Raw genomic sequence first — 54,164 nt, 5'->3', positions numbered from 1 at the left:
CGCGCTGTTCACCATCTTTTCCCTGAACGGCGAACGCTGCACCGCCGGCAGCCGGATTTTCATCCAGGAAAGCGTCTACCCGCAGTTCGTCAAGGAATTCGCCGCCCGCGCCAAGCGGCTGATTGTCGGTGACCCCACGGACTTGAAAACCCAAGTCGGCTCGATGATTACCCAGGCCCACTACGACAAGGTCACCGGCTATATCAAGATCGGTATCGAAGAAGGCGCCACCCTGCTCGCTGGTGGCCTGGAACGCCCGGCCAACTTGCCGGCGCACCTGAGCAAGGGTCAGTTCATCCAACCCACGGTGTTCGCCGATGTGAACAACAAAATGCGCATCGCCCAGGAGGAAATCTTCGGCCCGGTGGTCTGCCTGATTCCGTTCAAGGACGAAGCCGAGGCCCTGCAATTGGCCAACGACACCGAGTACGGCCTGGCGTCCTATATCTGGACCCAGGACATCGGCAAGGCCCATCGCCTGGCCCGTGGCATCGAGGCCGGCATGGTGTTTATCAACAGCCAGAACGTGCGCGACCTGCGCCAGCCCTTCGGCGGGGTCAAGGGCTCGGGCACCGGCCGTGAAGGCGGTGAGTACAGCTTCGAGGTGTTTGCCGAGATCAAGAACGTCTGCCTATCCATGGGCAGTCACCACATCCCGCGCTGGGGCGTGTAAGGTCTGTAACCGTCCCGGATCACGCCAACAATAAGATGTTTCAGGAGAAGCACCATGGGCGAAGTCGTCATGGCCGCCAAGGTCTGCCACGTTCCATCGATGTACCTGTCCGAACTGCCGGGCAAACACCACGGCTGCCGCGCTGCTGCCATTGCCGGACACAAGGAGATTGCCCGCCGCGCCCGGGCGCTGGGGGCCGACACCGCGGTGGTGTTCGATGTGCACTGGCTGGTCAACAGCGGTTACCACATCAACTGCGGTGAAGCCTTCAATGGCACCTACACCAGCAACGAGCTGCCGCACTTCATCAAGAACATGACCTACGACTATCAAGGCTGCCCGGAGCTGGGCGAATTGATTGCCGCCGAGGCCAATGCCGCCGATGTGCGCACCCTGGCCCACAACATCCCCAGCCTGGAGCTGGAGTACGGAACCCTGGTGCCCATGCGCTACATGCACATGGACGTGCCGCCGGAGGAGCACTTCAAGGTGATTTCGATCGCCGCCTGGTGCGCCTGGCATCGCCTGGAAGACAGCTTCACCTTTGGTGCCGCTGTCCGCCGGGCCATCGAAAAGAGCGATCGCAAGGTCCTGGTGCTGGCGTCCGGCTCCCTGTCCCACCGCTTCTCCGATGACCGCCTGGCCGAAGCCAACATCCATAACTGGACCCGGGAATTCGACAAGCAGATGGACCTGCGGGTGGTGGAGCTGTGGCAGCAAGGCCGCTTCCGCGAGTTCTGCGCCATGCTGCCGGACTACGCCGAGCACTGTTACGGCGAAGGCAAGATGCATGACACAGCCATGCTCCTGGGACTGCTGGGCGGGCCGGACTACAACCGACCGGCCGAGATCATCACCCCGCCGTTCGGCAGCTCGGGCACCGGCCAGATTAATGCGGTCTTTGAGCTTTGAAGGCAGTGGTGAACGGCAAGCTGTGAGCTGTGAGCCGCAAGCTGAAAGCGCTTAACAACGTCAATTGAACCTGCGAGGCGCGGGCTACCAGCGTAAGAGCACTGCTCTTGCCGCTTGTAGCTTGCCGCGCCCCCCTGCGCCAAAGGAGCTCCCCATGCCCCATTTCATCGCTGAATACACCGACAACATCGAGGCCGAAGCCGATCTGCCCGGGCTCTTCGTCAAGGTCCATGACTGCCTGGGCGCCAGTGGCGTGTTCCCCCTGGGCGGTATTCGCAGCCGGGGCCAGCGCCTGGACACCTGGCGCATGGCCGATGGCAAGCACGACTACGCCTTTGTCCACATGCGCCTGCAAGTGGGCGCCGGACGGGACCTGGCCACGCGCGCCAGGTCGCCGAGGCGCTGTTCGAGGTGATCAAGGCGCACTTTGCCGAGCTGCAGGCCCGACGCCTGCTGGCCTTGTCATTCGAGATGACCGAGCTGGATGCCGAGCTCAACTTCAAACATAACAACGTGCATGCGTTTTTAAGCGGACAGGCCTGATCGCCGGCAAGCCGGCATCTACAAGGCGGTGTTCCGCTGGTACCCACAACAACAATAACGAGGTCATTGACATGTCCCATCCAGCCATCGCCGAAGCGCCAGTCGCCGAGGTCAACGACACCTATCGCACCATCACTTGGCGTCTGATGCCGCTGCTGTTCACCTGCTACATCTTTGCCCACCTGGACCGGATCAATATCGGCTTCGCCAAGCTGCAGATGACCCAGGACCTGGGCTTCAGTGACAGCGTCTACGGCCTGGGCGCTGGGCTGTTTTTCATTGCCTATGCGCTGTTCGGCGTGCCCAGCAACCTGGCCCTGGACAGGGTCGGCCCGCGCCGCTGGATCGCCACCCTGATGGTCACCTGGGGCCTGTTGTCCAGCGCCCTGCTGCTGGTGGACAGCGCGGCGGGTTTCTATGCCCTGCGCTTTCTCCTGGGGGTGGCCGAAGCCGGTTTCTTCCCCGGCATCCTGGTGCTGCTCAACCGCTGGTTCCCGGCAGCTCGGCGGGGCCAGGTCACGGCGCTGTTCGCCATTGCCGTGCCCATGGCCGGGGTGGTGGGCGGGCCGTTGTCAGGCTGGATCCTTGAAGGTTTTCACGACCTCGGCGGCCTGCGCGGCTGGCAGTGGATGTTCCTGATCGAAGGCCTGCCCGTGGTACTGCTCGGGCTGGTGGTGCTCAAGGTCCTGCCGGAAAGCCTCGAGCAAGTGGACTGGCTGAGCGACGCGCAAAAAGCCCAGGTGCAGGCAGCGCTGGCCCGCGAGGAACAACACAAATCCATCAGCCGCTTCAGCGACCTGCTGGGCAACCGGCACATCTGGCTGCTGGTGAGCATCTACTGCGCGGTGATGCTGGCGGTGAACACCATTGCCTTCTGGATGCCGACCCTGATCCACCACGCCGGCATCGGCCGCGACAGCAGCGTGGGCATGCTCAGCGCCCTGCCTTACCTGGCCGGCTGCCTGTTCATGATCGGCATCGGCCGCTCTTCCGACCGCCAGCGCGAACGCCGCTGGCACCTGGGCGTACCGCTGTTGATGGCCAGCGCCGGGCTGATCATCACCGGGCTGGCCCCGGAAAACCCTTGGCAGGTGATGTTCGGCTTGCTGATGGCGGGCATGGGCGCCAGTGCCGCATTGCCGATGTTCTGGCAACTGCCACCGGCGTTCCTGGCCAGCAATACCCAGGCGGCGGGCATCGGCCTGATCAGTTCCCTGGGCAGCATCGCCTCGTTCCTCGCCCCTTACCTGATCGGCGTGGTGCGTGACGCCACCCAGAGCGCCAGCCTGGCGCTGTACGCCCTGGCCCTGCTGATCGCCGTCGGCGCCTGGCTGGTGCTGCGGGTACCGGCCCATATCGTCAATCCACGAGAGAAATAACCATGCTGACTACCGCACAGATCCAACAGGCCGCGGCCCGCCTCGATGGCGCCGAACGCTCCCGGGAACAGATCGGCCAACTGTCCCTGGCCTACCCCGACATCAGCGTTGAAGACGCCTACGCCATCCAGCGCTGCTGGGTGGAACAGAAGATCCGCGATGGCCGCAAGCTGGTGGGGCACAAGATCGGCCTGACCTCCCGGGCCATGCAGGTGTCGTCGAACATCAGCGAACCGGATTTCGGTGCCCTGCTCGACGACATGTTCTTCGACGAAGGCAGCGACATCCCATTCCAGCGTTTTATCGTGCCGCGGGTCGAGGTGGAGCTGGCGTTTATCCTCGGCAAGCCGCTCAAGGGCCCCAACTGCACCCTGTTCGACGTGCTGGAAGCCACTGAATGGGTGATCCCGGCCTTGGAAATCATCGACGCGCGCATCCAGCAACTGGACCCGCAGACCCAGGTCACCCGCAAGGTGTTCGACACCATTTCCGACAACGCCGCCAACGCCGGGGTGGTGATGGGCGGTCGAGCCGTGCGCCCGGGGGACATTGACCTGCGCAAGGTGCCGGCGGTGCTGTACCGCAACGGTGTGATCGAGGAGTCCGGGGTCTCGGCAGCGGTGCTCAACCACCCGGCCAAGGGCGTGGCCTGGCTGGCCAACAAACTGGCGGCCTATGACGTCGGCCTGGAGGCCGGGCAGATCATTCTCGGCGGTTCCTTTACCCGCCCGGTGGCGGCCAATCCGGGGGACGTGTTCCACGTCGACTACGACCAACTGGGCTCCATCGCCTGCCGTTTTGTCTGAGGAAACTGCCATGCAGCTGCCGATCAACCGCTTCAAACAACGCCTGCAAGACGCCGAGCCACAGATCGGCCTGTGGGTCGGCCTGGCCAATGCCTATTGCGCCGAACTCGCGGCCAATGCCGGTTTTGACTGGCTGTTGCTGGACGGCGAACACGCCCCCAATGACCTGCGCGGCTTGCTCGGCCAGTTGCAGGCGATTGCCCCCTACCCGGTGCACGGCATCATCCGCCCGCCCATTGGCGACACCGCGCTGATCAAGCAATTGCTGGACATCGGTGCCCAGACCTTGCTGGTGCCCATGGTCGAAAGCGCCGAGCAGGCCCGGCAACTGGTGCGCGCCATGCGTTATCCACCCGAAGGCATTCGCGGGGTGGGCAGCGCCCTGGCCCGGGCGTCGCGCTGGAACAGCGTGCCGGGTTACCTGGACCAGGCCGACGCACAAATGTGCCTGCTGGTGCAGATCGAAAACCTTGCCGGCCTGGCCAACCTCGACCAGATTGCTGCTGTGGATGGGGTGGATGGGGTGTTTATCGGGCCGGCGGACTTGTCGGCGTCCATGGGCCATCGCGGCAACCCCGGGCACCCCGAAGTGGCGGCAGCGATCGAGGACGCCATCCTGCGGATTCGCCGCGCCGGCAAGGCCGCCGGGATCCTCAGCGCCGACCAGACCCTGGCACGGCGGGCGATTGAGTTGGGGGCGAATTTCGTTGCGGTGGGTGTGGATACCACGGTGCTGATGAAAGGTCTGCAAACCCTCGCCGGCCAGTACAAGACCCTGGAGACCCCTAGCACCAGCGGCGGCGGGGTTTATTGACGCCCCCCGTACCTTGCAGGAGCCGGCTTGCCGACGATCGCAGTGTCAAGACAGGCGCAGTGCTTGAGGGCGCTATCGCTGGCAAGCCAGCGCCCACACAGGGTTGATGTTCACCCCGCCCCTGCAGGAGCCCGGCTGGCCGGCGATGGCGGGGTTTATCGGGTGCGGCTGGCCAGGCGCCAGACTCGGGCGATGTCGGCGGCGCGGGCCCGCAGCAGGCGCGGTGCTTCGCTGCAGGCCTGTTCCAGGCTCATAGGTCCGGATGCCAGGGCGAACGCTGCGTCCACTCCATGTTGGTACATCTGCTCGTAGCCGTCGCCCAGGGTGCCGGCCAGCACAATCACCGGTACGCCGTGCTGGCGGGCGATGCGGGCGACGCCAAAGGGGGTCTTGCCGCGCAAGGTCTGGGCGTCGAAGCGCCCTTCCCCGGTGATCACCAAATCAGCGCCCATCACGGCCTGCTCCAACCCCACCAACTCGGCCACCACTTCCACGCCTGGGCGGAACTGCGCCCCGAGGAACGCCTTGGCGGCAAACCCCAGGCCGCCGGCCGCGCCGCTGCCGGGTTCGTCGCGCACATCCTTGGGCAGGACCTGGGCACACAGGTCGGCAAAATGCCCCAGGGCCTGGTCCAGCGCCCGCACTTGCTGTGGTGACGCGCCCTTCTGCGGACCGAAAATCGCCGATGCACCGTGGTCGCCGCACAACGGGTTGTTGACGTCGGCGGCGATCTCGAAGCGCACCCGGTCCAGGCGCGGGTCCAGGCCGTCGAGTTCGATACGGGCCAAGTCCGCCAGGGCCAGGCCGCCCTGGGGCAGGGTCCGGCCCTGCGAGTCCAGAAGCTTCAAGCCCAAAGCCTGCAAGGCTCCCGCGCCGCCGTCGTTGGTGGCGCTGCCGCCAATGGCCAGGATGATGCGCTCGGCCCCGGCCTCCAGCGCCGCCAGAATCACCTCCCCGGTGCCAAAGGTGCTGCTGACACAGGCGTCGCGCTGCCCCAGGGGCACCAACTGCAAGCCACTGGCCTCGGCCATTTCAATGATTGCCGTACGGCTGTTCGGCAGCCAGCCCCAACGGGCCTCGACCGGGCTGCCCAAGGGGCCCTGGACCACCGTGCTGCGCGGCTCGCCGGCGCAGGCGGCCAGCACCGACTCCACCGTACCTTCACCGCCGTCGGCCATCGGGCACTGGAGCAACTGCGCATCCGGCCAGATGTCCGCCAGGCCGAGGGCAATGGCTTGGGCGACGCCTTCGGCACTCAGGCTGTCCTTGAAGGAGTCGGGGGCGATGATGATTTTCATGGGCTATCTCCGGTTCTTATGCCATGCATGCTGCCAGTTGCCATCGAGGCTGACGCCTGTCGACTGCACAAGTGCGCGACGGCTTTATTGTTCATTGCTACAAGAACCGCGGCCAAACCTCGCCTTGGCGTGGCCCGGCCATTCACAAACCTCAGTGGGCATCGCTGCCTTGGGGCAGCAATTGCACGCCCAGATACAGCGCCAGCATGCCATCGAGCCGCAACGGGTCGACGCCGCTCAGCTCGGCAATGCGCTCCATGCGGTAACGCAGGCTGTTGCGGTGAATGCCCAGGGCATCGGCACAGGCCTGGCTTTGCCCATCGTGCTCGCACCAACTGCGCAGGGTCGCGAGCAACTGGCCGTTGCTGTCCTTGGCGATCACCTTGCGCAACGGGCTGAGCAACTCGTCCAAGGCGTCATCATTGCGATGGCGCCAGAGCATCACTGGCAGGCGATAACGGTTCAGGGTCAGCAAGCGTGAATGGCCCAATACGTCACGACCGTAGGCCAGCAAGTCGCCAACCCGGCGATAGCAGCGGCGCAACCCGGCCAGGCCGTCAGCCTGCCCGCCAATGGCGATGCGCAGGATGTTCCAGCCCAGGCCGTCGAGCTTCTCCAGCAACCGTGGGTTGTCGACGGTGGTCGCTGCCGGTCGGCACCACAGCAACGAGGTCTTGGAGGCGCTGACGCACCAGCTGTCCGGGTAGCGCGACATCAACCAGCCGCTCAGGGCTTCGGCGGTCTGCCCGGCGCTGTGTTCCAGGCCCAGCTCGAACAGGTACGGGGTGCGCGGCAACTGCGGCTTGAGGCCCATCTGCTGCGCCTCGTCCACCAGCCGCGGCGAGTCACCGTCATCGCTGAGCAGCAAGGCCAGCAAGTCGTCGCCACGCTGGCGGCGCCATTGTTGTTCGGCCTGCTGATGGCGCTGGCCCACCAGCATCTCGGCGGTCATGCGCACCAGTTCGGCGTAGGTGCGCAACTGCTCCGGGTCGCCGGTGATGCCCAGCACGCCGATCAGCCGCTGGTCATGCAGCAACGGTAGGTTGATGCCTGGCTGCACGCCCTTGAGGTGCTTGGCGGTCTGCACGTCGATCTCCACCACACGACCGTTGGCTAGTACCAGTTGCGCGCCCTCGTGGCGAGTGTTGACGCGCTCCGGTTCGCCGCTGCCGAGGATCAGGCCCTGGCTGTCCATGACGTTGACGTTGTAGGGCAAGATGGCCATCGTCCGGTCGACGATATCCTGGGCCAGGTCATGATCCAGTTCGAACATAGCAGCGTGATCCTTGAAGGCGGATTCTTGTGAAAAGCCGGAAACTTGGTCGCCAGCACGGACGAAGCGTGCAATCGCTGTGCGCAAGCACAAAGACAGCCGCCTTGACCTGACCGAGACTCTCAGGGCGGTCAACGTTACCCTTGCACCGCAAAAAATCATAATAAAGAGAGACCCGCCATGTCACAGAGCGCCGCTGCCGTCCTGGCCACAGCTGACGAAAAGAACACCGTCTACAAGCGCATCACCCTGCGCTTGATCCCCTTCATCTTCATTTGCTACCTGTTCAACTACCTGGACCGGGTCAACGTTGGCTTCGCCAAGTTGCAAATGCTCGATGCGCTGAAATTCAGTGAAACCGTGTACGGCCTCGGGGCCGGCATCTTCTTTATCGGTTACGTGCTGTGCGGCGTGCCGAGCAACCTGGCACTGAACAAGTTCGGCCCTCGGCGCTGGATTGCGCTGATGATGATCACCTGGGGCACCCTGTCCACCTGCCTGCTGTTCGTCACCACACCGACCCAGTTCTACACCCTGCGCCTGTTCACCGGGGCCGCCGAAGCCGGCTTCTTCCCCGGCGTGGTGCTGTACCTCTCGCAGTGGTTCCCGAGCTTCCGTCGCGGCCGCATCATGGCCCTGTTCATGTCGGCTATCCCGGTGTCCGGCCTGCTCGGCAGCCCCTTCTCCGGCTGGATCCTCAACCACTTCGCCGCCGGCCAGGGTGGCCTTGCGGGCTGGCAGTGGATGTTCCTGCTGCAGGGCATTCCGACAGTCGTGCTGGGTGGCCTGGCGTTTTTCCTGCTTAGCGACAGCTTCGCCAACGCCACGTGGCTGACGCCCAAGGAGCGTGCGGTGCTCGAAGCCGACCAGGCCGAAGACGCCGCCAACAAGCCCAAGACCACCGGCGACTCCCTGGCCGCGGTGTTCAAGAACCCGGCGATCTGGGCCTTTGGCCTGATCTACTTCTGCATCCAGAGCGGCGTCTACGCCATCAACTTCTGGTTGCCGTCGATCATCAAGAACCTGGGCTTCAGCGACAACCTGGTGATCGGTTGGCTGAGCGCCATTCCCTACTTGCTGGCGGCGGTGTTCATGCTGCTGGTGGGCCGTTCCGCCGACCTGCGCAAGGAGCGCCGCTGGCACTTGGTGGTGCCGATGCTGATGGGCGCCGTGGGCTTGCTGATCGCGGTCAACTTCGCCACCCAGCCGGCCATCGCCATCCTCGGCCTGACCATCGCCACCATGGGCGCCCTCACCGGTCTGCCAATGTTCTGGCCGGTGCCCACAGCGCTGCTCAGTGCCGGTGCCGCTGCCGGTGGCCTGGCGTTGATCAACTCCATGGGCCAGATGGCCGGTTTTCTCAGCCCGTACATCGTCGGCTGGGTCAAGGACACCACCGGCTCCACCGATGCCGCCCTGTACCTGTTGGCCGGGGTGATCGTCGCCGGCAGCCTGCTGGCCCTGCGCATGACCCGCAGCCTGCGTAACCAGTAAGCCCTCCCCAAGCCCGCGTCGGACTGCCCCGCCGCCGACGCGGCGCCTCGCTCCTGATACCGCCCCTCGCTTGTGCATCCAGACAGCACGGCCAGCGCCCTCGAACGTCGTATTTTCCCTTGATTGAGATTGCTCCTGGCCGGGGTTCTGGTATTTGATGTGTGCCCGACGCCTCGTCTGCGACGCTGCGGTCGCTTCCTCAACGTACAAGGATTTCGTTCATGAGCCATCGCCTCCTCGGCCATTCCGGCCTCAAGGTCTCCGCCCTGACCCTGGGCACCATGATGTTCGGCGAGCAGACCCAAACCGACGACGCCCTGCGCATCATCGACAAGGCCTGGGACCAGGGCATCAACTTTATCGACACCGCCGACGTCTACACAGGCGGGCGCTCCGAGGAGATCGTCGGTGAAGCCATTGCCCGCCGTCGCCATGACTGGGTGGTGGCGTCCAAGGTCGGCTTCGGGCCGGCCGACGGCGTGCCCAACCGCGCCGGACTGAGCCGCAAGCATATTTTCAACGCCATCGACGCCAGCCTGACCCGCCTGGGCAGCGACTACCTGGACATCTATTACCTGCACCGCGAAGACCACAACACGCCACTGGAGGTGAGCATCCGCGCCATCGGCGACCTGCTGCGCCAGGGCAAGATCCGTTACTGGGGGCTGTCCAACTACCGCGGCTGGCGGATCGCCGAAGCGGTGCGCATCGCTGACCAACTGGGGATCGAGCGCCCGGTGATCAGCCAACCGCTGTACAACATCGTCAACCGCCAGGCCGAAGCCGAGCAGATCACCGCCGCCCGCGCCTACGGCCTTGGCGTGGTGCCTTACAGCCCGTTGGCCCGGGGCGTGCTCAGTGGCAAGTACGCCCCCGATGTGGCGCCGGACAGCAGCAGCCGCGCCGGGCGCCAGGACAAGCGCATCCTGGAAACCGAATGGCGGGTCGAGTCCCTGCGCATCGCCCAGCAGATCCAGGAGTACTGCCAGGGCCGAGGTGTGGGGATCGTGCCCTTCGCCATCGCCTGGGTGCTGAACAATCAGGCGGTCAGCTCGGCCATCGTCGGCCCGCGTACCGAGCAGCAGTGGGATGCCTACACCGAGGCGTTGAGCGTGCGCATCAGCGCCGAAGACGAAGCCTTTATCGACGCTCTGGTCACCCCCGGGCATGCCTCGACCCCCGGCTTCAATGACGTCAGTCATTTCGTTTCCGGGCGCACGCCATTCTCGGCCTGAGGTCCGCACCTGGCCGCCCAGCGCGGGCGGCCACTGCTCAATCGGCGGGATTAATCGGCGGTTTTGGCCAAAACGAGAAATTCCTCCACAAAACACCCGGATTCAGCGCAAATTTCTCGCTGTAAACCCTCTATATTCCCCTCGACGTACATCCCCCCTATTTCATCAAGCCTGCGGTGCAGGTCACACGAGGACAGCGTGTCTAAAGGTATTGTTTTATCGGTTCTGGCGTCGGTGCTGTTTGCCGTCATGTACTACTACACCTCGCTGCTGGCGCCGCTTTCCGGGCTGGAGATCTTTGGCTGGCGGATGCTGCTGACCCTGCCCTGCATGACCCTGTTCATGATCCTGGCCGGCGAATGGCCGCGAGTGGTCGGCCTGGGCCGACGGGTGCTGGCCACGCCGGCCCTGCTTCTGGCGCTGATGCTGTCCTCGGCCCTGGTGGGCGCGCAACTCTGGCTGTTTATGTGGGCGCCACTCAACGGCCATAGCCTGGACGTGTCCCTGGGGTATTTCCTCCTGCCGCTGACCATGGTGCTGACCGGGCGCATTGCCTATGGCGAACGCCTGTCACGGCTGCAGAAAATCGCCACCCTGTTCGCCGGCGTCGGGGTGTTCAATGAGCTGTATCAAATGGGTGGGGTGTCGTGGCCGACCTTGCTGGTGGTGCTGGGTTACCCGCTGTACTTCGTGCTGCGCAAACGCCTGGGCACCGATCACCTGGGCGGCCTGTGGTTCGACATGGCGCTGCTGATCCCCGTGGCCCTGTGGTTCGCCCAGGACTTCAACGTACTGGAGCGCAACCCGGGCCTGTACCTGCTGATTCCATTGCTCGGGGTGATCAGCGCCTCGGCCTTGCTTTGCTACATCATCGCCAGCCGGCTGCTGGCCTTTAGCCTGTTCGGCCTGCTAAGTTACGTTGAACCCGTGCTGTTGCTGGCCGTGGCCCTGCTGCTGGGAGAAAGCATCGGGCCGGGGGAATGGTTGACCTACGGGCCGATCTGGCTGGCGGTGCTGGTGTTGATGCTGGAAGGATTCAGGCACCTGCTGCGCCAGCGTCGCCGTCGGCACTCATGAGCCACCTCAGGGCTTGATCTGTTTCAGCTCGTTGAGCAGGCCCAGCAAGGCCTGGAGCTTTTCTTCCCCGAACTGCTGCTGGATCTTCTGGTAGTTGATTTCCATGTCGCCGCTCATGGACTCGAAACAGGCTTCGCCACGCTCGGTCAGGGTGATAAACAGACGGCGCTGGTCTTCCGGGGATTTGCGCCGGCTGACGTATTCATCACGCTCCAGCCGGGTCAGCACACCGGTCATGCTGGGCGGCAGGATGCAGGCCATCTTCGCCAGTTGATGGCTTTCCAGCTCGCCGTTCTGGCGCAGGATACGAATCACCCGCCACTGCTGTTCGGTGAGGTCGTGCTGGTTCAAAGAGGGGCGAAAAAAAGCCATGGCGGCTTCACGGGCCTGGAGCAAGGTCAGGGTCAGCGAGGGTCTGGGTGTCTTCATCGAGGGCCGTCGGTCAGGGGGGCGGGTAGGCAGGCGAGAAACATTAACACATTCACTATCGGCAACCGACAGGCAAAATAAAGCCCGACCCGGCAAGCGCCGGATCGGGCTCTGTAATCAATGCGGCCTGGCCTTAATCGGTGGCGAGCACACCACGACGCACCTGGTCACGCTCGATCGATTCGAACAGTGCCTTGAAGTTGCCTTCACCGAAACCATCGTCGCCCTTGCGCTGGATGAATTCGAAGAACACCGGGCCCATCAGGGTCTCCGAGAAAATCTGCAACAACAGGCGCTTGTCGCCGGCTTCCGACGAGCCGTCCAGCAAGATGCCCCGTGATTGCAGCTCGTTGACCGGCTCACCGTGGTTCGGCAGGCGACCTTCAAGCATCTCGTAATAGGTTTCCGGCGGCGCGGTCATAAAGCGCATGCCGATCTTTTTCAACGCGTCCCAAGTCTTCACCAGGTCATCGGTGAGGAACGCCACGTGCTGGATGCCCTCGCCGTTGAACTGCATCAGAAACTCTTCGATCTGCCCGGCGCCCTTGGACGATTCCTCGTTCAGCGGGATGCGGATCATGCCGTCCGGAGCGGTCATGGCCTTGGAGGTCAGGCCGGTGTATTCGCCCTTGATGTCGAAGTAGCGAATCTCGCGGAAGTTGAACAGTTTCTCGTAGAAGCCGGCCCAGTAAGCCATGCGTCCGCGGTACACGTTGTGGGTCAGGTGGTCGATGATCTTCAGGCCCGCGCCCTCGGGATGGCGGTCCACGCCGTCGAGGAATACGAAGTCGATGTCATAGATCGAGCTGCCTTCACCATAACGGTCGATCAGGTACAGCGGCGCGCCGCCGATGCCTTTGATCGCCGGCAGGTTCAGCTCCATGGGGCCGGTGGCGATGTGGATCGGCTGGGCACCCAGCTCCAGGGCACGGGAATAGGCCTGCTGGGCGTTCTGCACGCGGAACGCCATGCCGCACACCGACGGGCCGTGCTCGGCGGCAAAGTACGAGGCCACGCTGTGAGGTTCGTTGTTGAGGATCAGGTTGATCGCGCCCTGACGGTACAGGTGCACGTCTTTGGAACGGTGGGTCGCGACCTTGGTAAAGCCCATGATCTGGAAGATCGGCTCAAGGGTATTGGGGGTAGGCGATGCGAATTCGATGAATTCAAAGCCCATCAGGCCCATTGGGTTTTCGAAGATATCTGCCATGGTTGGCGCCTCATCATTTTTAGAATTAACCGCCGCGATACGCGGAGGGTCAGTGCTTATGAATGCTGAGGAGCGAGGGTGGCGCGCAGGAGATACCGCGCACGCTGCGGGCGAGGAAATCACCGTAGATCAGTTGGAAACCGAATATCTTCATGTCGACCCTGTCTTGCTTGCAGGCTGGCGAGGCTTCTGCTGCCAGAAGATTTTATTATTGTATGCGTAACCGGATTCTACACAGCGTAAATATGTTTGTCCGTAATCTCTATAAAATCCGCTTTTTTGCCGGCGTCGCAAGGCCTTTGTTGCATAAATAAAGGCGACGAGAATCAGCGCCCCGCCCAGGCCCATGCTCAGGGTCAGCGGCTCCGCCAGTAACAGGGCACCGAGCAGCACCGCGGTCAGCGGGTTGAGTGCGATGAAGGCTCCGGCGCGGGTCGCACCGATGCGCTGCACGCCATCGTAATAGAGGATGTAGGCCAGAGCCGAACCGAGCACGCCGAGGTACAGCAGCCCTAGGCCTTGTCCGAGGTTGAGCTGGGCGATCGCCGCCAGGTCCACGTCGCCCATGGCCAGGGTCACCGCCCACAGCATCAGCGTGCCCAGCCCAATGGAGTAGGTCACGGTTTGCAACGGGCCGAGGCTGCTGTTGAGGTTCCTGGCGCCCAAGGAATAGAGGCCCCACCCCAGTACGCAGCCAAAAATCAGCAGATCCCCACGCCAACTGGCCGCCCCAGCCTGCAAAACCGAAGGGTCGCGACTGAGGATTACCGTGCCGGCGCCGACCAGGCACAGGGCGATGCCCATGACCTTGGTCCGGCCCAAGCGCTCCTTGAACAGCCACCACGACGCCAAGGCAATCACCGCCGGGTTCAGCGCCACGATCAATGAGGCGCGGGAGGCGCCGATCAGTTGCAGGCCGTTGAAGAAGCACAGGTTGTAAAAAAAGATGCCGAAAAAGCCCAGCACGGTCAGTTGCGCAAACTGACCCCGGGTGGGGCGCGCCAGCGGGATCCGTGCCAGGGCCATGAACAGCATCAATGCCAGGCTGGCCAGGAAAAAACGCACGCTGGCGGCCAACAGCGGCGCCAGCGTCCCGGCTAGCAGACGCCCGGCGACAAAGGTGCCGCCCCAGATCATGCTCACCGCTGCCAACTTGGCGTACACCGGCATAAATCCGGCGTAACGGCCGGTTCGATCAGAAAATGACATAAGACTCCAACGTCGAGGTTTGAGGGCGTTGGGGTATTCTTTTTCTAATAGCCGATCATCGTAAAATGAGCTTTTATTCATGACCTTGACCCAACTCGAGATCTTTTCCCTGGTGGCCGAACTGCGCGGGTTCACCCTCGCGGCCCATCGCCTGGGCATCTCGCAATCGGCGGTGTCCCACGCCATCAAGTCCCTGGAACAGGAACTGGGGGTGGACCTGTTCCGCCGTCATCAGGCCCAGGTGGAACTCAGCGACATCGGCCAGCAACTGCTGCTGCGGGCCCGAGCCATGTTGGGCCTGGCCGCGACCCTGGAGCAGGAAGCCGCCGATGCCCGCGGCATGAAACGCGGCACCCTGCGGATCGGCTCCTTCGGGCCCACGGCGTCGATGCGCCTGCTGCCGGAGATTCTCCAGGGTTATCGCCTGCAGCATCCCGGGATCGAGGTGCACATCGATGAAGGACCGGATCGCCAAGTGCTGCAATGGCTGGAACAACGCCGCATCGATCTGGGTTTCGTGGTGCTGCCCCAGGAGCGTTTCGACACCTTTGCCCTGGCGGAAGATCAACTGGTGGCCCTGCTGCCAAGCCAACACCCGCTGGCGGCCAAAAGCACGCTGCCCCTGAAAGCGCTTTGCGATGATCCGTTCGTACTCTCCGAAGCCGGTTCGGCAGAGTTGGTATCACGCCTGTTCGCCAACGCCGGGCTCACGCCAAAGGTGCGTTATCGCTGCTCGCAATTGCTCAGCACCCTGGAAACCGTCAGCCGGGGCGATGCCCTGAGCATTGTCGCCCAACTGTCCCTACCGCCCTCCCCGGACCCGCGCTACGTGACCCGAGAGCTGTTGCCAGCCGCCCGCCGCAACGTCGGGATTGCCGTGCTCGATCAACGCCAGGCGTCGCCCGCAACCCTGGCCTTTATCCAGCACGCGCAAATCCTTTATCGCCGCTGAAAGCCATCTATCCTGCTGCTTACCACGCCGGCGCCAGACTCTAGGGCGCTGCCCTCTCCTGCCAAAGGTTCGCTCAATGCCATTGACTGCTAGCAGCCCGTTGCAGCGCTCGACCCGATCCTTGCGCCCGCTGCTGATGGCGTTGCTGCCCATTGGGCTTGGGCTGTTCATCCTCCATCTGCAAGCCGAACGAGCGCTGCAACAGAGCAGCCTGGAAACCGCCCAGGAAGCCGTGCGCCAATTCGACCTGATGCTGGACAACAGCCATATCGCCGCTCAGGCCTTGCTGCCGCTGGCGGGCCAAGCCTGTGACGAGCAGCAGCAATTGGCCCTGCGCGATCAAGTGGTGCGCCGACCTTTTGTACGCTCAACCAACCTAGTGTGGCGCAAGAGCAATTACTGCAGCTCGCTGCTGGGCAATGTCACGGTGCCGCTTGATCCCGAGGACTACATCGAGGGCAAGCTTTGGCTCATGAACGGCAACCCGGTGACCCCGAACAGCTCACTGCTGGTCTACCGGCTCAGCGAAGGCGAGCGAGCAGCGTTGGCCACGATTGACGGTTACCACCTGGCCAACGTGCTGCGCCTGATCAGTCGCTTTGCTGAACTGCAATTGCAAGTGGGCCCCATTGGATATCGGCCAAAGGCCAGGTGCATGACACGCCCCCGCCACGCGCCGCCGTAGCCGCCGAAGAACTGGCCTCGTCCCGTTATCCCTATCACGTCAGCGTGGGGTTCCCTGCCGGGGCAGCCTGGCGCTACATGAAGGCCCAGTATCCGGCGCTGTTCAGCCTTCTGGTCTTCCTCGGAGCGCTGGCGGGCATCGCTGGCCACCGCCTGCAAAAGCGCTCGTCCTCCCCCAGCCGGGAACTGCAACGGGCCCTGAAGGCGGGAGAATTCATCCCCTATTTCCAGCCGGTGGTGCGCGGCGACACGCTGCAATGGGCCGGTGTGGAAGTGCTGATGCGCTGGCAGCACCCCCAGGAGGGCCTGGTGCGTCCCGACCTGTTTATTCCCTTCGCCGAACACTCGGGCCTGATCGTGCCCATGACCCGCTCCCTGATGGAACAGACCGCACAGGCACTGGCGCCCCATGCCGCAGACTTCACCGAGGGTTTCCATATCGGCATCAACATCACCGCCAGCCATTGCCAGGACATGGCGCTGCTTGAAGACTGCCGCACCTTCCTCGCGGCATTCCCACCGGGCAAGGTGATCCTGGTGCTGGAACTGACGGAGCGCGAATTGATAGAACCCAGCGCGACCACCCAGCAACTGTTTGAAGCCCTGCGCCAATTGGGGGTGTTGATCGCCATCGATGACTTCGGCACCGGGCATTCCAGCCTGGCTTACCTGCGCCAGTTCAACGTCGATTATTTGAAGATCGATCAGAGCTTCGTGGCAATGATCGGGGCTGATGCACTCTCCGGCCATATCCTGGACAGCATCATCGAACTCTCGGGCAAGCTGGATTTGGGTATTGTCGCCGAAGGCATCGAAACAGCTGAACAACGGGATTACCTGGCGCAACGCGGTGTGGACTTCCTCCAGGGTTATTTATTTGCCCGCCCCATGCCCCAGGAGAAACTGCTGGAAGCACTGCAAGGCCACTAAATTGCCACTTCAGTAAAAGTGGCATATTCGGGCGCATTGCCAACGTGCACCAAGATGAATCATTTGACAGTAACTCCTAGTAACAAGAACAACCTGATTTACTCCAACGGCATTAACTACTACAATTTTTCTGGCCTGTTCAAGCATCACAGGAAGGCCGTTTAATCGAACCCTTCCCAGGCGCCTGGCTAATAGCTTTGTTTGTGCCAGGTATCAGCAAAAATACATTATTGGAGTAAAGATATTGTCCAGACTCGCTGAATTCCGCGCAGCAGAAAAGGCGCTTCAAGAACAGCTCGCGCAACTGGAATCCCTGAAGAACGATGCCGGACTCAAGAAGGAAATCGAGTTCGAAGAAAAACTCCAGGGCCTGATGAAGACCTACGGCAAGAGCCTGCGCGACATCATCGCCATCCTCGATCCAGCCCTGGGCAAAACCGTGCTGCCATCGGCCAACGCCCCTAAACAGCGCCGCGCACGCGTGGTCAAGGTCTATCAGAACCCGCACACCGGCGAGCTGATTGAAACCAAAGGCGGCAACCACCGCGGCCTGAAAGCCTGGAAAGAACAGTACGGCGCCGCCACTGTAGATGCTTGGCTGCGCGGTTAAGGCAGACGGCATATTTCAAGGGCCCCGCGTAGGCGGGGCCTTTAGATCAGTAAGAATATTCTTATCGCAATTCGAGTTGATTACCCCTCGCGTTCAGACTCATCCTTCACACAAAGGCACTAACTAGTGCACCTTTTTGCGCGCCAATAGCAAACGTACAACAGCGACCCCTGCAACTTTAGGGTTAATGCCTTTTCCATAACCCTCAGCGCACCAATCGAACAGAAACGAAGATATTCATTTAGAGTTTCAAGCTGTTTCTGGCGGCGAGTATTTCTTCTTGGCTATCGGCATAGGCCGCTGCTTGCCCGGCGTATGAAAGTACATAGGCCTTATCAACATCCACGGCCGCCACCAATGTTTGTGACAACACATGACGCCCGTTCTGGGTAATGGTGCAGGTCGTTTCCAGGGCCGACAGGCGACTCAGCCGCGCTTCATGAATTTTGTTACACACACTTTGGTAACCGCCTTGGGCGAAGTCCTTCTGGATCGACTTGCGCATCTCCAGCAAAACCCCTTGAAGGTTCACCACGTGGCCACTTTCAACCTGGGTCATGGTCAATTCCATAACCAATTGCGGCGTGCCTGCCGCATCATTTTTCACCGCACGCTGGCGGGAAACCTTGCCCGCTTGTTCGGCGGATGCTTCAGGAACGGCTTCGACTTCCCAGCCATTGGGCCAGGTCAACTGCGGCTCCTGTGCCTGCACGATATCGCTCAGCAACAGGCCGCACAGGCTCAATGCCAGGGTTTTGGGGAACTTGATCATGCTCATGCACACATCGGGGGCCAGCCGCAAAGTCTGAGCCCGACGCGAGGATTGGGCAATAGATCAGGCGCATTGGGTTTGGCGTCGCTCTGCCCTCTTGCGTATCATTGCGCGATCGCAAGGACGCCTGATTATCGCAAGCCAAGGGATTGCTCGTGAGCGCGAGCGCCGTTTGCCCCACTTTTATTCCGGAGGGCCCATGAGCCTGCACGAACTCGACACTTTCCCCGGCGTCACCGCCCAACCTGATAGCGCCACCGCACAATTCGTGTTCAACCACACCATGTTGCGGGTCAAGGACATTACCCAGTCCCTGGACTTTTACACCCGGATCATGGGCTTCTCCTTGGTGGAAAAACGCGACTTCCCTGAAGCCGAATTCAGCCTGTACTTCCTGGCCCTGGTGGACAAGGCGCAGATCCCGGCCGACGCCGCGGCACGCACCCAGTGGATGAAGTCCATCCCCGGCATTCTCGAACTGACCCACAACCACGGCACCGAGAACGACCCGGACTTCGCCTACCACAACGGCAACACCGACCCTCGCGGTTTTGGCCACATCTGCATTTCAGTACCGGACATCGTTGCCGCCTGCGAACGCTTCGAAGCCCTGGGTTGCGACTTCCAGAAACGCCTGAACGATGGCCGCATGAAGAGCCTGGCGTTTATCAAGGACCCGGACGGCTACTGGGTCGAAATCATCCAGCCCGCCCCGCTGTAACCGACGTTGCAGGAGCGGGCGCTGTAGGGCTTGGCTTGCCAGCGATAGCGCCCTCCTATCCTGTACCTGACGCGAAGCCCTATCAGCGACAAGCCGGCTCCCACACAGATGGTTGCAAAGCGGCAATAAAAAACCCCATGAGCCAGGCTCATGGGGTTTTGTTTTTTCAGTCGGCGATCAAGCCGGTGCTGAGGTACGGATCAAGTGGTCGAAGGCGCTGAGGGATGCCTTGGCGCCCTCGCCCACCGCAATCACGATCTGCTTGTACGGCACAGTGGTCACGTCACCGGCGGCGAACACACCTGGCAGGGATGTCTCGCCACGTGCATCGACAATGATCTCGCCCCGAGGCGACAATTCGACGGTGCCCTTGAGCCAATCGGTGTTAGGCAACAGGCCGATCTGCACGAAGATGCCTTCCAGGTCGACGGTGTGGAACTCACCCGAATCCCGGTCCTTGTAGACCAGCCCGGTGACTTTCTGCCCATCGCCTTTCACTTCGCTGGTCAGTGCACTGGTGATGACCTTGACGTTCGGCAGGCTGTGCAGCTTGCGTTGCAATACAGCGTCGGCGCGCAGCTTGCCGTCAAACTCCAGCAGGGTTACGTGGCTGACGATACCCGCCAGGTCAATGGCCGCTTCAACGCCGGAGTTGCCACCGCCGATCACCGCCACGCGCTTGCCCTTGAACAGCGGGCCATCGCAGTGGGGGCAGAAGCACACGCCTTTGGCCTTGTATTCCTGCTCGCCCGGCACGCCCATTTCACGCCAGCGGGCACCGGTGGCCAGGATCAGCGACTTGGCCTTGAGGCTCGCACCGCTTTCAAAACGCACCTCATGCAAGCCGCCCACTTCTTTGGCCGGAATCAGGGCGCTGGCGCGCTGCAGATTCATGATGTCGACATCGTATTGGCGAACGTGCGCTTCCAGGGCACCGGCCAGTTTCGGCCCCTCGGTCTCTTGCACCGAGATGAAGTTCTCGATGGCCATGGTATCCAGCACCTGGCCGCCAAAACGCTCTGCCGCCACGCCGGTCCGAATGCCTTTACGGGCCGCGTAGATAGCCGCCGATGCACCGGCTGGGCCACCGCCCACGACCAGCACGTCAAAGGCGTCCTTGGCGTTGAGCTTCTCGGCCTGGCGCTCCACGGCGCTGGTGTCGAGCTTGGCGAGGATTTCTTCCAGGCCCATACGGCCCTGGCCAAAGTTGACCCCATTCAGGTAGACGCTGGGCACGGCCATGACCTTGCGCTCGTCGACTTCAGCCTGGAACAGCGCGCCGTCGATGGCCACGTGACGAATGTTCGGGTTGAGCACCGCCATCAGGTTCAGGGCCTGGACCACGTCCGGGCAGTTCTGACAGGACAGCGAGAAGTACGTCTCGAAGTTGAACTCGCCTTTAAGGGAGCGGATTTGTTCGATGACTTCAGCGCTGGCTTTCGATGGGTGGCCGCCGACTTGCAACAGGGCCAACACCAGCGAGGTGAATTCGTGGCCCATGGGAATGCCGGCGAAACGCAGGCTGATATCACTTCCCGGGCGGTTCAGCGAGAACGACGGCTTACGCGCATCGGTCCCTTGGTCATGCAGGGTAATCAGGCTGGAAAGGCTGCTGATTTCCTTGAGCAATTCGAGCATTTCCTGGGATTTCGCACCGTCGTCGAGGGAGGCGACGATCTCGATCGGCTGGGTGACCCGTTCCAGGTATGACTTCAACTGAGCTTTAAGATTGGCGTCCAACATACGGGCGATTTCCATGTTCTGAATAAAGAGATGATTCGGTAAAAAAAAAACGCCCGAGCGAATCTCGCCCGGGCGTTTTGGGGGCGGTGCAGCTTACTTAGGTGCGGATCACCGCCCTGGAGTCAAACATGGACTTAGATCTTGCCGACCAGGTCCAGGGACGGAGCCAGGGTGGCCTCGCCTTCTTTCCATTTGGCTGGGCAGACTTCGCCTGGGTGAGCAGCAACGTACTGAGCGGCCTTGATTTTGCGCAGCAGCTCGGAAGCATCGCGACCTACGCCGCCGTCGTTGATTTCAACGATTTTGATCTGGCCTTCTGGGTTGATCACGAAGGTGCCACGGTCAGCCAGACCAGCTTCTTCGATCAGCACGTCGAAGTTGCGGGAAATGGTCAGGGTCGGGTCGCCGATCATGGTGTACTGGATCTTGCCGATGGCTGGCGAAGTGTTGTGCCAGGCAGCGTGGGCAAAGTGGGTGTCGGTCGACACGCTGTAGATTTCGACGCCCAGTTTTTGGAATTCGGCGTAGTTGTCAGCCAGGTCTTCCAGCTCGGTTGGGCAGACGAAGGTGAAGTCAGCCGGGTAGAAGAAAACGACAGACCATTTACCTTTCAGATCGGCGTCCGACACATCGACGAATGCGCCGTTTTTGAATGCGGTTGCTTTGAAGGGTTTAACTTGGCTGTTGATGATAGGCATCGTTGACTCTCCGTCATTGGTTGAAAACGTTGTGTGAAAACTTGATGGGGAGAATCCTAACCAATGATCCGGCTGATGGCTCATTGGCAAACCTGATGCTGCCGATTGGTTTTGGCTATCAGCCGAGCTTATTAATAGAAGAAACCTTTAGCGCCTGCTCGACGGGCTTTTCGCTGATCCGCGCCATGCCCATAAAGGGGCTGGCCTCGATGTAGCGCATGGCCGACTTCATGTCCTTCCAGCCGACGTAGCTCATCAGCGATTTCAAGTCCCAGCCGCTGCGGTGAGCCCAGGTGGCAAAGCCGCGACGCAATGAGTGGCTGGTGTAACGCTCGGCGGGAATGCCGGCCCGCTCCAACGCCTGGCGCAACAACGGGATCACGCTGTTGGCGTGCAAGCCCTCCTCGCTCAAATGCCCCCAGCGATCAATGCCGCGAAACACCGGCCCACGGACCAACGCCGCAACGCCGAGCCAATCGCTGTAGGCCTGAACCGGGCATAGGCGCTGCAAGGCCGGCGTTTGGTAAGTTTTGCCGAGGTTGTCCCTGTCGCCCTTGCTGCGCGGCAGGTACAGGCTGATACCGGAACCGGCCACCGCCTGCACATGCTCGACCTGCAGACGACACAGCTCATCACTGCGAAAACCGCGCCAGAAGCCCAAGAGGATTAAGGCGCTGTCGCGCCGAGCCCGCAGCAGATCAGCCTGGTTGCCTTCAGCAATCGCCGTCAGGGCTTCTTGCTCCAGCCAGGCAATGACCTGTTCCAGGTCTTGCAACTGCAGCGGTTCGGCTTGCTTCTCCTGGGCCGGGTGCAAGGCGCGAATGCCCTTGAACACCTGGCGCACCACCGGAGCCTTGGTCGGGTCGGGAAAGCCCTGGCTGTTGTGCCATTGCGCCAGCGCCGACAAGCGCAACTTCAAGGTGTTGATCGACAACTCCCCGGCATAGGCCACCAGGTAGCGGGCCACGGCCTCGCTGGTGGCTGGCAGGAAGCCGCCCCACGCCACTTCGAAATGCTCAATGGCCGCGCGATAGCTACGCCGCGTGTTATCGCGGGTGGCGGCGAGCAGGTAACGATCCAGTTCACTCATGGGTTCAACTCTGTCGGGTGTAGCGAAAACCGCTGTTTATGGGGGCCGAATGCGCCTCACAAGGGGTAATACCACTATATCCCATGTCATTATTTCTATGCTTAATCTAATTTCATCGCGTACAATTATGCGTAATTACATACTACGTAACACAGTACAAAATCGTAGGAGGAATCATGGCTCGCGGCGGCATAAATAAGGCAGTGGTGCAAAAGGCGCGCTTGGCGATCCTCGCCCGCGGCGAACACCCCAGCATCGACGCAGTGCGCGTTGAAATGGGCAATACCGGCTCAAAAACCACCATCCACCGCTATCTGAAGGAGCTGGATAACGGCCGCAGCCGTGCCGAAGCGCCGGAAGAGCCCCTGGAAGGTGAATTGGCCGATTTAGTGGCACGCATTGCCCGGCGCCTGGAAGAGCAAGCCCAGGAACCCCTGGAGCAGGCTCAGGCCGCGTTCGATGAGCGCGTGCAGGCGCTGGAAACAGCGTTGCTGGCAGCCCAGCAGAACCAGGCCCGCCTGGAGCAGCAACTGGAAATCCAGGCGGCCGCCCTGGCCGAGGAAAGCGCCGCCCTGCAGAGCACCCGCTCCACCCTGCAAAGCGAGCAGACCCGCAACGCCGGGCTTAATCAGGCGGTGGGGGATTTCGAGCTACGCCTGCAAGACAAAGATGAGCAGATTCGCTCACTGGAAGAAAAGCACCTCCACGCCCGCGACGCCCTTGAGCACTACCGCAACGCCGTCAAAGAGCAGCACGAACAAGAACAGCGGCGCCACGAAGGGCAGTTGCAACAGGTGCAGATGGAATTGCGCCAGGCACAGCAAAACGCTCTGGTCCGCCAAGACGAAATCACCCAACTGCACCGCGACAATGAGCGCCTGCTCAGTGAAAACCGCGCCACGGTGAAAGAGTTGAGACAGGCCCAAGACCTGGCGCAAAAAAGCGAGGCGCTGCGCGAGCAATTGCAGGAACAGTCAAATCGCGCCCAAGGCGAAGCCACCCTCCTCCTGGAACGCCTGCGCGTCGCGCTGCTGGAAAGCCAGACGCTCAAGCACAGCCTGGAAGAGCAAGGCCGGATCGGCAAAGAATTGGAGTTGAGAGCCGCCAAGGCCGAGGCCGGCCTTGAGGCATTGCAACTGGCCACCGCCGTGAAGGCGGCGCCAGCAACCAAGGAACGGCCACCACGGCCGAAGAAGACTTAATCCGCGACCGGGGTGCGCATGGTGACGAACTCTTCGGCGGCCGTTGGGTGCACGCCGATGGTTTCGTCGAAGTCGCGCTTGGTGGCGCCTGCTTTCAAGGCGATCGCCAGACCCTGGACAATCTCCCCAGCGTCCGGCCCGACCATGTGGCAACCCAGCACCTTGTCGGTGTCGGCATCCACTACTAGCTTCATCAGGGTGCGCTCCTGGCAGTCGGTCAGGGTCAACTTCATCGGCCGGAAACGGCTTTCGAAAATCTGCACCTTGTGCCCGTCTTCACGCGCCTGCTCCTCGGTCAAGCCAACCGTGCCAATGTTCGGCAGGCTGAACACCGCCGTAGGGATCATCCGGTAATCCACCGGGCGATATTGCTCAGGCTTGAACAGGCGTCGCGCCACGGCCATGCCCTCGGCCAGGGCCACTGGAGTCAGTTGCACCCGACCGATCACATCGCCAATCGCAAGAATCGACGGCTCGGCGCTCTGGTACTGCTCATCCACCTCGACAAAGCCACGCTTGTCGAGCTTGACCCCGGTATTTTCCAGGCCCAGGTTGTCGAGCATCGGCCGCCGACCCGTGGCATAAAACACGCAATCCGTCTCCAGTTCACGCCCATCCTTCAAGCGCACTTTGAGACTGCCATCGCCCTGCTTGTCGATCCGCTCAATGTCGGCATTGAATTGCAGGTCCAGGCCGCGCTTGGTCAACTCTTCTTGCAGGTGCTTGCGCACCGCGCCATCGAAGCCACGCAGGAATAGGTCGCCGCGATACAGCAACTGGGTTTCAGCACCCAGCCCGTGGAAAATCCCGGCGAACTCCACCGCGATGTAACCACCGCCCACCACCAGCACACGCTTGGGCAGTTGCTTGAGGAAGAAGGCTTCGTTGGAACTGATGGCGTGCTCACGCCCGGGAATGTCCGGGATCTGCGGCCAGCCACCCGTGGCAATCAGGATGTGCTTGGCGCTGTAGCGCTGGCCATTGACCTCCACCTGATGCGGGTCGATCAGCTTGGCGTGGCCTTCGTGCAGGGTCACGCCACTGTTGACCAGTAGATTGCGGTAGATGCCATTGAGACGATTGATCTCGCGATCCTTGTTGGCGATCAGGGTCGACCAATCGAAGTTCGCCTCACCCAACGTCCAGCCAAAACCTGCGGACTGCTCGAAGTCCTCGGCAAAGTGCGCGCCGTACACCAGCAGCTTTTTCGGCACGCAACCGACGTTGACGCAGGTACCGCCCAGATAGCGGCTCTCGGCCACGGCGACTTTCGCCCCAAACCCCGCGGCAAACCGCGCACAACGCACGCCGCCGGAACCGGCGCCAATTACATAAAGATCAAAATCGTAGGCCATTTCACTCTCCCAGGCAGGCCGACAGCATAACCGCAGATGGCGGAAGGGTCAGCGCAGAGGATGGACATAAGGGCAGAAAATGAAAAAGCCACCCGAAGGTGGCTTTTTCGTACAGAAACCTGCGCAGCTATCAGTAAGCCTTGCCGGTCTTGTAGAAGTTCTCGAAGCAGAAGTTGGTCGCGTCGATGTAGCCTTCGGCGCCACCGCAGTCGAAACGCTTGCCTTTGAACTTGTAGGCCATGACGCAGCCGTTTTGCGCTTGCTTCATCAGGGCGTCGGTGATCTGGATTTCACCGCCTTTGCCCGGCTCGGTCTGTTCGATCAGGTCGAAGATGTCCGGAGTCAGGATGTAACGACCGATGATGGCCAGGTTGGACGGCGCATCTTCCGGCTTTGGCTTCTCAACCATGCTGTGCACACGGTAGATGTCGTCACGGATCATCTCACCGGCGATCACGCCGTATTTGTTGGTTTCCTGTGGGTCGACTTCCTGGATCGCCACGATCGAGCAGCGGAACTGCTTGTACAGCTTGACCATCTGGGTCAGCACGCCGTCGCCATCGAGGTTGACACACAGGTCGTCCGCCAGCACCACAGCGAACGGTTCGTCACCGATCAGCGGGCGACCGGTGAGGATCGCGTGGCCCAGGCCTTTCATTTCGGTCTGGCGGGTGTAGGAGAAAGAGCACTCGTCCAACAGCTTGCGGATACCGACCAGGTACTTCTCTTTGTCGGTGCCCTTGATCTGGTTTTCCAACTCGTAGCTGATGTCGAAATGGTCTTCGAGGGCGCGCTTGCCGCGGCCAGTCACAATGGAGATTTCGGTCAAACCGGCGTCCAGCGCTTCTTCAACGCCGTACTGGATCAGTGGCTTGTTCACCACCGGCAGCATTTCTTTAGGCATGGCTTTAGTCGCTGGCAGGAAGCGAGTACCGTAACCGGCTGCTGGGAACAAGCATTTCTTGATCATATGAGTCCTTAAAAAGGCTGTGCTTACGAGTTCGGCGCAGTCTAATCAGGCGGCGTGCACCTTACAATGCCCCGCGCTGGCTAACCGCTGCCATCATAGAGAAATATTCTGTCTGATAGTTCCGCAGCATCCCCGAGATAACCCCCGGCGTAAACCTGCAATGTGCCGCCAAGCCTGCTTTCTAACCTGCCGAGTCGAGCCAGCAGGCCTATATAAGGCTATGATTGCGCCCTTGATCCAGCCAACGAGAGCTCTTGATGTCGGCAGCAAAAAGCGTAAACGGTTACCTGATCACCCCAGCCAAAGACGGACAATGGTGGGTCGCCACGACCGGCGGTGAAAACATCGCCGGCCCATTCCCTTCGGAAGCCATGGCCATCGAAGTCGCCGCAGTCCTGCAAGACCAGCCGCCGCCCCCTTCGCGCCGGCGCACCAGCAAGCCCTGAACGGTGCAGCGAGCATAGGACAAGCCCTGCAATGCAGGGCTTTTTTGTGATTGTCTGTACCGCAATGACCGTTCGCTATAGCATCTCGCTTCAAATGCTCGGCAGTGCTGCCCGGCCCTTGCCCCACCACTCTTTCGACGACCTTTGCCACCATGAACAAATTACTGGCTTTGAGCGCGGTACTGGCCCTGAGCGGCTGCGCCACCGCATCCAACACCTACCTGGCAAACGGCGAACAAGGCCTGAGCATCGATTGCTCCGGCGAAGCCAGCTCTTGGGCGAGTTGCTATGAAAAAGCCGATGCATCCTGCGCCGGGACCGGCTACCGCATCGTCGGCACCGAAGGCACCCCGTCCCTGAAGGAAAGCGAAAAGACCCTGGGCGCGGATGTGGGCAACTACAAGAGCCGCAGTGTCGTCGTCGTGTGTAAATAAATAGCGGGGCGCAACTCAAGTAGCGGGCAAATAACGGGGTGTTCAAATAAACCGGGATGCCAGCCGTTGCGGCTACATATGAATCTCGGCGAACTTGATGCCCAGGCCGCGGATGGTTTCGATCAGGTCATCGAGCCGGCCGAATGATTCGACTTCATCATTGTCATCCACCAAGAAGTAGCTGCGCCCTGCGCTTTTCTTGAAAAACACGATCCACTCCCCGGAATTGGCCGGATTCTGGATCACGTGGGTCGCCGAAATACACCCTTCCGCATGCCTTTCCCTGATTTGTTCGCGCTTCATGCCGTCTCCCGAAAAGACCCTGCCGCCCAAGTCAGGCTTCGGCGGCATGGTCGAAATGTGAGCGCAGTTTATCGGATGACCTAACCGAACCGCACGCCGACAAGAGGGTTTTTCCAGGATTTTTCGCCGCCCAGCCCTTGTACAGCGAAATAGCCCCTCCCCCATGCGCCTCATCAATACCAGGCCGTCATCCGGAAATGCAGGCTTCTCCAGCCTTGCGTACATCTTGGGGGCGCAATGGGTTGTTCGACATTTGTTCATGCAGCTTGATGCTGCTGCCACCGGAGCGCTCTTCGATATCAAACACCGCGGCCGGCCCTTCTGCGAGTTTCTGCGGAACCACCACCCGCAGCCCCTCCTTGTGCGGTTCGATCTGCAATGCCTCACGACTGTCGGCCAGCTTCTCGCTCAAGCAGGCGGCGTAATCCTGGGGCTTCTTGCCAGAGATCACACTGAGCGTCGGCGGCGTCTGATTGATATCCGCAACCGTCGCACATCCGCCAATCGCCAACGCCAGGCCCAACACACACCACTTCATACAAAACCTCCACTAAAGCCCCTCCGACAGCACAACCGCTGTTTTTCTCCGGGGCATGGCGCTTTATCGCGCATAAAATTCCAAATAAGCGTTTTAATTTGCCATAGCGCCTGACGGCGGCCCGCTCATCCCCGGTCGGGCCTGATAAACTGCGCCATCTTTGATGCAATCGTTTTGATTTTTGTAGAGAAAAGCCCTTCTGGAGGCGCCATGAAATTTATCCACCAGCGCGAGCACCTGAATGAAGATGACATCGTCATCATCGAATGCTCCCAGGTCTGCAATATCCGCCTGATGAACGACGCCAACTTCCGCAGCTTCAAGAACGGCGGTCGCCACACTTACCACGGCGGCGCCTTCGACAAGTTCCCGGCCAAGATCACCGCGCCCAGCACCGGTTTCTGGAACATCACCATCGATACCGTCACCAACCGCGCCATCAGTGTGACGCGCAAGCCGACCCTGACCCACTCGATCCGCATTGTCCGCCGCTCCAGCTCCAAACTGCGCTGAGCCAGCCTCCCACATCGCAATACACAGGTACCACCGTGGCCCAAACAACCAAGTACGTCATCAAATACAAGCTCAATGGCGAGCGCCGTTTCGAGTTCGCGCAACTGGAAACAGGCACCCAGGAAGAAGCCCAAGCAGCCCTGCAAGCCTTGCACGGCCAATCCGATGATGTCATCAGCGACGTCAGCGTAAGCAAGGCCTTGTAACCCGGCCGGCGCCGCCCTGGAGGGAGGTTCGACGATGCTCCATCCGCCACCGCCCGGCACCGCCGATCTGTTCGCCGAGGCGGACCTGCAACAAGCCCCCCGGGTCGACGTCATCGGCCCGCAATCCCGGGTACTGCGTGGTTTCGCCCTGCCTTGGATCGAGCCGTTGCTGCCGGCGTTGCGAACGGTGCTGCAGGGCGCGCCATTACGGCGCATGGTCACGCCGGGCGGTTTCACCATGTCAGTGGGTCTGAGCAGCTGCGGGGAGCTGGGCTGGACCACCGACACCCGGGCTTACCGTTACAGCGACCTCGACCCCAAGACCGGCCAACCCTGGCCACCGATGCCCGATATCTTCCGGCAACTGGCCCAGGCCGCAGCCTTAGAGGCCGGGTTCGCCGACTTCAATCCCGACGCCTGCCTCATCAACTGCTACCGCCCCGGCGCCAAAATGTCCCTGCATCAGGACAAAAACGAGCAGGACTTCAGTGCGCCGATCGTGTCCCTGTCCCTGGGGCTGCCGGCGATCTTCCTGTTTGGCGGCGACCAACGCAGCGATCGACCGCTGCGAGTGCCACTGCTGCACGGCGATGTCGCGGTCTGGGGCGGCGTCGACCGGCTGCGTTATCACGGCATACTGCCGCTCAAGGAAGGCACCCACCCGCGCCTGGGCAGCCAGCGTTTCAACCTGACCTTTCGCCGCGCTGGCTAAACGGCGTCGGCGGTCCGAGTTCCAGCGCAAGACCCGGAGTGCGGCAGCCTGCAACCCTGGCTAATCTGGCCCGGCCCCGTCATCGAGTAGAGCCCATGAAGCATCCCATCGAACACGATCCCCGCTGGCAGTCGGTGCTGGCCCGCGATGCCAGCGCCGACGGGCAATTTGTCTACGCCGTGAAAACCACCGGGGTCTATTGCCGCCCCAGCAGCCTGTCGCGCCTGCCACGGCCGCAGAACGTCGAGTTCTTCGACAGCGCCGCCGCAGCTGAAGCAGCAGGCTACCGCCCGAGCAAACGCGCCGCGGGGGATCAGACTCAACTGGCGGCCCAGCATGCAGCCCTGGTAGCCGCCGCATGCCGACAGATCGAGGACGCCGAAACCGCGCCCACACTCAATCAACTGGCCCAGGGTGCCGGCATCAGTGCGTTTCATTTTCATCGGGTGTTCAAGGCGGCCACTGGTTTGACCCCCAAGGGCTACGCCAACGCCCATCGCGCGCTCAAGGTCCGCCAGCACTTGCACAGCGGCCAGTCGGTGACCGACGCACTGTACGACGCGGGTTTCAACTCCAATAGCCGCTTCTACGAAACCGCCGACCAGGTACTGGGCATGAAACCCAGCGACTACCGCGCCGGCGGGGCCAACAGTGACATCCGCTTTGCCGTCGGCCAATGCTCCCTGGGCGCGATTCTGGTGGCGCAAAGCAGCCGGGGGGTGTGCGCCATTTTGCTCGGCGACGACCCCAACGTCCTGGTGCACGACCTGCAGGACAAATTCCCCCGGGCCAATCTGCAAGGCGCCGTGCCTGAGTTCGAGCAACTGATCGCCCATGTGGTGGGGTTTATCGAAGCGCCGGGGATCGGCCTGAACCTGCCACTGGACCTGCGCGGCACGGCCTTTCAAGAGCGCGTGTGGCAGGCCCTGCAAAGCATTCCGGTAGGCACCACCGCCAGCTACGCCGAAATTGCCCAGCGCATCGGCGCGCCCAAGGCGACACGCGCCGTGGCCCAAGCTTGTGGGGCCAACTGCCTGGCGGTGGCGATTCCCTGCCACCGCGTGGTGCGCAGCGACGGCCAGCTATCGGGCTATCGCTGGGGCGTGGAGCGCAAGCGTCAGTTGCTGGAACGCGAAGGCGCATCCGGGGACTGAATGCCGATGTAGATCGCCACCGAGTCGGGGCCGGTGTACACCTCGAAATCGCTGACAAACCGGCGGCGGACCTGGGGATTGTCCTGAAAGTAGGCCCAGATCAGGCCCCAGGTCTGAATCACCACATCGGGCATCGCGCCCCGGGCACTGAACACCAGGTATTCGCCGCCCTCGATCTCCACCTCCGGGTAATCACTGCCGGGTGCCGCCAGCGCTACGCCAGCCGTTACATCGAACAGCCCGGAAGCGTCGGATTCATAGTTGGAGTACACACCGTAGACAAAGGAGTCCGGCTGTTTGTGGCTGACCTTATCGAACAGGTCCTCAAGGTAAAAACGCTGCCACATCGGGCCGATCTGCGCAGTCTGCGCCTGTTGCTCGTCGGCGTTACGGGTGCGGACCTGCAAGCCCGCCACGCGAAAAGGCAGGACTTCGCGCTGTTTTACATCCATGGTCAATCTTCCTGTGTGGAGCAGTGATCGAGTCAACATCGCCTGGCCTTGTACCAGCAACTCCTGATACAAACCCCGCGCTGCCGTCGTTAATTTTTCTGCCGGAGAATATGCCTCATGAGCCAGTGGCCCGATACCCGCATTCTCGATCTGTTAGGCATCGAACTGCCGATCATTCAAGCCCCCATGGCCGGTGCCACCGGCTCGGCCATGGTCATCGCCGCCGCCCAGGCCGGCGCATTGGGCTCCCTGCCCTGCGCCATGCTCACCCCGGAGCAGATTCGCCAGGAAGTCCAAGCCATTCGCCTGGCGACCCAGGCCCCGCTGAACCTGAACTTTTTCTGCCACCAGACGCCCGCCCCCGACGCCCAGCGCGATGCCCGCTGGAAAAGCGCCCTGGAACCCTATTATCGCGAGCTGGGTGCGGACTTCGAGGCCCCCACGCCGGTCAGCAGCCGTGCGCCGTTTGATCGGGTCAGTTGTGAGCTGGTGGAAGAGCTGCGCCCGGAAATCGTCAGCTTCCACTTTGGCCTGCCCGAGGCCGGCCTGCTGCAACGGGTCAAGGCCACCGGGGCCAAGATCCTCTCTTCGGCCAGCACCGTGGATGAAGCCCTGTGGCTAGAGCAACACGGCTGCGACGCGATCATCGCCATGGGCTACGAAGCCGGCGGCCACCGCGCCCTATTCCTCACCGACGACCTCAATACCCAGGTCGGCACCCTGGCCCTGGTGCCGCAAATCGTCGATGCCGTGAATCTACCAGTGATTGCCGCCGGCGGTATTGGTGACGCCCGGGGCATCGTTGCAGCCCTGGCCCTGGGCGCCTCGGCGGTGCAACTGGGTACCGCCTACCTGTTCACACCGGAAGCCAAGATCAGTGCGGCCCACCACAAGGCCCTGCGCAGTGCCAAGGAAAGCCAGACCGCCCTGACCAACCTATTCACCGGGCGACCGGCCCGGGGCATCGTCAACCGAGTGATGCGTGAAATCGGCCCCATCAACCCATTGGCACCGGCGTTCCCCCTGGCTGGCGGAGCCTTGATGCCACTGCGAGCCAAGGATGACGCGGATTTCGCCAACCTCTGGTCCGGGCAGGCCCTGCGCCTGGGCATCGAACTGCCAACCGGTGAACTGACCCGCCACCTGGCCGAGAAAGCTCTGGCGCAACTCCAGCGACGCTGACGCCGCGTCGCGGCCGCGACATCGGTCGCGGCCGGCCTGACGCTTCCCCCCCAGACACCCGCAGTTCCGTTCGTCGGTCATTCGCTATATATTCCGCTATACAGCGCTTTAACCGACCGTCGGTGCAGTCCCCCTCTCACCCTCTGCGCCACGCCCTTGCCCTCAACGGAGCTGCTTCATGACCCTTCGCGCCTCAAGTTTTGCCCCGACGTGCCTCGCCACCCTGCTCGCCGCATTCGCCATGGGCTCGGTCCAGGCCGATGAAGTCCAGGTGGCGGTCGCTGCCAACTTCACCGCGCCGATCCAGGCCATCGCCGCCGACTTTGAAAAAGACACCGGCCACAAACTGGTAGCCGCCTATGGCGCCACAGGGCAGTTCTATACCCAGATCAAGAATGGCGCGCCGTTCGAAGTGTTCCTCTCCGCCGACGACACCACGCCGCAAAAACTTGAAAGCGAAGGCGACACGGTCAAGGGCTCGCGCTTTACCTACGCCATCGGCACCCTGGCGCTGTGGTCGGCCAAGGAAGGTTATGTCGACGCCAAGGGCCAAGTCCTCAAGGACAACCAGTACAAGCACCTGTCCATCGCCAACCCGAAAACCGCGCCGTATGGCCTGGCCGCCACTCAAGTCCTGGCCAAGCTGGACCTGACCGACAAGGTCAAGGACAAGCTCGTCGAAGGCCAGAACATCACCCAGGCCTATCAGTTCGTCTCCACCGGCAACGCCGAGTTGGGCTTTGTTGCCTTGTCGCAGATCTACAAAGACGGCAAAGTCAGCAGCGGCTCGGCCTGGATCGTGCCCGAGCAGATGCACGATGCAATCAAGCAGGACGCGGTGATCCTCAACAAAGGTAAAGACAACCCAGCCGCCAAGGCGCTGGTTGACTACCTCAAGGGGCCAAAAGCCGCGGCCGTCATCAAGTCCTACGGTTACCAACTCTAAATGCCGCTATCGAGTGCCGACTTCGCCGCCATCTGGCTGACCCTGAAACTGGCGTCCCTGACGACCCTGATTCTGCTGATTATCGGCACTCCCATCGCCCTGTGGCTGTCGCGCACCCGCTCCCGGCTGCGCGGCCCCATCGGCGCGATTGTGGCCCTGCCCCTGGTGCTGCCGCCGACGGTGATCGGCTTCTACCTGCTGTTGGCGCTGGGGCCCAACGGGGTGATTGGCCAGTTCACCCAGTCCCTGGGGCTGGGCACCCTGACGTTCAGTTTCAGCGGGCTGGTGATCGGTTCGGTGATCTATTCCATGCCCTTTGTGGTGCAACCCCTGCAGAACGCTTTCTCGGCGATCGGCAGCCGTCCCCTGGAGGTGGCCGCGACCTTGCGTGCCAATCCCTGGGACACCTTTTTCAGCGTGATTCTGCCCTTGGCCCGGCCGGGGTTTATCACCGCGTCGATTCTCGGCTTTGCCCACACCGTCGGTGAGTTCGGTGTGGTGCTGATGATTGGCGGCAACATTCCCGACAAGACCCGAGTGGTCTCGGTGCAGATCTACGACCACGTCGAAGCCATGGAATACTTGCAAGCCCATTGGCTGGCGGGCGCCATGCTGGTGTTCTCATTCCTGGTGCTGCTGGCCCTGTACTCCAGCCGCCAGACCAAGGCCGGCTGGAGCTGACCCATGACCTCGACCATTGATGTGCGCCTCAAGCTCGACTATCCGGCGTTCAGCCTAGACCTGGACCTGCACCTGCCCGGGCGTGGCGTCACCGCGCTGTACGGCCATTCCGGCTCCGGCAAGACCAGTTGCCTGCGCTGCATCGCCGGTCTTGAACGCGCGCCCGAGGGCTTGGTGCGGATCAATGACGAGGTCTGGCAGGACAGCCACAAAGGCCTGTTTTTGCCGCCGCACAAACGCGCCCTGGGTTATGTATTCCAGGAAGCCAGCCTGTTCCCCCACCTGTCGGTGCGCGGCAACCTGGAGTTCGGCCTGCGACGCATTGCCCGCCATCAGCGCCGAGTGGACATGGCCCACGCCACCGAACTGCTCGGCATCGGCCATCTGCTGGAACGCCATCCGCAACATCTGTCCGGCGGCGAGCGCCAGCGCGTCGGCATTGCCCGCGCCCTGCTCACCAGCCCCCGGTTACTGCTGATGGACGAACCCCTGGCGGCCCTCGATGCCAAGCGTAAAAGCGAGATCCTGCCGTACCTCGAACGCCTGCACGACGAGCTGGATATTCCACTGCTGTATGTCAGCCACGCCCAGGATGAAGTGGCGCGCCTGGCCGACCACATCGTCCTGCTCAACGAGGGCAAAGCCCTGGCCAGCGGACCGATCGGCGAAACCCTGGCACGTCTCGACCTGCCCCTGGCCTTGGGAGACGAGGCTGGCGTGGTGATCGAGGGCCAAGTCATCCGCTACGACTCCCACTACCAACTGTTGACCCTGCAGTTACCGGGCAGCCAGCTCAATGTGCGGGTGGCTCACGCGCCCCTCGCCGTGGGCAAGCACTTGAGGTTCAAGGTCCAGGCTCGAGACGTCAGCCTGAGCCTGCAGGCCGGGGAGCACAGCAGCATCCTCAATCGCTTGCCGGTCAGCGTCAGCAGTGAAATCGCTGCCGACAACAGCGCCCACGTGCTGGTGCGCCTGGACGCAGCGGGCACCCCGCTGCTGGCGCGGATCACCCGTTTCTCCCGGGACCAGTTGGCGGTGCACCCGGGCCAGGCGCTCTGGGCACAGATCAAGGCCGTGGCAGTGCTGGCCTGAATCACCGCCAACGCTGGGGCACCAACGGGCAGGGCTTGCGGTCAATCTGCAAAGAGGCCCCACCCTTTGCCAAGGAACCCCGCCATGCCCGACCGCGCCCCGTCCGAACCGCCGGTTCCCGCCGGCCTGCATTACGTCGATGACCGTCAGCCGGGCATCCGGCGCAAAAAGCGTCGGGGCGGTTTCAGCTACGTCGATGCCCAGGGCGGCGTCATCAAGGACCCGGACGAGCTGCAACGGATCAACGCCCTGGCTGTCCCTCCGGCGTACAGCGACGTGTGGATCTGCGCCGACCCGCGAGGCCATCTGCAAGCCACTGGGCGCGATGCCCGGGGACGCAAGCAATACCGCTATCACCCGCGCTGGCGCGAAGTGCGCGATGCCGACAAATACTCGCGTCTGCTGCAGTTCGGCAGAGCCCTGCCCAAGTTGCGGCAGCACCTGGACGACCTACTGAGCGAACCCGGGTTCAGCCGCACCAAGGTCCTGGCCACGGTCATCAGCCTGCTGGATGCCACCCTGATCCGGGTCGGTAACCGCGAGTACGCGCGGGACAACCGCTCCTATGGCTTGACCACCTTGCGCAGCAAGCATGTGGCGATCAAAGGCCCGGACATCCTCTTCCAGTTTCGTGGCAAGAGCGGCATCGAGCATCAGATCACCGTCAAGGACCGCCGCCTGGCGCGCATCGTCAAGCGCTGCATGGAGCTGCCGGGGCAAGACCTGTTCCAGTACCTGGACGAGGACGGCCAGCGGCGCAGCATCAGCTCCTCGGACGTCAATGCGTACCTGCATGAACTCACCGGCGCCGACTTCACCGCCAAGGATTACCGCACCTGGGCCGGCAGCAGCCAGGCCCTGGCCCAGCTACGGGAACTGCATTGGGAGCCGGAAACGCAAGCGAGGAAGCACATCGTCGAAGCCGTGAAAAATGTGGCCAAACAGCTGGGCAACACACCCGCAGTGTGCCGGCGTTGCTATATCCACCCGGCGCTACTGGACAGCTTTCTGCTCGGCGAACTGGCGACGCTGCCCAAGCCTCGGGTGCGCAAGGGCTTGAAAGCCGAGGAAGTCGGCCTGGCGATGTTTCTCGAACGCTTGCTTAAAACCTGACCGGGCAGACGGGGTTGTCACGCCTGCTTACTGCGCGCTAGGCTACGCCCCTCCCCACCGTCCCAGGACGATTGCCGACGTGAATCACTAAGCCTTCCAGAATGCCCTCGCGACAAGCCAGTCCCTGCGCTTGTTGGTTTCCCCTGCATTTTTTGGAGGTGCTGATGACTCAGGTCACACGGCAACCTGCGCTGATTTCCCTGAATCAGCTGACTTATCGCTTCGCCCATGGCGAAACTCTGTTCGACTCACTGAACCTCAGCTTCGACCGTCGCCCCACGGCCATCATCGGACGCAACGGCAGCGGTAAGTCGCTGCTCGCCCGCCTGCTCGCCGGGGAACTGCAGCCGTCGTCGGGCAGCATCAGCCGCCACGGCAGCCTGGCCTATGTCGCCCAGGATCTCGCCATCACCGCGGCCCACAGCGTGGCCGAACTCGCCGGAGTTGCGCCGACCTTGCAAGCGCTAAAGCGCTTGGCAGCAGGCGAGGCATCGTTGATGGATTTGCAGCAGGTGGACGAGCGCTGGGACCTCGCCGAGCGCATGGCGCAGATGCTCGATGGCGCCGGCCTCGGCCACCTGCGCGCCGAGGACTCGGCCGCCAGCCTCAGCGGTGGGCAGCGGGCTCGGGTAGCGATGATCGGCGCCCTGCTCAGCGATGCCGACCTTTTGCTGCTGGACGAACCCAGCAATCACCTGGACCGTGCCGGGCGGCACTGGTTGACCCAGCAATTGCAAGCCTGGCGCGGCGGGCTGATTGTGATCAGCCATGATCGCCCACTGCTCGACACCGTGCAGTGCATCGTCGAAATCAGCGCCCAGGGCGTGCAACGCCACAGCGGCAGCCATGCTGAATTCCTGGCCAGGCGCCAAGCACAAGACAGCGCCAGCCAGGCCGCGCTGGAACAGGCGCGCAGCCAACGTAGCCGCGAGCGCAAACGCCTGCAACAGGAGCACGACAGCATCCAGCGACATGCCGCCCTGTCCCGCAAGCAGGCGATGACGGCCAATGTCGCAGGTTTTGAACGGGCCCAGCTCAAAGGCGCGGCGCGGGACATCATGGGCAAGGTGCGCCACGCCCATCAGGACCACAAATCGAACCTCGACGCCCAGGTGCGTACGGCCTATGAACGGGTCTTGGCCGATGCCCCGGTGCTGCTCAACCTTCCGGCCAGCGCCGTGCCCAGCGGGCAGCAGGTGCTCTCCCTGGAGCGCGCGCAACTGCCCTGGTTGCCGCCGACAGCGCCCTCAAGCTACCTGACCTGCCACATCAAAGGCCCGGCCCGGGTCATCCTCAGCGGGCCCAATGGCTGTGGCAAATCCACCTTGTTGAAGATGCTCGCCGGCGAATGCGTGCCGCTGAGCGGGCGGTGCACGGTGTCTGTCAGTTGCGCCTACCTCGATCAGTCGCTGGCGCAACTAGCCCCCCAACGCTCAGTGCTCGAACAACTACTGACCGCCAACGGCCCCGGGGATGAAAGCGCCTTGCGCAATCACCTGGCCCACCTGCAACTCTCACCCCGGCAGGTGACACGACCCAGTGGTTTATTGAGTGGCGGCGAGCGCCTGAAAGCCGCACTGACCAGCGCCGTGTGGCGCCCTCTTCCAGCCAAGCTGCTGTTGTTGGATGAGCCTACCAACCATCTGGACCTGGCATCGGTACAGGCCTTCGAAACGGCCTTGCGGGACTTTCCCGGAGCGCTGCTGGTGGCCTCCCACGATCAGGCGTTTATCGATGCGCTCGAACCCACCCATCACCTGTTGTGGACGCCTGAAGGGTGGTACTTGCACGAGGCCGCGCCATGAACTCTCCGCCACCGCACCGACTCAGCGGTATTGGGCGTGATAATCTTCGCGCCCCGATAATCGACACGGATCGTTACCCCATGAAGTTCGGATACACCATCGTTTATGTGCCTGACGTCGAGGCGTCGCTGCAGTTTTTCGAACAGGCCTTTGGCTTCAGCCGGCGCTTCCTGCATGAGTCCGGCACCTATGGCGAATTGGAGAGCGGCGAAACCACCCTCGCCTTCGCCGACCACCAACTGGCCGAGATGAATTTCCGCAGCGGCCATGTGGCGGCTCATTCATCGCCACAACCGCTGGGCATGGAACTGGGCCTGGTGACCGACGAGGTTCAAGCCGCCCATGCCAAGGCCCTGGCCCAGGGCGCCAGCGAACTCTCGCCCCCAAGCCTCAAGCCTTGGGGCCAGACCGTGTCCTACCTGCGCTGCCCGGACGGCACCCTGGTGGAGCTCTGTACACCCATCGCGGGGTAACCGCCGCAGGGCATCGCAGGTTCAACTCACTTGAGCTTGACCGCGGTGCCCGTGACAAACACCGTCACCATGCCTTTGCCACCGCCGCCCATGCTGATCTCAAAATCCAGCCCCAGCACAGCGTCCGCCTGTAACTGGCGAGCCCGCGCCTTGATCTCGTCGGTGGCCTGAATCCGAGCCTCCTTCAATGCACGCTCCAGGGTCTGTGAGCGACCGCCGAAGACGTCCCGCACCGCGCTGAACAAATCACGCACCAGGTTGACCCCCTGCACCGACTCTGCGCTGACGATGTCCAGGTACGCGGCAATTTCCCGACCCTCGATGTGCTGTGTGGTGGTGACAATCATCGGCAACTCCCTTGCCCTTGGAGGGCTTGCAAAAAGCCGCCATCTTAGCGTGAAGCCTGGCGAAGATCGTTGTTCACAACGGCGTTTTTTCGTTTGCCTCATCCAGGCACAACAACATTGTGGGCAATTCACCTGGCCCCAAAAACACCGAACGTTGAACCACCCTGGAGGTCCTAAAACTATGGGATCGCCAACGACCAACAGGCCCAGGACCTGCGTCACTCAGGATAGACAGGGATAGTCTTCGGCCAATCGGCCAGTGCGGCTCCATGGACAGCAAACGCCTAAACAGGCGCCGCCGTCCCGCAGTCCAGGTGGGCATGGCAGGCTGTTTCCCATGCCCCGCACTTATCAGGAAGGAGACGCACTATGGTCATTCACTTCAAGGTTGCCGGGCATCTTGCCTGCGGCCATCACGGTTCCCACCTCAGTTCCACCACTGAACTGACACGGGTCAAATGCCGCACCTGCCGAGGCACCGAAGCCTTCAAGGAAGCCCGCCGCACTCAACGCAACGCCGCCCGCAGAGCCGCACGTAAAAACAAGGCAACCACCACCGCCAATGACTGGCGCAGCGCCTGGATCCAGCGCTTGAGCGCGATGTCCGGCAGGCAGCGCCTGCCACGCGGCTTTACCGACCAGCCTTTTGTCTAAGCGAGCACTGTGCCCGCTTAACGATGCACCCGACGTGCCGGCCAAGATGAAATTTCTTTCACCCACCGTTAAAAAGGCGCTGTGTATAGTCGCCCTGCTCATTCAAGCAACTACGTTCGCCCGCACTCTCCCGCGGGCTTTTTTTTGCCTTGAAAAAAGTGAGCCGAGGTCACCACAAAAGGAGCTGAAGGCTGGCGTTGATCAGTAGCGAAATACCGGCTTTCCACTCGAGCGAGTGCCGTAGCCCAATGATTTATAGAGCTTTTTCAGCTTCCAAAAAAATCACCACACGGCCTTCAATTACACTCACTGACCTTGCTTCATGGGTGCGGGGTGTATATATTCCTCACCCTGCTGCAAGGCACTGGCATCGCTTGACGCTGATCAAGACATCCCAGGCCGCTTTATCGCGCTACCGCCCGAATGGCGAAACTGGTAGACGCATGGGACTTAAAATCCCCCGCTCGTAAGGGCGTGCCGGTTCGATTCCGGCTTCGGGCACCATCTATATCAAGGGCTTGCGTGATTAACCTCATGCAGGCCCTTGTTGTTTATGCTCCGCAATTTTTAGGCTACACCGCAATCCCCACTCCACGGCGTCCTGCCGATCGAACATCTATCCCCCATAGATAGCAAATAGACATCATCATGGTAGTCTTGGCGGCTACTCCCAAGCTTCAAGGATCGAAAATGAAAAAGCTAATTCTGGTTGCGACACTGGCCGCGCTTGGACCCACCGCGGCCTTTGCGTCCAGCAATGTTGGCCAGTGCGTTTACCCTAAAACGACTATCGCAAAAGATGGAAGCCTCAATTTCAAGCAGCCAATCGTAATTTTCAGCGAACCGAATACTCAGGCAGGCAATTCTGTACTGAAGACCTTTAGCGCCTTCACTATTGGGGCAGAAGCTAATGGCTTCGTGCAGCTACTGACTGTCCCTGATTACGACGCCGCAGATCCAGAGCGTGACGCAGGCAAAGTCTTTGGCTGGGCGAAGATAAAAGACTTCGACCACCAGGCTCTGCGCAACTGCACTTGATTGAAGTTTTGCTCGGCCAGCCTGATTAACAGGCTGGCTGAAGGCACTGCTTAAAACTCTCCTCCGCTGTTCCGCCGACGGAACACAACCCCCTATTTCCCAAGACCGCCATAAGCCTGCTCGCAGATCACTCCCCTGCCCCGACTTTGATCAGCATCTGCTGCCAGGTCTCCCGCTCTTTCATCAGCGCGCTTTCCACTCATCGTCCATCGTCGAGCGGCCGTGCTGGTAGAGGCCCCAAAAGGCCATGGCCGCCAGCGCAAGGCAGATCGCCGCACCTGCGGTGCGAAGACTGATCACGCCAGCACCTTCAGGGCCGACTCATACAGCGCCCTGCGATCCTCGGCACCCTTAGGCCTCCTTCCAGGCTTGCCGGTATTGATGATGCTGCCGATGTCTTGGATGGCTCCGGCATCCGCCAGGCTGTTGAGCCCGTTCACGTAGAAGAAACATGCGGCAGACAGCACGGCGTACCGAGGCTGCTCAAGCAGCTCTGGTTGGCTGATGAGATCAACGCCCAGGCCATCACCGCAGCGCTTGTAATTCGCCCGACCGGTTACTTGGCTCAACCCGCGTCCGCGGTAAGTCCAGCCATCACCTGATGCAGTGTTACCTAGGCTCTTCGCCCCCCAGGGCCACCGTAGAGGCAGTTCGCAATAGCCTGCTGATTGACAGCGCGGATCGGCGTGCGCCCAAAGGCCCGCGCATCCGACTCGCTGATGCGCTCACGGGAGAACCCCGTGATAAAGGCTTCGACTTTGTAATCGAGGCCTTCACGAACCCGGCGCAGGTGGCCGGACTCGTGACCTACCTGGGCAATGAAGGCCGCCATGCGTAGGCGAGTGACAACTCCGTACTTGCCCATAGCGGTATTCAAGACGGGCACAAATACGCCGGCAACTGGGCCGGCGTTCGGGAGGTTCTGCAGCAACTGCTGCTCATTGATTGGCATTCGCTTTCTCCAGGCGAAAAAAAGCCCGCTTATCGCGGGCAATCTGATGTTCCTCAATTCATTTATTGATAAGGCAATAAGTGACCTTGTATCAATCAGACGTGGCTACCATTTATACGGAAGAACTTCGGCGAGCCTCACGAGAACATCCCGTGGATCACTACGGTTCGTACTGGCGCCAACAAGATACTTAACTACCCCGTCTTCAATCTCGACGGCCTTAACGACATGGGGATAGTCCCAGCCCTGCAGCGTCACAACCTGGCCAATTACAGGCGGCCAAGTCATAACTTCATCGTCAGGGCGATTCACAATCTCCAGTATTTCACTCAATGTTTCAGATATGGAGTTTAGTGAAGCATTAACGGGCAGCAGACGATCCTCACCCGAATCCTCAGCCTGTACCACATCCGAAAGGGAGCGTTGAATGTCGTCTAACCCCTCCAGAGATTCGGAGCCAACGATTCGAAGCTGAGATTCAATTGACCCCAGAGCTGACTTTATTTCTCTGATTTTCCAATCCAGACTTAACCCGTCTACCAGCCTGTATACATCATCTGCGTTGTACATCAGCGCTTCTCCTTTTAACGGCGAACCACTGTACCGGAGCAGCGCTAGGATGTTCCAGTGCTCCACGGGCTTGCACCTAATCAGCCCCCTCACCTTCGATGACGCTGGCAGAACGATTTCGGCTATGCCGGTGCGAAGTTGTCGTCGTCCGCATAGACGCGAACGTCGTAGTTCACAACCGAGACCTTGAAACTCGCGGTGCCGCTGGGTGTAACGTCGGTGATCAGCGCGGGGTAGCACCAGCGCCCCTCCGGCCCGAACTGCAAAACCGGTGGCTCACTCCGGCCTTCAAGGTCCGGCACAAAGTCCAGGGTGGGAATCGTGAAGCGGTAGTCATCAATTCGCGTGGCCACGTAAGGCCCTAAGGCCGTGCCATTCTTGCGACGAACCGCCACCAGGTGGACGCCGCCAGCACTCCAGTCGAACGGCTGCGACGACTTGATCAGGAACGAACCGGACATTGGCGCGAACTCCTCCATCATCCCGCTCTGACAGTATCCTGGAACGTTGTCGCCGAGCGCCGCATAGGCCAGATACTCGCTGTTGAGTGCGTCCAGCTCAGTGGAGAAACCGTAGGTCTTGCGACGATAGATGTGCGCCCTTCTCTGCCGCATACCAATGCGCCAGGCCCTGTCTCGGTTGGTCACGCCTTCCAGCTTGATCTTGTCAACGCGCAGCCCGACATCCCCTGGCAGGCGGCACTCCACGGTTTCCTTCTGCCAGGTCTTTGAGTCGGTGTACTCAACATCAACACCGTCGTAGTCATCGATCGTGCTCGAATTGAATTCCCGGGAAAGCGACTCCTTCATAATCTGAGGGTTGTAGATGTGATCGAAGGCAACACCGCGGGCCTCGTACCGCATCTGCCGCCCTTGTTGAAGTCGATTTTTTGCCGATTCGCCGCATCCGCGCCTCCGGCCGGATAGCCACTGGCAGCTCCAAGGTCTCGGTAAATCCGATCTGATCAAGAGTTCGCTCGACGTATCGCTTGCAGATATCAAGTCGATCAAGCGGCCTCTGTTCACCATCACCTTAGTCCTGTCGCCCGAGCGTGTGATCGTCGACAACGAACAGGCAATACCTGATGAGTTTGTTTCGTTGAAAAGCGTGATCACTCCGGACAAGAAAACAATCGCCACCCGCCTCAAGGAAATCCGCGATCACAACGAAGCCGTGCGCAAGCGAATGGCCGCCGGCGAGGACGCGGAAGCCGAACTTCTGGAAGAACCAAGCTGGGCTCACCTGGAGCGCGGCGAAAGCTCGATTCGCCTCAAGTGAGGTAACCATGATCAGCATCCTACAGAACGAAGTCGAACGGCGGCGCCCGCTCCATGATGAGTTGACCGAACAGATGGCCGAGCTCATGGCGCGCGGTGGCCAGATCGAAGTCGGGCCACCGAGCGGCTACAAGCCAAAGGAAATCACCTACAGCAACCAGATGCCTCCGGCACCCAAGCCGCTTGTTCGCCGTCGGGTTGAAGCTGCTCCTCTGCCGCCGCCTCCACTTAATCCGCGCACGGAAAAGCGAATGAGGAATGTCGAGCGAGCAATCGCTCTGGCCTCAACTCACACCCAATCCGAGGCTTTAGCCATCCTGGGCATCAGCAGGCGAACCCTATGCAGCATGGCTCAAGAACATGGGATCAAGTTCAAGAAGCCAGCGCGTGGTGGGGCCAACGGTGCTGAGCGGTCGGAACAGCTGGAAGCCCGAGAAGCGAAGTATGCCGAGAGGATTCGAGCCTTCCTGGAACTGGGCATTACCCGGCGTCAGTGTTGCGGAAGGCTGGCGATCAGCAACAAGGCCTTTGAACGGATCATCGGCGCCCACGGCATCGACTACCCCAAAGCTCGCCAAGGCACTTCATGCGCCGCATAGCCCGTATCAAAGCGATGTAGCAGTTCATTTGTCCAGATTCAGTACATGGTGCATCCGTAAGCCAATTATTTCCCGCAACCAAGCAGTGTGAAACTCCATTTCCTCCAGAGAAGTACCCTCAGCCAATCGATATTCAAGCTCTTTGTCCCTCGGCCCCTGACACACGACGCTAAAATAGCCATGACGGTCATAACTGGCTAACACGTAAGGGCTGATACAAATAATGTCGCTAAATGGCACCTGCACCTCGGTGGGCTTACGACCGCGACGGGTGACCGTGAGGGTCAGCAGTTGCTGGTTTTCGTCGAACGTGAAGGCCAGCACTCTAGCAGCAGAGGACATCCACGCGAAGACCAGCCCCATGAGCACAACAGAACCACACAGGAACTGGATGAGCGACGACGTTGTGAGGCTAGACCCATCGCTGCTCGGTTCACCTGGTATCGCTTCGAACCCGAGAAGGAGCAGTATCGTCAGCACTAAGCCGGGCAACAACCAAAGCACCACAAAACTGAAACCAAAAATGGCCGCCCCCGTGCTGCCAACGGTCAGTAAGTCCGGGCCGCGATGCCAAATAGGGGGGTGGGCGGCTGGGCTTTCAGTGCTTGACGCGACTTGAGGCGTTGCGACGCGGTGAGGTGGACTTTGACGATTCATCTAGCAGGCTCCAGGGGTGCTGCTTAGACAGTACCACTACTGCCAGACAGTCTGGCCCAAGGGCATCAGGCTTTTTCACGCCGCCTCGGTGCCCACCTGCCAACGCGAGCCAATAAGGGTGATGACAAATAGACGCACACAGTGGACTAGAAAAGGTAGGCCATGGCTACCGAACAGAAAGAACGCACGGCCAGACTTGCCGGGAATACTTGCGCAACCCTGCAGGCCCAACGTCACCGCGACCGTAAAACCGCCTACCACCATCCGTTTCTCCATCACGTGCTTCCATGTTGTTTGGCCGTCAATGGCCTGGCCGCGATGGGGTCGGCGCGAGTCTATAGGAATGATGGCAATTAGACATAATTCCTTTTGAGTCCTACGCGCTGCGCAGCCCTGCCCCAGAAATGACCGCACAGGAACAGATCCCCCAAACACCGTCCTACCAGCAACGCCGTAAAAATCCACCGGCGGACAATTGAGTGCTGATAATAATTCTTATTGGCGATTAAGATACGTTATTACATCTCAAGCCAAGCAGGAGCCTCACCATGAAAGTGCTGTCATCGCTCAAGGAAGCCAAAAACCGCCATCGGGACTGCCAGATCGTCAAGCGTCGGGGGCGGATTTATGTGATTTGCAAATCCAACCCGCGCTTCAAGGCCAGGCAAGGGGGCGCCAAGAACAAAAACAAAGGCTGAAGATCGGTAGGAAGATCGGCGAGGCCAGTGCAGATGAAACACATCTGGCCTCGCCCTTGATGAACGAGTCAAACGTCTTGGGTGCCTTCCTCACCCGAGCAAGCGATCCGGAAACGTCAGCCCTGGGCTAACGCCCTGTCAACCGGCATAGCTGCTGAAACCACCGGCGAAAGCTCTACGCCCTGCCTTGATTTCGGTGCGTAATTCGCCGATCAGATTGGAGATTGACCTGACGCTGGTGAGGTCGCTGGTAGATACGCCAGGGAGCAACAGCTCGACGCGCCCCGACTCGGAGTCGAAGATCTTGATCGTCAGGGAGCCATTGCCGTTGACCGTGCAATGGCAAGACAGGGGAAGAAAGCCGGATTCCACAATGTGGCAAAGCTCAACAATGGCAAGCATGGCGTCCTCCGGCTGCACCGGCGTTTGGGATTCAACCGATTCAGCGTAGGTCAGCCTGGGCCCGCGCGCATTGGCCACCCCCGGGAAATATGCCAACTGGCTCGCAGTTCACGCAGTTAAAGAGGGCCCAAGCCACTCCATCGCCCCTTGGTCGCCTTGGCATGGCGTGATCGTAGGATTTTTTCAGCATCATCCCTATGAATCCGCACCCGACCTTTGCTAGGTTGAACGCCATGAACGCTCACTGCCCAGCAACTCGCACCGCAATGATTAGCCCCATCGACGCCGTGGTGGGCTAGCGCTGTTCAACGAACACCCAACCCGCCTCAGAGGCGGGTTTTTATTCCCGGCCCTCTGAGGTTTCGCCCCCAGGAGACCGACCATGCACCACCCTTCCCCCGCCGTCCTGCACTTGCTCTGCGGCAAGATTGCCTCGGGCAAATCCACCCTGGCACACCAACTCGCCCAGGCACCAAGCACAGTCTTGGTCTGTGAGGATCAATGGCTGGCGCAGTTATACCCTGGCGCCATCGCCACCCTCGCCGACTACCAGCTCCATGCGCAGCGCCTGTGCGCCGCCATGGAACCACTGGTCATTGCATTGCTGAGAGCGGGAACCAGCGTGGTCATGGATTTTCCAGCCAACACCGTGGCGCAACGTGCCTGGCTCAGGGGATTGGCGGACAACGCCCAGGCCGAGCATGCGTTGCATGTGCTGGCCATCGACGACGAGGTCTGCCTGGCGCGGCTGCGGGAAAGAAACCAGCGTGGCGATCATCCTTTCGCCACCGATGAGGCGGCATTTCGACTGATTTCCAGTTACTTCGTCGAGCCCCACGCCGATGAGCAATTGCATGAGGTTCGTTATTAGCAGGCCTGGGCCTCATCAGCAAAGCTGAGGGGCCAAAAAGGCAAATTTCAGGCAAAAAAAAGCCCAAGTAGCTGATGGAAACTTGGGGCTTAAAAATGCATAAACCGTGGTAGGTGAACGCGACGCAATCTTATCTCAGCCCAACACCTGTAACAATATGTTTTCGTAAAAAAAACGCAGAAAAAATCATCTAAGTCATTCAATAACCACACTTTTTTCGCGGCAACGATAAAATATTCCCGCACCATTTAAAGGGTTTCCACGTTCATTCTTGCGTTCTGTCGCGCAAACTACAGCCCGTGCCTCCAGCGGTAAAACGGCAGCAAGCGGCACGCACCTGCTGCCTGGGCCTGATGCTCATCAGAAGGTGATGGCAGTGCCTGGATAAAACAGCGTGTTCAACACGATCAGGGCCAGCCAGAGACCGATTTCCAGGGTCTCGGAAAGGGGCTGGACTTTCCTGATCGCGCCATAGATATGCACGACGGCCATCAATAAGAACACCAGATACAACACATCAAAGGCGTAACTATCATGAATACCGTTCATAACGGAGTGCAACATGATGATTTCCACCACCAGAATAAAAGCGCCCAAACATCGACCGAAATAAACAGCCAAGTGACGCTCTTGGGGAATCGCCCAGCCCATTAACCTGGCCCATTGCAAGGGCGCCAAAAAGATAGGCAAAGCAAAAAACAAGGTTGTCACGATCATTAATGTGGCGAGGTACTCTTTACTGTATATCGAAAAAAAACCCAACATGCTCTATTCCCTGTTTTTATTATCAATAAACATACAGGGCAATAGTTGCAGCTCCTTATTGAGTTTTCCAATCAGAAAACCAAAAACAGGACTAAAGAGAGTTCAGTGATTAGAAAACTGTACTAAGGATTGAGCAGTCCATGGGCATCCTTGCTACAGGCACTACGAACAGACAATTACGCGCTCGGACGACGCGCAGAACCGCTCTGCTATTTCCCTCGCCACTTGGGTGCCGTCAACGATCAACGCTTGCTGCTCAAAAATGGACGAACAGTTTTTAACTCCATGCTTAAGCTTCGCTGTATAAGACGTGGCGAAACGTTCAATACAGAAGCCGATGTTAGTGCCAGGGAGATCGTTACAGTGGACAGGGAAATTATTTTAATGCGTCATGGCCAACCGAACCTGGCTGAGGTCAAGCCGATTTCAGCGCGGGATATGAAGCACTGGATTGAGCATTACGACCTCTCGGAAATCACTGCCCAACCCGCACCGCAAACCAGTGTGGAACTGGCCGTTAATGCCAGCGTCATCGTATCCAGCACCGCGCCGCGGGCACTGACATCCGTTCGGGCACTGGGCCTTCAACCAAGCATCGTGGATGAAGTTTTCTGCGAGGCGAAATTGCCCTATGGACGCTGGACCCGACCGCGACTTTCGCCGTTTACCTGGGCCTTTATTCTTCGAATTTTATGGCTGTGCGGTTTCTCAGGGAACGTCGAGTCCGCCCAAAAGGCAAAGTTGCGAGCCAAAGAGGCTGCCGAACACCTGGCATCCGTGAGCGGCGAAGGCCCGGTTCTTTTGCTCGGTCATGGGTTCATGAATCGAATGATTGCCAAACAATTGGAAGCTGCCGGATGGACGCGCCATCACAGCAGCGGTAGCCGGTACTGGAGCGCGACAACCTATCGAACCGGTCAGCGTTGAAGCGCGGGCGCGCACGGTCCAAATGCTGAGGGTGGTCATGATTAAGCGGGCTGCCGATGACGCAACCTCAACTAAGCGTCATGCAGCATGCGGTCCGAGATAACACCCGAGAAGGTTTTCTGCACCGGGCCGCTCAGAAACACCGCCCCCACGCCGTCCCATTGCACCGTCACCGTGCCGCCATCACATTCAACGTCGACGCGGTGGTCCAGCAGGCCACGACGAATGCCATTGACCACCGCACCGCAGGAGCAGGAACCAGAACCCAGAGGAATAGCGCCACCCCGTTCCCAAATACGCAGCCGAATGTGCTGGCGGTCAATGACCTGGACAAAATGCACGTTGGTCCGGAGCGGGAACAGAGGGTGGTTTTCGATGGTCGGCCCGATTGTCGCGATATCAACGTCGCTCAGGTCATCGACAAAATAAGTGCAGTGAGGATTGCCCATGCTGCAGGCCGCCGGGTCGCCCGCCAGAGGCAACAATGCCGTGTTCAGCTCTTGCGCCAGGGGAATCTCCGACCAGGCAAAAAACGGCTCCCCCATGTTGACCGAAATGGCACCGGTTGACGTTCGCTCACAGGTCAGCAGCCCACGCTGGGTGCGCAGGATGACCGACGCCTGGGTTGATTCACGCATCAATAAATCGGCAACACCGCGCGTCGCACTGCCACACACATCCAGCGTCGAGCCATCGGCATTCCAGAACATCACCCGCGCTGCGGCATCTTCACAATCGAGCACCACTGCGATCTGGTTGAAGCCAATACCTCGGTTTCGATCCCCAAACCGCCGAGCCAGGGCGCTGGTCATGGGGTTGGCTGAATCTCTCGAATCGACAATGACGAAGTCATCGCCATTGGCGTGCATTTTAAGAAACCTCAGCGGCATAGATAGACAGACCTTAAGCGGCGGGACAGGCCGTGAATTGACGGTTGACGACGATCTAACCGTCATTCGCATAACCTTTGCAAGCACAGGGTCGCTCCACCTCTCCATCCGCCCTACCCAGACCATCATCCGCACCCTTCGCCGAACACCTGGAAACAACCTCTTGATTGCCAAGCCATGAGGCGTCTGTTTGCATGCCAGCCCCAACGTTCAGCAAACAGGTCAAGGAGACGATTAATGAAAACGATGGTGATCGGCGCAAGCAAAGGGTTAGGCAGAGCCTTGATCGACGGATTGGGTGAACCAGGGGACACCTTGATAGGTGTGTCTCGGACCCGCCCCGAAAACCTGATAGCTCAAGCGGGTGTCGAGGTGCAGTGGCTGGAAGCCAACCTTGGCGAACCGGCAAAGGCTGCGCAGATCATCGAACAGGCGGTGGTGGACGGCGGGCTGGATACGCTGATCTACAACCTGGGCATCTGGGAAGCGTTCGCCTTTGACCCGGCGTACGACTTCCTGGAGGACCACGACGACCAGGTGGAAAACATCGTCAACTGCAACATCACGTCGACCATTATTCTGATCAAGCGCCTGCTTCCGGTGCTGCTCAAAAGCGCGAACCCCAAGATCATATTGACCGGGTCGACTTCCGGTTTGCCGCAAAGTGGACGACCCGAAGTCACCTTTGGCGCCTCCAAGTTCGCGTTGCGAGGTATCGCCGATGCGCTGCGTGAAGGGTACCGGCAGCAACGCCTGGGGGTGACCTGCTTGAACCTCGGCTACCTGAATACCGAAGACCCGCTGAACACGCCAAGAGCGCTCGCCGAGCAGCGCGGTGAAGGTCATTCAATTCCCGTGCACGACGTCGTCCAGGTGGTACGCATGGCCTTGAGCCTGTCTTCAGCAAGCTTCGTCAAGGAAATCACCTTGCCAGCAATATTCGATGAGCGCTTCTGATAGCGGGATCCCCCCACCAGAAGATGCCCGGGCCGGCTGCTGCGGTTGATGACCATCAGCAATCGACCCAAGGCAGAGACCCTACTCCCCTGCTTCTACAGGTCCCTCCTACCTGGCTTTCGAATAAAAACGGACCACGCGTAAACCTGTAAAAACGCCAAGGATCGGCGCGATCGCGAACACGCCAAATAGCCAGCCCGCAGCGCTGGCCGTGCCGACAACGCCTCCAGGGTCAGAGAGGCCGGCAACGTTGGCCACCATGCCGGCCAGGGCCGCGCCAAGGGCGGTGGCGAACAACTGCACGGTGGTAATCGACGCTGCTGCCAGGTCCTGCTCGCCCGCCGAGGCGACCTGAAACACCCGAGTCAACAGGTGCGGCCAGGCCAGCCCCACACCCAAGCCAATGGCAACGAGCGCCAGGCAGATCGGCGAGAGCGCCCACCAGCCCCCCTCGCTTTCGACTCGCATCAGAACGGCAAGCGCCACCATGCCGGCCAGTCCAATAACCGGGCCTGCAAGGATCGCACGCCCGATATTTTTGCCGCTCGCCCCGGCGCTTGCGATGGACCCCAGGGTCCATCCGGCCGCCATGAGCGCTGCGAGATAGCCAGCGACTAGTGGGGATTGGTGGTGTAGGACTTGGAGGAACAGCGGTACGAATATTTCACCACTGGTAATGGCCACCGCCAGCAGTGACATCGTTGCATACAGCGCCCCCAGTGTTGTGGTGATGCGAAATGCACCCGTTGGCAGCAGCCTATGGCGGGCACGGCTCTCTGTGCCTATCAGTAGGGCCGTCAGAATGGCGGCGACTGCAATGCCCCCGATGTTCCAGGAAAGGATTGAAGAGACGCTGGCCGCCGAAACCACGAGGACTGCCGACGTCAAGAGAACCAGTTGGGCCAGTGGGAGCGGCGGGCGTTGAGCGTTATTGGCACTGCGTTTAGGCAGCGCGGCAACAGCCAGCAAGGCGAACAGTGCGGCAACCGGAATGAGCAACCAGAACGCCATTCGCCATACGCCGAGCTCAGCAAAAACCCCGCCTACAGCCGGACCAACCAGCGTTGCCACCCCCCACATGCCGGAGACCAATGCCATTGCGCGCGGCCATAAGGCCTCCTCGAAAACCAGCCGGATCATCGCGTAAGACAGTGCAAACAGAAAACCGCCGCCCAGCCCCTGAACAAAACGCCCAGCGAGCATAACGGGCATTGATGGGGCAAACGCACAGACGAACGTGCCGAGGGCAAACACCAAGGTGGCAATGATGTACGCGCCGCGCGGCCCCGCGCTGACCAGCAACCGCGCCGACAGCGCTGAACCGAGGATCGAGGCCGCGACGAACAGCGTGGTGTTCCACGCGTAATAGTCGATGCCGCCAAGGTCCCTGACAACAGAAGGCAGAATGGTGGTGGCGATATACACATTGATCGCATGGAGGACGACGCCTCCCGCCAGCGCAAGCGAGCGCACGCCATTCCTGCCAGACAGCAAGGCGGCCCAAGCGTTTTTTGGAGGACAGACCTCCCTGAAGGCACTGGCCTCTACAGTCGATTGTGAATAGTGATCAGCTGGCACATCAGGCTTTTCCATATGGACCCCACGTCGAGATTTCACTCGCAGCGGCGAATGAAGGCTTGCAAAGGCAAACCGACACTCCTTATAAAACCTCATGTATAGATGAGGTCAACATGGAGTAGGCATTTATGATCGATGTTCGCGTGCCACTGTCGGTAGGAGAGCTCGCCCGCCGATGCGGCGTCACCATCGCGACCGTGCACTTCTACGAAGCCAAGGGCCTCATTCACGGACAACGAAGCGCAGGTAACCAGCGTCGTTATGCCCGGGATACTCTTCGCCGAATTGCCATTATCAAGATCGCGAAACGCGCGGGCATTCCCTTGGCCACGATCAAGGACGCCCTGGATGGGCTTCCCTCGGGACGCCCTCTGACAACCAGAGATTGGACGCACCTCTCCACACTCTGGAGAGACATGCTGACTGAACGGATCCACAGCCTCACCCAGCTTCGCGATCAACTCGACGGTTGTATCGGCTGCGGCTGTCTCTCTATGGACGACTGCCCTCTTCGCAATCCCGGTGATCGTTTGAGCCAGCTAGGGGAAGGAGCCGTCTTACTGGAGAAAGACTCCGTGCCCACGAAGTGATTGATCGGTTGAGTCCATAGGGCTGTCAGGATTGCCCGCCGGATGCCTAAATTATTTCAGGCACTTTTCAAAACGAACATCACCCTCTGGCAAGTGCTCCACAGGCCGCCAGCCGAGGTTCCGGTAAAAGCCATTCGCGCGGCTTGCCTCGGCGGTTTCTAGCCAGATGGTCTGGTGGTGTTGAAACAGAAAGGCTTCCGCTCTCTCCATCAGCCTACGCCCGAACCCGAGCCCTTCGAATTCGGGCAGAACGAAGGCCGCAAACACACAACCCTCCTCGACATCCGCCATGGAAAAACCTACGGGGACGCCATCGACCTCCGCGACCCAGGCGCAGGGTGCTTCTAGAATTGCCTGCCCGATAGCCTCGGGAGTGATGCCCATTTCCGTTAACTGATCATGGGATAAATGGTTTTCCTGAACGCTGGTTCGAATATAAAAAATGGCATTGATATCGCCTTGGTTAGCAAGCCTGATTGCTTTTTTCATGAGGTCCTCTTTTATACCCTGTCCTTGATGGAAACGTTCCTTACAGACCTGACGCATTCCACGAAGGCCGTCCGCGTGCCGGGAAAAGTCATTTTGGATAGCTGAGTTTTTCAAAAAAACCGATGGCTTCTTCAACGAATGCCCGAAGATTAGCGGTCCTCTGCCGATCCGCTCTATAGACCAGGCTCAACGGCAGCGAGGGGCCCTCGTAGTCGCGTAGCACCGGCACTAGCAAGCCGCTTGCAATAGCATCTGCCAGGGTATCTTCATCACCAAGAACGATCCCGAAACTGTTCACTCCAGCCGTGATCAACGCCCGCATATCGTTAACCGATAAGCGACTCTTGAAACGTGCCTCATGGGGTTCGCCATCTTTCGAGAAGCGCCAACACTCTTCAGAAGTTCGATCTGAAAACATGTAGGAAACACAGTTGTGATGGGCTAAATCCTCAGGGATTTCAGGTACGCCAAATTTCTCAATGTAGGTTGGTGATGCACAAGCCAACAACTGATATTTCTTTAGTTTTCGCCTGACCAATGAATCAGATTCAAGTCCAATACCGCCTACGCGTATAGCGGCTTCATAACCCTCGTTGGTCAGATCAACGAAACGTTCTGTCAGTGTCAATGAGATTTCTATTTTGGGGTAGCGCTCAAGAAACAGCTGGATGAACGTCATAAAACTACCCGCCCCGAAATTGATCGGGGCACTTATGCGTAATCGACCGCTCGGCTCATGTAGAGCCTCGTTCGCCATCGACTCAGCCGCTTCCGTCTCAGCGAGGATGAGCCTGCATCTTTCCAGATAGCGCGTACCAAATTCCGTGACACTTTGGCGCCGCGTAGTTCGATTTAAAAGACGAACCCCCAGGCGACTTTCCAACGCTTGCACATGCTTCGCGACCATTTGCGGCGATATCGCAAGTTTCTCTCCTGCCGCTGCGTAGGACCCCGCATCCGCCGCCGCCACGAACGCCTCCATCGCTTTTAACCTATCCACATTAACAACCTGGTTGAGCGAATGATGCTCACAATCCTATGTTTATCTCCCATTCTTGTGCAATTAAGATTTAAACGCGTGCTCTGACTGTCGGGTGATCAGCGCCAACACTAATGGGCAAGCGTCTTGCGCCTTGTTGATGCCCCTCACCCAAGTGGTCGTCGCTGCCGGCTCCAGCAGCCTCATCGTCGACCGCCTCGGTCTTTCAAGCGTTTCCCGAATGGGAGGACGTTGGTGAAGGGGTGTTTGTTTTTTAGCGACGACCCTGTGCCTGCACGTCATCCATCAACGCCAAATTTCACTAGAGAACAGAGAACGGAACCCCATGAACGCAACAAAGGACCTCACACTAAGGTTGCTGTTCCCGCAATGGCAGGGCGGCAACAATCCCCCCTACTACTTTGGCGCTCAACTCCTCTCCTGGCTTGCACCCAACCCATCCGGCCCGGTCGCCGAAGTTAAAGTCGAAGTGCCCACTAATGATCCACTGCCGCTGGAAGATGGCATCTTGGGGCGTAGCGCATTGCTCAAACAAATGCACAACGCCCGAACATTGATTGATCAATATGCACCGGACAGGATTGTTGTTTTGGGCGGTGACTGCCTCGTAGATTTGGCGCCGTTCGCTTACTTGAATGAGCGATATGACGGAGACCTTGCGGTGCTTTGGGTGGACGCCCACCCCGATGTTTTGACGCCCAAGGACTTTTCAAACGCACACGCCATGGTCTTGGGCAATTTGCTCGGTGAAGGTGATGCGGACTTTGTGGGCGC

Annotated in this window: 59 protein-coding genes, 1 tRNA gene and 5 pseudogenes (1 of these 65 running past the window's edge); 39 read left to right on the top strand and 26 right to left on the bottom strand. The window is 60.5% G+C overall.

What is annotated here, in order from left to right; all coding sequences use genetic code 11:
- The 6 genes and pseudogenes from hpaE to hpaI form a co-directional block, all read left to right on the top strand.
- Positions 1-673 carry the end of a 5-carboxymethyl-2-hydroxymuconate semialdehyde dehydrogenase gene (gene hpaE, locus M1B34_RS27785; RefSeq protein ID WP_123334468.1) on the top strand. It extends 788 nt beyond the left edge of the window, so 673 of the gene's 1,461 nt are visible here — the last part of the coding sequence; the start codon falls outside the window, past its left edge; the stop codon is at positions 671-673.
- 54 nt (positions 674-727) lie between these two features.
- Positions 728-1,585, top strand: a complete 858-nt coding sequence (gene hpaD / locus M1B34_RS27780) for a 3,4-dihydroxyphenylacetate 2,3-dioxygenase (protein ID WP_123333429.1) — start codon at positions 728-730, stop codon at positions 1,583-1,585.
- Positions 1,586-1,739: 154 nt separating this feature from the next.
- Positions 1,740-2,128: pseudogene (locus M1B34_RS27775) on the top strand (5-carboxymethyl-2-hydroxymuconate isomerase).
- Positions 2,129-2,199: 71 nt separating this feature from the next.
- Complete coding sequence (locus tag M1B34_RS27770) at positions 2,200-3,507, top strand: MFS transporter (protein ID WP_268266792.1); 1,308 nt, start codon at positions 2,200-2,202, stop codon at positions 3,505-3,507.
- A gap of 2 nt (positions 3,508-3,509) precedes the next feature.
- Entirely contained in the window at positions 3,510-4,313 is an 804-nt protein-coding gene (gene hpaH, locus M1B34_RS27765; RefSeq protein WP_268261367.1) for a 2-oxo-hept-4-ene-1,7-dioate hydratase, read from the top strand.
- Between the two features lie 10 nt (positions 4,314-4,323).
- Complete coding sequence (gene hpaI / locus M1B34_RS27760) at positions 4,324-5,127, top strand: 4-hydroxy-2-oxoheptanedioate aldolase (protein ID WP_123333436.1); 804 nt, start codon at positions 4,324-4,326, stop codon at positions 5,125-5,127.
- Between the two features lie 155 nt (positions 5,128-5,282).
- Here hpaI and M1B34_RS27755 read toward each other — a convergent pair whose 3' ends face one another.
- Positions 5,283-6,425 (bottom strand): glycerate kinase, encoded by a 1,143-nt coding sequence (locus tag M1B34_RS27755; RefSeq protein WP_268266791.1) that lies wholly within the window; start codon positions 6,423-6,425, stop codon positions 5,283-5,285.
- A gap of 151 nt (positions 6,426-6,576) precedes the next feature.
- Positions 6,577-7,698 (bottom strand): sugar diacid recognition domain-containing protein, encoded by a 1,122-nt coding sequence (locus M1B34_RS27750; RefSeq protein ID WP_268266790.1) that lies wholly within the window; start codon positions 7,696-7,698, stop codon positions 6,577-6,579.
- 180 nt (positions 7,699-7,878) lie between these two features.
- Here M1B34_RS27750 and M1B34_RS27745 point away from each other — a divergent pair, with 180 nt between their 5' ends.
- The 3 genes from M1B34_RS27745 to rarD all read left to right on the top strand — a co-directional run bounded on the left by M1B34_RS27745 (position 7,879) and on the right by rarD (position 11,504).
- Entirely contained in the window at positions 7,879-9,192 is a 1,314-nt protein-coding gene (locus M1B34_RS27745; RefSeq protein ID WP_123333442.1) for an MFS transporter, read from the top strand.
- Between the two features lie 221 nt (positions 9,193-9,413).
- Positions 9,414-10,427 carry an aldo/keto reductase gene (locus tag M1B34_RS27740; RefSeq protein WP_123333444.1) on the top strand — a complete coding sequence of 338 codons (1,014 nt, stop codon included), beginning with the start codon at positions 9,414-9,416 and terminating at the stop codon, positions 10,425-10,427.
- Between the two features lie 198 nt (positions 10,428-10,625).
- Positions 10,626-11,504 (top strand): EamA family transporter RarD, encoded by an 879-nt coding sequence (gene rarD, locus M1B34_RS27735; RefSeq protein ID WP_268266789.1) that lies wholly within the window; start codon positions 10,626-10,628, stop codon positions 11,502-11,504.
- A 6-nt stretch (positions 11,505-11,510) separates the two neighbouring features.
- Here rarD and hpaR read toward each other — a convergent pair whose 3' ends face one another.
- The 3 genes and pseudogenes from hpaR to M1B34_RS27720 form a co-directional block, all read right to left on the bottom strand.
- Positions 11,511-11,933, bottom strand: a complete 423-nt coding sequence (gene hpaR / locus M1B34_RS27730) for a homoprotocatechuate degradation operon regulator HpaR (protein WP_123333448.1) — start codon at positions 11,931-11,933, stop codon at positions 11,511-11,513.
- 133 nt (positions 11,934-12,066) lie between these two features.
- Positions 12,067-13,143: a 4-hydroxyphenylpyruvate dioxygenase gene (gene hppD / locus M1B34_RS27725; RefSeq protein WP_268266788.1), complete on the bottom strand. Its 1,077-nt coding sequence runs from the start codon at positions 13,141-13,143 to the stop codon at positions 12,067-12,069.
- Positions 13,144-13,405: 262 nt separating this feature from the next.
- Positions 13,406-14,352, bottom strand: a pseudogene (locus tag M1B34_RS27720) (DMT family transporter).
- A gap of 79 nt (positions 14,353-14,431) precedes the next feature.
- On the opposite strand from M1B34_RS27720, the gene M1B34_RS27715 reads away from it, so the two are divergent.
- The 4 genes and pseudogenes from M1B34_RS27715 to M1B34_RS27705 all read left to right on the top strand — a co-directional run bounded on the left by M1B34_RS27715 (position 14,432) and on the right by M1B34_RS27705 (position 17,528).
- On the top strand, positions 14,432-15,304 hold the full coding sequence (locus tag M1B34_RS27715) for a LysR family transcriptional regulator (RefSeq protein WP_268266786.1): 873 nt from the start codon (positions 14,432-14,434) through the stop codon (positions 15,302-15,304).
- A gap of 76 nt (positions 15,305-15,380) precedes the next feature.
- A pseudogene (locus tag M1B34_RS34195) lies at positions 15,381-16,018 on the top strand (CSS-motif domain-containing protein); the annotation flags it as partial.
- A 48-nt stretch (positions 16,019-16,066) separates the two neighbouring features.
- A complete protein-coding gene (locus tag M1B34_RS34190; RefSeq protein ID WP_425273550.1) occupies positions 16,067-16,918 on the top strand; it encodes an EAL domain-containing protein in 852 nt (283 codons plus the stop codon).
- Positions 16,919-17,162: 244 nt separating this feature from the next.
- On the top strand, positions 17,163-17,528 hold the full coding sequence (locus M1B34_RS27705; RefSeq protein ID WP_123333456.1) for a histone-like nucleoid-structuring protein, MvaT/MvaU family: 366 nt from the start codon (positions 17,163-17,165) through the stop codon (positions 17,526-17,528).
- 241 nt (positions 17,529-17,769) lie between these two features.
- Here the strand turns inward: M1B34_RS27705 and M1B34_RS27700 are convergent, their stop codons facing one another.
- Entirely contained in the window at positions 17,770-18,300 is a 531-nt protein-coding gene (locus tag M1B34_RS27700) for a DUF4946 domain-containing protein (protein WP_268266807.1), read from the bottom strand.
- A 199-nt stretch (positions 18,301-18,499) separates the two neighbouring features.
- Here M1B34_RS27700 and gloA point away from each other — a divergent pair, with 199 nt between their 5' ends.
- The gene (gloA, locus tag M1B34_RS27695) at positions 18,500-19,021 is read left to right on the top strand and encodes a lactoylglutathione lyase (protein WP_123333460.1); all 522 of its coding nucleotides are present in this window, start codon (positions 18,500-18,502) and stop codon (positions 19,019-19,021) included.
- A 177-nt stretch (positions 19,022-19,198) separates the two neighbouring features.
- Here gloA and ahpF read toward each other — a convergent pair whose 3' ends face one another.
- From ahpF to M1B34_RS27680, 3 genes are all read right to left on the bottom strand, one after another.
- Entirely contained in the window at positions 19,199-20,764 is a 1,566-nt protein-coding gene (gene ahpF / locus M1B34_RS27690; RefSeq protein WP_268263778.1) for an alkyl hydroperoxide reductase subunit F, read from the bottom strand.
- 134 nt (positions 20,765-20,898) lie between these two features.
- Positions 20,899-21,462 (bottom strand): alkyl hydroperoxide reductase subunit C, encoded by a 564-nt coding sequence (gene ahpC / locus M1B34_RS27685; RefSeq protein WP_123333464.1) that lies wholly within the window; start codon positions 21,460-21,462, stop codon positions 20,899-20,901.
- Positions 21,463-21,580: 118 nt separating this feature from the next.
- Entirely contained in the window at positions 21,581-22,552 is a 972-nt protein-coding gene (locus tag M1B34_RS27680; RefSeq protein WP_268266785.1) for a site-specific integrase, read from the bottom strand.
- A 176-nt stretch (positions 22,553-22,728) separates the two neighbouring features.
- On the opposite strand from M1B34_RS27680, the gene M1B34_RS27675 reads away from it, so the two are divergent.
- A complete protein-coding gene (locus tag M1B34_RS27675; protein WP_268266784.1) occupies positions 22,729-23,754 on the top strand; it encodes a DNA-binding protein in 1,026 nt (341 codons plus the stop codon).
- Here M1B34_RS27675 and gorA read toward each other — a convergent pair.
- Both gorA and galU read right to left on the bottom strand, forming a co-directional pair.
- On the bottom strand, positions 23,751-25,109 hold the full coding sequence (gorA, locus tag M1B34_RS27670) for a glutathione-disulfide reductase (RefSeq protein ID WP_268266783.1): 1,359 nt from the start codon (positions 25,107-25,109) through the stop codon (positions 23,751-23,753). The two genes, M1B34_RS27675 and gorA, sit on opposite strands and share 4 nt — an antisense overlap.
- Positions 25,110-25,239: 130 nt before the next feature.
- Positions 25,240-26,079, bottom strand: coding sequence for a UTP--glucose-1-phosphate uridylyltransferase GalU (gene galU, locus M1B34_RS27665; protein WP_053157579.1), 840 nt, complete (start codon positions 26,077-26,079; stop codon positions 25,240-25,242).
- Positions 26,080-26,336: 257 nt separating this feature from the next.
- Between galU and M1B34_RS27660 the strand changes: the two genes are divergently transcribed.
- Positions 26,337-26,525, top strand: a complete 189-nt coding sequence (locus tag M1B34_RS27660; RefSeq protein ID WP_123333472.1) for a hypothetical protein — start codon at positions 26,337-26,339, stop codon at positions 26,523-26,525.
- Between the two features lie 152 nt (positions 26,526-26,677).
- Entirely contained in the window at positions 26,678-26,959 is a 282-nt protein-coding gene (locus M1B34_RS27655) for a hypothetical protein (protein ID WP_123333474.1), read from the top strand.
- A gap of 72 nt (positions 26,960-27,031) precedes the next feature.
- On the opposite strand, the gene M1B34_RS27650 is transcribed toward M1B34_RS27655, so the two are convergent.
- Positions 27,032-27,262: a hypothetical protein gene (locus M1B34_RS27650; RefSeq protein WP_123333476.1), complete on the bottom strand. Its 231-nt coding sequence runs from the start codon at positions 27,260-27,262 to the stop codon at positions 27,032-27,034.
- A gap of 187 nt (positions 27,263-27,449) precedes the next feature.
- Positions 27,450-27,800 carry a hypothetical protein gene (locus M1B34_RS27645; RefSeq protein WP_123333478.1) on the bottom strand — a complete coding sequence of 117 codons (351 nt, stop codon included), beginning with the start codon at positions 27,798-27,800 and terminating at the stop codon, positions 27,450-27,452.
- Positions 27,801-28,010: 210 nt separating this feature from the next.
- Between M1B34_RS27645 and M1B34_RS27640 the strand changes: the two genes are divergently transcribed.
- The 4 genes from M1B34_RS27640 to ada all read left to right on the top strand — a co-directional run bounded on the left by M1B34_RS27640 (position 28,011) and on the right by ada (position 30,385).
- Positions 28,011-28,313: a DUF1883 domain-containing protein gene (locus M1B34_RS27640; protein WP_123333480.1), complete on the top strand. Its 303-nt coding sequence runs from the start codon at positions 28,011-28,013 to the stop codon at positions 28,311-28,313.
- A 35-nt stretch (positions 28,314-28,348) separates the two neighbouring features.
- Positions 28,349-28,519: a hypothetical protein gene (locus tag M1B34_RS27635; protein WP_185039246.1), complete on the top strand. Its 171-nt coding sequence runs from the start codon at positions 28,349-28,351 to the stop codon at positions 28,517-28,519.
- Positions 28,520-28,553: 34 nt separating this feature from the next.
- Positions 28,554-29,231 carry a DNA oxidative demethylase AlkB gene (gene alkB, locus M1B34_RS27630; protein ID WP_123333482.1) on the top strand — a complete coding sequence of 226 codons (678 nt, stop codon included), beginning with the start codon at positions 28,554-28,556 and terminating at the stop codon, positions 29,229-29,231.
- A 95-nt stretch (positions 29,232-29,326) separates the two neighbouring features.
- Complete coding sequence (ada, locus tag M1B34_RS27625; protein WP_268266782.1) at positions 29,327-30,385, top strand: bifunctional DNA-binding transcriptional regulator/O6-methylguanine-DNA methyltransferase Ada; 1,059 nt, start codon at positions 29,327-29,329, stop codon at positions 30,383-30,385.
- On the opposite strand, the gene M1B34_RS27620 is transcribed toward ada, so the two are convergent.
- Positions 30,349-30,837 (bottom strand): GyrI-like domain-containing protein, encoded by a 489-nt coding sequence (locus tag M1B34_RS27620; RefSeq protein ID WP_268266781.1) that lies wholly within the window; start codon positions 30,835-30,837, stop codon positions 30,349-30,351. The two genes, ada and M1B34_RS27620, sit on opposite strands and share 37 nt — an antisense overlap.
- Positions 30,838-30,954: 117 nt before the next feature.
- On the opposite strand from M1B34_RS27620, the gene M1B34_RS27615 reads away from it, so the two are divergent.
- From M1B34_RS27615 to M1B34_RS27585, 7 genes are all read left to right on the top strand, one after another.
- Positions 30,955-32,019 carry an NAD(P)H-dependent flavin oxidoreductase gene (locus tag M1B34_RS27615; protein WP_268266780.1) on the top strand — a complete coding sequence of 355 codons (1,065 nt, stop codon included), beginning with the start codon at positions 30,955-30,957 and terminating at the stop codon, positions 32,017-32,019.
- Positions 32,020-32,197: 178 nt separating this feature from the next.
- Positions 32,198-32,965, top strand: a complete 768-nt coding sequence (gene modA / locus M1B34_RS27610) for a molybdate ABC transporter substrate-binding protein (protein ID WP_123333490.1) — start codon at positions 32,198-32,200, stop codon at positions 32,963-32,965.
- On the top strand, positions 32,966-33,646 hold the full coding sequence (gene modB, locus M1B34_RS27605) for a molybdate ABC transporter permease subunit (protein WP_268266779.1): 681 nt from the start codon (positions 32,966-32,968) through the stop codon (positions 33,644-33,646).
- Positions 33,647-33,649: 3 nt separating this feature from the next.
- Entirely contained in the window at positions 33,650-34,738 is a 1,089-nt protein-coding gene (gene modC, locus M1B34_RS27600) for a molybdenum ABC transporter ATP-binding protein (protein WP_268266778.1), read from the top strand.
- An 84-nt stretch (positions 34,739-34,822) separates the two neighbouring features.
- Positions 34,823-35,851, top strand: a complete 1,029-nt coding sequence (locus tag M1B34_RS27595) for a DNA topoisomerase IB (protein ID WP_268266777.1) — start codon at positions 34,823-34,825, stop codon at positions 35,849-35,851.
- A gap of 164 nt (positions 35,852-36,015) precedes the next feature.
- Positions 36,016-37,656: an ABC-F family ATP-binding cassette domain-containing protein gene (locus M1B34_RS27590; RefSeq protein WP_268266776.1), complete on the top strand. Its 1,641-nt coding sequence runs from the start codon at positions 36,016-36,018 to the stop codon at positions 37,654-37,656.
- An 80-nt stretch (positions 37,657-37,736) separates the two neighbouring features.
- Positions 37,737-38,129 carry a VOC family protein gene (locus M1B34_RS27585; RefSeq protein WP_268266775.1) on the top strand — a complete coding sequence of 131 codons (393 nt, stop codon included), beginning with the start codon at positions 37,737-37,739 and terminating at the stop codon, positions 38,127-38,129.
- 26 nt (positions 38,130-38,155) lie between these two features.
- Here M1B34_RS27585 and M1B34_RS27580 read toward each other — a convergent pair whose 3' ends face one another.
- Positions 38,156-38,476 carry a YbjQ family protein gene (locus M1B34_RS27580; protein WP_268266774.1) on the bottom strand — a complete coding sequence of 107 codons (321 nt, stop codon included), beginning with the start codon at positions 38,474-38,476 and terminating at the stop codon, positions 38,156-38,158.
- A 369-nt stretch (positions 38,477-38,845) separates the two neighbouring features.
- Between M1B34_RS27580 and M1B34_RS27575 the strand changes: the two genes are divergently transcribed.
- The 3 genes from M1B34_RS27575 (at position 38,846) to M1B34_RS27565 (ending at position 40,168) form a co-directional block, all read left to right on the top strand.
- On the top strand, positions 38,846-39,130 hold the full coding sequence (locus M1B34_RS27575; protein ID WP_268266773.1) for a hypothetical protein: 285 nt from the start codon (positions 38,846-38,848) through the stop codon (positions 39,128-39,130).
- 417 nt (positions 39,131-39,547) lie between these two features.
- A tRNA-Leu gene (locus M1B34_RS27570) sits at positions 39,548-39,634 on the top strand.
- A gap of 186 nt (positions 39,635-39,820) precedes the next feature.
- Positions 39,821-40,168 (top strand): hypothetical protein, encoded by a 348-nt coding sequence (locus M1B34_RS27565; protein WP_268266772.1) that lies wholly within the window; start codon positions 39,821-39,823, stop codon positions 40,166-40,168.
- A gap of 296 nt (positions 40,169-40,464) precedes the next feature.
- Here the strand turns inward: M1B34_RS27565 and M1B34_RS34185 are convergent.
- From M1B34_RS34185 to M1B34_RS27545, 3 genes and pseudogenes are all read right to left on the bottom strand, one after another.
- Positions 40,465-41,120: pseudogene (locus tag M1B34_RS34185) on the bottom strand (glycoside hydrolase family 19 protein).
- A 105-nt stretch (positions 41,121-41,225) separates the two neighbouring features.
- Positions 41,226-41,690: a hypothetical protein gene (locus tag M1B34_RS27550; RefSeq protein WP_268266771.1), complete on the bottom strand. Its 465-nt coding sequence runs from the start codon at positions 41,688-41,690 to the stop codon at positions 41,226-41,228.
- Between the two features lie 122 nt (positions 41,691-41,812).
- A complete protein-coding gene (locus M1B34_RS27545; RefSeq protein ID WP_268266770.1) occupies positions 41,813-42,553 on the bottom strand; it encodes a host specificity factor TipJ family phage tail protein in 741 nt (246 codons plus the stop codon).
- A 127-nt stretch (positions 42,554-42,680) separates the two neighbouring features.
- Between M1B34_RS27545 and M1B34_RS27540 the strand changes: the two are divergent.
- Positions 42,681-42,968, top strand: a pseudogene (locus tag M1B34_RS27540) (siphovirus Gp157 family protein); the annotation flags it as partial.
- A 7-nt stretch (positions 42,969-42,975) separates the two neighbouring features.
- Positions 42,976-43,566 carry a hypothetical protein gene (locus tag M1B34_RS27535; RefSeq protein WP_268266769.1) on the top strand — a complete coding sequence of 197 codons (591 nt, stop codon included), beginning with the start codon at positions 42,976-42,978 and terminating at the stop codon, positions 43,564-43,566.
- A gap of 24 nt (positions 43,567-43,590) precedes the next feature.
- Here the strand turns inward: M1B34_RS27535 and M1B34_RS27530 are convergent, their stop codons facing one another.
- On the bottom strand, positions 43,591-44,223 hold the full coding sequence (locus M1B34_RS27530) for a hypothetical protein (RefSeq protein ID WP_268266768.1): 633 nt from the start codon (positions 44,221-44,223) through the stop codon (positions 43,591-43,593).
- 75 nt (positions 44,224-44,298) lie between these two features.
- The gene (locus M1B34_RS27525; protein ID WP_123333506.1) at positions 44,299-44,499 is read right to left on the bottom strand and encodes a hypothetical protein; all 201 of its coding nucleotides are present in this window, start codon (positions 44,497-44,499) and stop codon (positions 44,299-44,301) included.
- Positions 44,500-44,771: 272 nt separating this feature from the next.
- Here M1B34_RS27525 and ykgO point away from each other — a divergent pair, with 272 nt between their 5' ends.
- Positions 44,772-44,921: a type B 50S ribosomal protein L36 gene (gene ykgO / locus M1B34_RS27520; RefSeq protein ID WP_020297337.1), complete on the top strand. Its 150-nt coding sequence runs from the start codon at positions 44,772-44,774 to the stop codon at positions 44,919-44,921.
- A gap of 138 nt (positions 44,922-45,059) precedes the next feature.
- Here ykgO and M1B34_RS27515 read toward each other — a convergent pair whose 3' ends face one another.
- Entirely contained in the window at positions 45,060-45,323 is a 264-nt protein-coding gene (locus M1B34_RS27515) for a DUF1652 domain-containing protein (RefSeq protein ID WP_268266767.1), read from the bottom strand.
- A 382-nt stretch (positions 45,324-45,705) separates the two neighbouring features.
- Here M1B34_RS27515 and M1B34_RS27510 point away from each other — a divergent pair, with 382 nt between their 5' ends.
- Positions 45,706-46,194, top strand: a complete 489-nt coding sequence (locus tag M1B34_RS27510) for a P-loop nucleotide/nucleoside kinase family protein (protein ID WP_268266766.1) — start codon at positions 45,706-45,708, stop codon at positions 46,192-46,194.
- A 360-nt stretch (positions 46,195-46,554) separates the two neighbouring features.
- On the opposite strand, the gene M1B34_RS27505 is transcribed toward M1B34_RS27510, so the two are convergent.
- Positions 46,555-46,959, bottom strand: coding sequence for a hypothetical protein (locus M1B34_RS27505; protein ID WP_268266765.1), 405 nt, complete (start codon positions 46,957-46,959; stop codon positions 46,555-46,557).
- A gap of 363 nt (positions 46,960-47,322) precedes the next feature.
- On the opposite strand from M1B34_RS27505, the gene M1B34_RS27500 reads away from it, so the two are divergent.
- Complete coding sequence (locus M1B34_RS27500) at positions 47,323-47,886, top strand: histidine phosphatase family protein (RefSeq protein ID WP_268266804.1); 564 nt, start codon at positions 47,323-47,325, stop codon at positions 47,884-47,886.
- 71 nt (positions 47,887-47,957) lie between these two features.
- On the opposite strand, the gene dapF is transcribed toward M1B34_RS27500, so the two are convergent.
- Positions 47,958-48,776, bottom strand: coding sequence for a diaminopimelate epimerase (dapF, locus tag M1B34_RS27495; protein WP_268266764.1), 819 nt, complete (start codon positions 48,774-48,776; stop codon positions 47,958-47,960).
- Positions 48,777-49,013: 237 nt separating this feature from the next.
- Between dapF and M1B34_RS27490 the strand changes: the two genes are divergently transcribed.
- A complete protein-coding gene (locus M1B34_RS27490; RefSeq protein ID WP_268266763.1) occupies positions 49,014-49,733 on the top strand; it encodes an SDR family NAD(P)-dependent oxidoreductase in 720 nt (239 codons plus the stop codon).
- 108 nt (positions 49,734-49,841) lie between these two features.
- On the opposite strand, the gene M1B34_RS27485 is transcribed toward M1B34_RS27490, so the two are convergent.
- A complete protein-coding gene (locus M1B34_RS27485; RefSeq protein WP_268266762.1) occupies positions 49,842-51,326 on the bottom strand; it encodes an MFS transporter in 1,485 nt (494 codons plus the stop codon).
- A gap of 113 nt (positions 51,327-51,439) precedes the next feature.
- Between M1B34_RS27485 and soxR the strand changes: the two genes are divergently transcribed.
- Positions 51,440-51,901, top strand: coding sequence for a redox-sensitive transcriptional activator SoxR (soxR, locus tag M1B34_RS27480; protein ID WP_268266761.1), 462 nt, complete (start codon positions 51,440-51,442; stop codon positions 51,899-51,901).
- A gap of 51 nt (positions 51,902-51,952) precedes the next feature.
- On the opposite strand, the gene M1B34_RS27475 is transcribed toward soxR, so the two are convergent.
- Both M1B34_RS27475 and M1B34_RS27470 read right to left on the bottom strand, forming a co-directional pair.
- Positions 51,953-52,390, bottom strand: a complete 438-nt coding sequence (locus M1B34_RS27475; RefSeq protein ID WP_268266760.1) for a GNAT family N-acetyltransferase — start codon at positions 52,388-52,390, stop codon at positions 51,953-51,955.
- 88 nt (positions 52,391-52,478) lie between these two features.
- Positions 52,479-53,372 carry a LysR substrate-binding domain-containing protein gene (locus M1B34_RS27470; RefSeq protein WP_268266759.1) on the bottom strand — a complete coding sequence of 298 codons (894 nt, stop codon included), beginning with the start codon at positions 53,370-53,372 and terminating at the stop codon, positions 52,479-52,481.
- A 343-nt stretch (positions 53,373-53,715) separates the two neighbouring features.
- Between M1B34_RS27470 and M1B34_RS27465 the strand changes: the two genes are divergently transcribed.
- Positions 53,716-54,164: arginase family protein (locus M1B34_RS27465; RefSeq protein ID WP_268266758.1), on the top strand; the 449-nt coding region annotated here is incomplete at its 3' end.

The organism is Pseudomonas morbosilactucae, assembly GCF_023241715.1.
Lineage (GTDB): Bacteria > Pseudomonadota > Gammaproteobacteria > Pseudomonadales > Pseudomonadaceae > Aquipseudomonas > Aquipseudomonas morbosilactucae.
Note: the sequence above shows the minus strand (reverse complement) of the source record. Positions and strands in the feature narration are given on the sequence as shown.

What these genes read in the sequence shown, in the direction of transcription:
- hpaD (WP_123333429.1), top strand. Translation starts at nt 728, where the DNA reads ATGGGCGAAGTCGTCATGGCCGCCAAGGTCTGCCACGTTCCATCGATG.
- M1B34_RS27770 (WP_268266792.1), top strand. Translation starts at nt 2,200, where the DNA reads ATGTCCCATCCAGCCATCGCCGAAGCGCCAGTCGCCGAGGTCAACGAC.
- hpaH (WP_268261367.1), top strand. Translation starts at nt 3,510, where the DNA reads ATGCTGACTACCGCACAGATCCAACAGGCCGCGGCCCGCCTCGATGGC.
- hpaI (WP_123333436.1), top strand. Translation starts at nt 4,324, where the DNA reads ATGCAGCTGCCGATCAACCGCTTCAAACAACGCCTGCAAGACGCCGAG.
- M1B34_RS27755 (WP_268266791.1), bottom strand. Translation starts at nt 6,425, where the DNA reads ATGAAAATCATCATCGCCCCCGACTCCTTCAAGGACAGCCTGAGTGCC.
- M1B34_RS27750 (WP_268266790.1), bottom strand. Translation starts at nt 7,698, where the DNA reads ATGTTCGAACTGGATCATGACCTGGCCCAGGATATCGTCGACCGGACG.
- M1B34_RS27745 (WP_123333442.1), top strand. Translation starts at nt 7,879, where the DNA reads ATGTCACAGAGCGCCGCTGCCGTCCTGGCCACAGCTGACGAAAAGAAC.
- M1B34_RS27740 (WP_123333444.1), top strand. Translation starts at nt 9,414, where the DNA reads ATGAGCCATCGCCTCCTCGGCCATTCCGGCCTCAAGGTCTCCGCCCTG.
- hpaR (WP_123333448.1), bottom strand. Translation starts at nt 11,933, where the DNA reads ATGAAGACACCCAGACCCTCGCTGACCCTGACCTTGCTCCAGGCCCGT.
- hppD (WP_268266788.1), bottom strand. Translation starts at nt 13,143, where the DNA reads ATGGCAGATATCTTCGAAAACCCAATGGGCCTGATGGGCTTTGAATTC.
- M1B34_RS27715 (WP_268266786.1), top strand. Translation starts at nt 14,432, where the DNA reads ATGACCTTGACCCAACTCGAGATCTTTTCCCTGGTGGCCGAACTGCGC.
- M1B34_RS34190 (WP_425273550.1), top strand. Translation starts at nt 16,067, where the DNA reads ATGAAGGCCCAGTATCCGGCGCTGTTCAGCCTTCTGGTCTTCCTCGGA.
- M1B34_RS27700 (WP_268266807.1), bottom strand. Translation starts at nt 18,300, where the DNA reads ATGATCAAGTTCCCCAAAACCCTGGCATTGAGCCTGTGCGGCCTGTTG.
- gloA (WP_123333460.1), top strand. Translation starts at nt 18,500, where the DNA reads ATGAGCCTGCACGAACTCGACACTTTCCCCGGCGTCACCGCCCAACCT.
- ahpF (WP_268263778.1), bottom strand. Translation starts at nt 20,764, where the DNA reads ATGTTGGACGCCAATCTTAAAGCTCAGTTGAAGTCATACCTGGAACGG.
- ahpC (WP_123333464.1), bottom strand. Translation starts at nt 21,462, where the DNA reads ATGCCTATCATCAACAGCCAAGTTAAACCCTTCAAAGCAACCGCATTC.
- M1B34_RS27680 (WP_268266785.1), bottom strand. Translation starts at nt 22,552, where the DNA reads ATGAGTGAACTGGATCGTTACCTGCTCGCCGCCACCCGCGATAACACG.
- M1B34_RS27675 (WP_268266784.1), top strand. Translation starts at nt 22,729, where the DNA reads ATGGCTCGCGGCGGCATAAATAAGGCAGTGGTGCAAAAGGCGCGCTTG.
- gorA (WP_268266783.1), bottom strand. Translation starts at nt 25,109, where the DNA reads ATGGCCTACGATTTTGATCTTTATGTAATTGGCGCCGGTTCCGGCGGC.
- galU (WP_053157579.1), bottom strand. Translation starts at nt 26,079, where the DNA reads ATGATCAAGAAATGCTTGTTCCCAGCAGCCGGTTACGGTACTCGCTTC.
- M1B34_RS27660 (WP_123333472.1), top strand. Translation starts at nt 26,337, where the DNA reads ATGTCGGCAGCAAAAAGCGTAAACGGTTACCTGATCACCCCAGCCAAA.
- M1B34_RS27655 (WP_123333474.1), top strand. Translation starts at nt 26,678, where the DNA reads ATGAACAAATTACTGGCTTTGAGCGCGGTACTGGCCCTGAGCGGCTGC.
- M1B34_RS27650 (WP_123333476.1), bottom strand. Translation starts at nt 27,262, where the DNA reads ATGAAGCGCGAACAAATCAGGGAAAGGCATGCGGAAGGGTGTATTTCG.
- M1B34_RS27645 (WP_123333478.1), bottom strand. Translation starts at nt 27,800, where the DNA reads ATGAAGTGGTGTGTGTTGGGCCTGGCGTTGGCGATTGGCGGATGTGCG.
- M1B34_RS27640 (WP_123333480.1), top strand. Translation starts at nt 28,011, where the DNA reads ATGAAATTTATCCACCAGCGCGAGCACCTGAATGAAGATGACATCGTC.
- alkB (WP_123333482.1), top strand. Translation starts at nt 28,554, where the DNA reads ATGCTCCATCCGCCACCGCCCGGCACCGCCGATCTGTTCGCCGAGGCG.
- ada (WP_268266782.1), top strand. Translation starts at nt 29,327, where the DNA reads ATGAAGCATCCCATCGAACACGATCCCCGCTGGCAGTCGGTGCTGGCC.
- M1B34_RS27620 (WP_268266781.1), bottom strand. Translation starts at nt 30,837, where the DNA reads ATGGATGTAAAACAGCGCGAAGTCCTGCCTTTTCGCGTGGCGGGCTTG.
- M1B34_RS27615 (WP_268266780.1), top strand. Translation starts at nt 30,955, where the DNA reads ATGAGCCAGTGGCCCGATACCCGCATTCTCGATCTGTTAGGCATCGAA.
- modA (WP_123333490.1), top strand. Translation starts at nt 32,198, where the DNA reads ATGACCCTTCGCGCCTCAAGTTTTGCCCCGACGTGCCTCGCCACCCTG.
- modB (WP_268266779.1), top strand. Translation starts at nt 32,966, where the DNA reads ATGCCGCTATCGAGTGCCGACTTCGCCGCCATCTGGCTGACCCTGAAA.
- modC (WP_268266778.1), top strand. Translation starts at nt 33,650, where the DNA reads ATGACCTCGACCATTGATGTGCGCCTCAAGCTCGACTATCCGGCGTTC.
- M1B34_RS27595 (WP_268266777.1), top strand. Translation starts at nt 34,823, where the DNA reads ATGCCCGACCGCGCCCCGTCCGAACCGCCGGTTCCCGCCGGCCTGCAT.
- M1B34_RS27590 (WP_268266776.1), top strand. Translation starts at nt 36,016, where the DNA reads ATGACTCAGGTCACACGGCAACCTGCGCTGATTTCCCTGAATCAGCTG.
- M1B34_RS27585 (WP_268266775.1), top strand. Translation starts at nt 37,737, where the DNA reads ATGAAGTTCGGATACACCATCGTTTATGTGCCTGACGTCGAGGCGTCG.
- M1B34_RS27580 (WP_268266774.1), bottom strand. Translation starts at nt 38,476, where the DNA reads ATGATTGTCACCACCACACAGCACATCGAGGGTCGGGAAATTGCCGCG.
- M1B34_RS27575 (WP_268266773.1), top strand. Translation starts at nt 38,846, where the DNA reads ATGGTCATTCACTTCAAGGTTGCCGGGCATCTTGCCTGCGGCCATCAC.
- M1B34_RS27565 (WP_268266772.1), top strand. Translation starts at nt 39,821, where the DNA reads ATGAAAAAGCTAATTCTGGTTGCGACACTGGCCGCGCTTGGACCCACC.
- M1B34_RS27550 (WP_268266771.1), bottom strand. Translation starts at nt 41,690, where the DNA reads ATGTACAACGCAGATGATGTATACAGGCTGGTAGACGGGTTAAGTCTG.
- M1B34_RS27545 (WP_268266770.1), bottom strand. Translation starts at nt 42,553, where the DNA reads ATGCGGTACGAGGCCCGCGGTGTTGCCTTCGATCACATCTACAACCCT.
- M1B34_RS27535 (WP_268266769.1), top strand. Translation starts at nt 42,976, where the DNA reads ATGATCAGCATCCTACAGAACGAAGTCGAACGGCGGCGCCCGCTCCAT.
- M1B34_RS27530 (WP_268266768.1), bottom strand. Translation starts at nt 44,223, where the DNA reads ATGAATCGTCAAAGTCCACCTCACCGCGTCGCAACGCCTCAAGTCGCG.
- M1B34_RS27525 (WP_123333506.1), bottom strand. Translation starts at nt 44,499, where the DNA reads ATGGAGAAACGGATGGTGGTAGGCGGTTTTACGGTCGCGGTGACGTTG.
- ykgO (WP_020297337.1), top strand. Translation starts at nt 44,772, where the DNA reads ATGAAAGTGCTGTCATCGCTCAAGGAAGCCAAAAACCGCCATCGGGAC.
- M1B34_RS27515 (WP_268266767.1), bottom strand. Translation starts at nt 45,323, where the DNA reads ATGCTTGCCATTGTTGAGCTTTGCCACATTGTGGAATCCGGCTTTCTT.
- M1B34_RS27510 (WP_268266766.1), top strand. Translation starts at nt 45,706, where the DNA reads ATGCACCACCCTTCCCCCGCCGTCCTGCACTTGCTCTGCGGCAAGATT.
- M1B34_RS27505 (WP_268266765.1), bottom strand. Translation starts at nt 46,959, where the DNA reads ATGTTGGGTTTTTTTTCGATATACAGTAAAGAGTACCTCGCCACATTA.
- dapF (WP_268266764.1), bottom strand. Translation starts at nt 48,776, where the DNA reads ATGCCGCTGAGGTTTCTTAAAATGCACGCCAATGGCGATGACTTCGTC.
- M1B34_RS27490 (WP_268266763.1), top strand. Translation starts at nt 49,014, where the DNA reads ATGAAAACGATGGTGATCGGCGCAAGCAAAGGGTTAGGCAGAGCCTTG.
- M1B34_RS27485 (WP_268266762.1), bottom strand. Translation starts at nt 51,326, where the DNA reads ATGGAAAAGCCTGATGTGCCAGCTGATCACTATTCACAATCGACTGTA.
- soxR (WP_268266761.1), top strand. Translation starts at nt 51,440, where the DNA reads ATGATCGATGTTCGCGTGCCACTGTCGGTAGGAGAGCTCGCCCGCCGA.
- M1B34_RS27475 (WP_268266760.1), bottom strand. Translation starts at nt 52,390, where the DNA reads ATGAAAAAAGCAATCAGGCTTGCTAACCAAGGCGATATCAATGCCATT.
- M1B34_RS27470 (WP_268266759.1), bottom strand. Translation starts at nt 53,372, where the DNA reads ATGGAGGCGTTCGTGGCGGCGGCGGATGCGGGGTCCTACGCAGCGGCA.